The sequence below is a fragment of the Danxiaibacter flavus genome (genome assembly GCF_041060425.1).
Lineage (GTDB): Bacteria > Bacteroidota > Bacteroidia > Chitinophagales > Chitinophagaceae > Danxiaibacter > Danxiaibacter flavus.
Genome location: NZ_JAULBC010000001.1, coordinates 103,216 through 160,886 on the forward strand (window position 1 = coordinate 103,216; position 57,671 = coordinate 160,886).

The 57,671-nt window shown below is 41.5% G+C and carries 36 protein-coding genes (1 of these 36 running past the window's edge); 22 read left to right on the forward strand and 14 right to left on the reverse strand.

Translation table 11 applies throughout. The features are described 5' to 3' along the window. Positions 1–245: 245 nt before the first annotated feature. The 9 genes from QTN47_RS00410 (at position 246) to QTN47_RS00450 (ending at position 9,700) form a co-directional block, all read left to right on the forward strand. Positions 246–1,232, forward strand: a complete 987-nt coding sequence (locus QTN47_RS00410; protein ID WP_369327320.1) for an HlyD family secretion protein — start codon at positions 246–248, stop codon at positions 1,230–1,232. Beyond that, positions 1,232–2,386 carry an ABC transporter permease gene (locus tag QTN47_RS00415; protein ID WP_369327321.1) on the forward strand — a complete coding sequence of 385 codons (1,155 nt, stop codon included), beginning with the start codon at positions 1,232–1,234 and terminating at the stop codon, positions 2,384–2,386. Before QTN47_RS00410 ends, QTN47_RS00415 begins: the two co-directional genes overlap by 1 nt. After that, complete coding sequence (locus tag QTN47_RS00420; protein ID WP_369327322.1) at positions 2,383–3,564, forward strand: ABC transporter permease; 1,182 nt, start codon at positions 2,383–2,385, stop codon at positions 3,562–3,564. The genes QTN47_RS00415 and QTN47_RS00420 overlap by 4 nt, the downstream gene beginning before the upstream one ends. A 554-nt stretch (positions 3,565–4,118) precedes the next feature. Continuing rightward, positions 4,119–4,976, forward strand: a complete 858-nt coding sequence (nadC, locus tag QTN47_RS00425) for a carboxylating nicotinate-nucleotide diphosphorylase (RefSeq protein WP_369327323.1) — start codon at positions 4,119–4,121, stop codon at positions 4,974–4,976. Between the two features lie 503 nt (positions 4,977–5,479). Further along, on the forward strand, positions 5,480–5,818 hold the full coding sequence (locus QTN47_RS00430) for a translation initiation factor (RefSeq protein WP_369327324.1): 339 nt from the start codon (positions 5,480–5,482) through the stop codon (positions 5,816–5,818). A 155-nt stretch (positions 5,819–5,973) separates the two neighbouring features. Then, positions 5,974–6,630: a hypothetical protein gene (locus tag QTN47_RS00435; protein WP_369327325.1), complete on the forward strand. Its 657-nt coding sequence runs from the start codon at positions 5,974–5,976 to the stop codon at positions 6,628–6,630. Positions 6,631–6,760: 130 nt separating this feature from the next. Continuing rightward, on the forward strand, positions 6,761–7,444 hold the full coding sequence (locus tag QTN47_RS00440; RefSeq protein ID WP_369327326.1) for a hypothetical protein: 684 nt from the start codon (positions 6,761–6,763) through the stop codon (positions 7,442–7,444). After that, positions 7,416–8,228: a sensor histidine kinase gene (locus QTN47_RS00445; RefSeq protein WP_369327327.1), complete on the forward strand. Its 813-nt coding sequence runs from the start codon at positions 7,416–7,418 to the stop codon at positions 8,226–8,228. The genes QTN47_RS00440 and QTN47_RS00445 overlap by 29 nt, the downstream gene beginning before the upstream one ends. Before the next feature lie 1,082 nt (positions 8,229–9,310). Then, the gene (locus QTN47_RS00450; protein ID WP_369327328.1) at positions 9,311–9,700 is read left to right on the forward strand and encodes a helix-turn-helix domain-containing protein; all 390 of its coding nucleotides are present in this window, start codon (positions 9,311–9,313) and stop codon (positions 9,698–9,700) included. Positions 9,701–10,236: 536 nt separating this feature from the next. On the opposite strand, the gene QTN47_RS00455 is transcribed toward QTN47_RS00450, so the two are convergent. Together QTN47_RS00455 and QTN47_RS00460 are read right to left on the reverse strand one after the other, a co-directional pair. Continuing rightward, positions 10,237–11,583 carry a sensor histidine kinase gene (locus QTN47_RS00455; RefSeq protein ID WP_369327329.1) on the reverse strand — a complete coding sequence of 449 codons (1,347 nt, stop codon included), beginning with the start codon at positions 11,581–11,583 and terminating at the stop codon, positions 10,237–10,239. 122 nt (positions 11,584–11,705) lie between these two features. Next, positions 11,706–13,067: a sigma-54-dependent transcriptional regulator gene (locus QTN47_RS00460; protein ID WP_369327330.1), complete on the reverse strand. Its 1,362-nt coding sequence runs from the start codon at positions 13,065–13,067 to the stop codon at positions 11,706–11,708. Between the two features lie 706 nt (positions 13,068–13,773). Here QTN47_RS00460 and QTN47_RS00465 point away from each other — a divergent pair. Beyond that, positions 13,774–15,027 carry an efflux RND transporter periplasmic adaptor subunit gene (locus QTN47_RS00465; protein WP_369327331.1) on the forward strand — a complete coding sequence of 418 codons (1,254 nt, stop codon included), beginning with the start codon at positions 13,774–13,776 and terminating at the stop codon, positions 15,025–15,027. 77 nt (positions 15,028–15,104) lie between these two features. Here QTN47_RS00465 and QTN47_RS00470 read toward each other — a convergent pair whose 3' ends face one another. Next, complete coding sequence (locus QTN47_RS00470; RefSeq protein ID WP_369327332.1) at positions 15,105–15,452, reverse strand: four helix bundle protein; 348 nt, start codon at positions 15,450–15,452, stop codon at positions 15,105–15,107. A 104-nt stretch (positions 15,453–15,556) separates the two neighbouring features. On the opposite strand from QTN47_RS00470, the gene QTN47_RS00475 reads away from it, so the two are divergent. The 7 genes from QTN47_RS00475 (at position 15,557) to QTN47_RS00505 (ending at position 30,112) form a co-directional block, all read left to right on the forward strand. Then, entirely contained in the window at positions 15,557–16,234 is a 678-nt protein-coding gene (locus QTN47_RS00475; protein WP_369327333.1) for an ABC transporter ATP-binding protein, read from the forward strand. A 48-nt stretch (positions 16,235–16,282) separates the two neighbouring features. Further along, positions 16,283–16,582 (forward strand): hypothetical protein, encoded by a 300-nt coding sequence (locus QTN47_RS00480; protein WP_369327334.1) that lies wholly within the window; start codon positions 16,283–16,285, stop codon positions 16,580–16,582. 99 nt (positions 16,583–16,681) lie between these two features. Beyond that, complete coding sequence (locus QTN47_RS00485; RefSeq protein ID WP_369327335.1) at positions 16,682–19,054, forward strand: ABC transporter permease; 2,373 nt, start codon at positions 16,682–16,684, stop codon at positions 19,052–19,054. A 429-nt stretch (positions 19,055–19,483) separates the two neighbouring features. After that, on the forward strand, positions 19,484–21,943 hold the full coding sequence (locus tag QTN47_RS00490; protein ID WP_369327336.1) for an ABC transporter permease: 2,460 nt from the start codon (positions 19,484–19,486) through the stop codon (positions 21,941–21,943). Positions 21,944–22,126: 183 nt separating this feature from the next. Beyond that, on the forward strand, positions 22,127–24,487 hold the full coding sequence (locus QTN47_RS00495) for an ABC transporter permease (RefSeq protein ID WP_369327337.1): 2,361 nt from the start codon (positions 22,127–22,129) through the stop codon (positions 24,485–24,487). Positions 24,488–24,941: 454 nt separating this feature from the next. After that, positions 24,942–27,326: an ABC transporter permease gene (locus tag QTN47_RS00500; RefSeq protein ID WP_369327338.1), complete on the forward strand. Its 2,385-nt coding sequence runs from the start codon at positions 24,942–24,944 to the stop codon at positions 27,324–27,326. A 353-nt stretch (positions 27,327–27,679) separates the two neighbouring features. Next, complete coding sequence (locus tag QTN47_RS00505; protein ID WP_369327339.1) at positions 27,680–30,112, forward strand: ABC transporter permease; 2,433 nt, start codon at positions 27,680–27,682, stop codon at positions 30,110–30,112. 57 nt (positions 30,113–30,169) lie between these two features. Here the strand turns inward: QTN47_RS00505 and QTN47_RS00510 are convergent, their stop codons facing one another. Further along, on the reverse strand, positions 30,170–30,529 hold the full coding sequence (locus QTN47_RS00510) for a four helix bundle protein (protein WP_369327340.1): 360 nt from the start codon (positions 30,527–30,529) through the stop codon (positions 30,170–30,172). A gap of 111 nt (positions 30,530–30,640) precedes the next feature. Between QTN47_RS00510 and QTN47_RS00515 the strand changes: the two genes are divergently transcribed. After that, the gene (locus QTN47_RS00515; protein WP_369327341.1) at positions 30,641–33,025 is read left to right on the forward strand and encodes an ABC transporter permease; all 2,385 of its coding nucleotides are present in this window, start codon (positions 30,641–30,643) and stop codon (positions 33,023–33,025) included. 394 nt (positions 33,026–33,419) lie between these two features. Then, positions 33,420–34,874: an isocitrate/isopropylmalate family dehydrogenase gene (locus tag QTN47_RS00520; protein ID WP_369327342.1), complete on the forward strand. Its 1,455-nt coding sequence runs from the start codon at positions 33,420–33,422 to the stop codon at positions 34,872–34,874. Positions 34,875–35,260: 386 nt separating this feature from the next. Here QTN47_RS00520 and QTN47_RS00525 read toward each other — a convergent pair whose 3' ends face one another. From QTN47_RS00525 to QTN47_RS00560, 8 genes are all read right to left on the reverse strand, one after another. Then, the gene (locus tag QTN47_RS00525) at positions 35,261–37,579 is read right to left on the reverse strand and encodes an arylsulfatase (RefSeq protein WP_369327343.1); all 2,319 of its coding nucleotides are present in this window, start codon (positions 37,577–37,579) and stop codon (positions 35,261–35,263) included. A gap of 360 nt (positions 37,580–37,939) precedes the next feature. Next, on the reverse strand, positions 37,940–39,370 hold the full coding sequence (locus QTN47_RS00530; RefSeq protein WP_369327344.1) for a TolC family protein: 1,431 nt from the start codon (positions 39,368–39,370) through the stop codon (positions 37,940–37,942). A 112-nt stretch (positions 39,371–39,482) separates the two neighbouring features. Beyond that, a complete protein-coding gene (locus tag QTN47_RS00535; RefSeq protein ID WP_369328379.1) occupies positions 39,483–40,145 on the reverse strand; it encodes an ABC transporter ATP-binding protein in 663 nt (220 codons plus the stop codon). Positions 40,146–40,840: 695 nt separating this feature from the next. Further along, complete coding sequence (locus QTN47_RS00540; RefSeq protein ID WP_369327345.1) at positions 40,841–41,875, reverse strand: DUF4097 family beta strand repeat-containing protein; 1,035 nt, start codon at positions 41,873–41,875, stop codon at positions 40,841–40,843. Positions 41,876–42,308: 433 nt separating this feature from the next. After that, positions 42,309–44,678, reverse strand: coding sequence for an ABC transporter permease (locus QTN47_RS00545; RefSeq protein ID WP_369327346.1), 2,370 nt, complete (start codon positions 44,676–44,678; stop codon positions 42,309–42,311). 265 nt (positions 44,679–44,943) lie between these two features. Continuing rightward, positions 44,944–46,434 (reverse strand): lipopolysaccharide biosynthesis protein, encoded by a 1,491-nt coding sequence (locus QTN47_RS00550; RefSeq protein WP_369327347.1) that lies wholly within the window; start codon positions 46,432–46,434, stop codon positions 44,944–44,946. Between the two features lie 159 nt (positions 46,435–46,593). Continuing rightward, positions 46,594–48,984, reverse strand: coding sequence for an ABC transporter permease (locus tag QTN47_RS00555; RefSeq protein ID WP_369327348.1), 2,391 nt, complete (start codon positions 48,982–48,984; stop codon positions 46,594–46,596). Between the two features lie 429 nt (positions 48,985–49,413). After that, positions 49,414–51,858 carry an ABC transporter permease gene (locus QTN47_RS00560; protein WP_369327349.1) on the reverse strand — a complete coding sequence of 815 codons (2,445 nt, stop codon included), beginning with the start codon at positions 51,856–51,858 and terminating at the stop codon, positions 49,414–49,416. Between the two features lie 461 nt (positions 51,859–52,319). Between QTN47_RS00560 and QTN47_RS00565 the strand changes: the two genes are divergently transcribed. Further along, positions 52,320–55,016 (forward strand): DNA translocase FtsK, encoded by a 2,697-nt coding sequence (locus QTN47_RS00565; protein ID WP_369327350.1) that lies wholly within the window; start codon positions 52,320–52,322, stop codon positions 55,014–55,016. A 260-nt stretch (positions 55,017–55,276) separates the two neighbouring features. Here QTN47_RS00565 and QTN47_RS00570 read toward each other — a convergent pair whose 3' ends face one another. Then, on the reverse strand, positions 55,277–56,230 hold the full coding sequence (locus QTN47_RS00570) for an ion channel (protein ID WP_369327351.1): 954 nt from the start codon (positions 56,228–56,230) through the stop codon (positions 55,277–55,279). A gap of 77 nt (positions 56,231–56,307) precedes the next feature. On the opposite strand from QTN47_RS00570, the gene QTN47_RS00575 reads away from it, so the two are divergent. After that, positions 56,308–56,871: a DUF1543 domain-containing protein gene (locus QTN47_RS00575; RefSeq protein ID WP_369327352.1), complete on the forward strand. Its 564-nt coding sequence runs from the start codon at positions 56,308–56,310 to the stop codon at positions 56,869–56,871. A 49-nt stretch (positions 56,872–56,920) separates the two neighbouring features. After that, positions 56,921–57,403: a hypothetical protein gene (locus QTN47_RS00580; RefSeq protein WP_369327353.1), complete on the forward strand. Its 483-nt coding sequence runs from the start codon at positions 56,921–56,923 to the stop codon at positions 57,401–57,403. A gap of 11 nt (positions 57,404–57,414) precedes the next feature. Here the strand turns inward: QTN47_RS00580 and QTN47_RS00585 are convergent, their stop codons facing one another. Further along, on the reverse strand, positions 57,415–57,671 hold the 3' end of the coding sequence (locus tag QTN47_RS00585) for a hypothetical protein (protein ID WP_369327354.1). 262 nt of this gene lie beyond the right edge of the window; only the last 257 of its 519 coding nucleotides appear in the window; its start codon lies off the right edge, out of view; the stop codon is at positions 57,415–57,417.

The window sequence follows — 57,671 nt, forward strand, 5'->3', positions numbered from 1 at the left end:
AATGTGCGAATGTGCGAATGTGCGAATGTGCGAATGTGCGAATGTGCGAATGTGCGAATGTGCGAATGTGCGAATGTGCGAATGTGCGAATGTGCGAATGTGCGAATCAAATTGGACTTTTAAAGATACAATCAAAAAAACAATATTTCGAAAATAAGTTGTACTGGCAATATGCGGAGCATTTGCACATTTGCATATTTACTCATCCGCACATTGTCAATTCTCAACTTTCAATTTTCAATTAAATGAGATCTGTGTTTAAAAATTATTGGGCGTTGTTGGTTCCTTTACTTGTGCTGCTGATTGCGTTGTATTTTATGTTGGGAAGAAATAAACACAATGAAGCGGACGCTGTAATTGGTATGGTGGACGTGAGTAGTGTGGATGTTGCCGCTGAGCTGCCCGGACGCATGGATAGTCTTTTTGTAAGAGAAGGCGACACCGTTCAAAAAGGAAAGTTGCTGGGCGTTTTGCAATCCACTGAAATTAATGCAATCCGTCAGCAGGCGTTGGCTGCCGTGGATGCCGCGAAAGGTCAGCTGGATTTATTACAGCGCGGAGCAAGGCCGGAAATAGTCGCGTCATCCAACAATCTGTACAAAATAGCACAGGATCAGTACGATCTTTTCAACAAGACTTACACACGCATGCAGCGACTGTATAATGATGAAGTGATCTCGGGGCAGGAGAAAGACCTGGTGTATTTTAAAATGGAAGCATCCAAAAAGGAAATGGAAACAGCAAAGCTGAATTTGGAAATGCTGCAAAAAGGAACGAGCCCGGAAGTAATACAATCAGCGAAAGCTATTCTTCGTCAAGCCGAGCATGGTTATGAACTGATGAATTCTCTTACTGGAAATACAAGAATTTATGCGCCGGCCACCGGCGTAATATCATCCCTTGTAATTCATGAAGGTGAGATAGTCAGCATCGGTTATCCCATCATTACGATTCAAAAAAGCGATGCTTACTTTATCCGGTTTAACGTTCGCCAGGATAAGATAAAAGCATTCAAACTGAATGATAAAGCAACCGTTACAGTGCCGGGATGCACGCCGGAACAGTTCGGAGTAACGATCAGCAGTGTATCTCCTTCGCTGGCGTTTGCCAATTGGGTTCCTGTAAAGGAAAAGGGTGCGTTTGAATTGCGAACCTTCACTGTTGAATGCAAGCCTGCTGAGAACGTAACGGGATTAAGAGCCGGTATGACGGCTTCTCTACAACTACCATAATGCGAAGTATTTTACAGATAACATACAGGGAGTGGAAACGCATTTTTTCTTTACCCGTGCATTACAGGGTATTGATCATCATGCCGCCATTGCTGTTCTTTTTCTATGCTTATATCTACGAGAGCCAGCATGCAGAAAATCTGCCTATGGCTGTTTGGGATGAAGATCATTCGTCCATTTCGCGCACATTTACTTTCATGCTTGAACAGGCTGGCGCCATCCATATTACACGTTCTGTTGCAAGCGAGGCGGAGCTTCGCGATCTTGTTCAAAAAGGCGAGGTACTGGGTGGCGTTCATTTTCCCAAAAAAATGGAAAGCGATATCTACAGCAAGCATCCTGTCTACGTAACGCTTTACACAAATACAGCTGCGTTAGTGCCTGCAAAACTTATTTATAAAGATGCGGCACAGGTAATTATTACGGCGGGATCCGGCGTGATATTACAAAAGCTGGTGAAGACGGGGATGAATAAAAACAAGGCAATGGCACTTGTTCAACCAGTTCGGCTGCAGAGTTATCCGTTGTATAATCCGGATTATAACTACCAGCAGTATCTTGCGCCAGGCCTGATCACAGTCGCCATGCAGATGATCATTATTATGGTGGCAGTGCTGGTATTGAATTATGAGAACGATACACGAACCATGCGGGAGTTGTTTGTGTTGTCCCACGGCTCGGCGTCTAACGTGATTGCTGGAAAAACACTGGCGCACCTTTCGGTATCCTGGCTGAATTTTATTTTGATCGCGGGAGTTATCTATCCCATGTTTAACCTGACGCATGCTGGAGCGACGGGCAAGTTTTTTATCTTATATACATTACTAACACTGGCCTGCCTGGGAATAGGAATGATGATCTCAGGCATAACTAAAGACATCATGCTGGCAAGTGATGTCGGTTTGTTCTATACCTCACCCGCCTTTGTGTTCAGCGGATATACTTTTCCAAGATGGGCGATGCCCTGGTATGATCAATACTATGCCAACATTATGCCCTACACAGCTTTTCTGGATGGCTATATAAAAGTGTATAGCATGAACATCGATTTGAAATATGCGCAGCCCGAGATAATGCGGTTGCTTTGGTTTATAGTGATCACATTTCCCGTTGCAGTAGTTTTCTTTCAACGTCAAATGCAGAAGAATATATGAAGCGTATCCGTGCGATAGGAGCGTTGCTGTTACGTGAGGCTAAGATCATTGCAAAAGATCACAGCCTGCTGCTGACGTTGCTGATTGCGCCGTTGCTCTATGCTTTTTTCTATGGAAGTATTTACCAGTATAAAGAAGAAGAGAACGTGAAGCTTGCTTTTGTAGATGATGATAACACTTCACTTTCGCGCATGTTAAAGCAGCAGGTAAGTAACCTGCAGATGGCCAGCGTAATTAGTGTCAACAACATAACGGAGGCAAAAGAAATGATGTATAAAGGCAACTGCCAGGGATTTATATATGTTGAAAAAGGTCTTGAAAGTAAAGTGCTGAGATTGCAGCAGGCTGATGTGGTGCTGGCATTGAATGCAGCCCGCTTTCTGCCTTCAAGCGATCTGTTGGGTGCGATAACGCAGGTTTCGTTGACGGTGAGTGCAGGTGTGCGATTAAAATATTTTCAAACGCAGGGACTCACCGAACAAATGGCCATGAGTGAAGTAATGCCTGTTAACCTGGATTATCGTCCGTTATATAATGTTCGCAGTAACTATGGTTCTTTTTTGCTGCCAGGGTTACTTGCACTCATTTTGCAACAGACACTGCTGATCGGCTTGTCAGGGAGCGTTAGTGGCGAGCGTCAAAAAAGAACAGTCGGAAGCTGGCTGGATATTTCGCGTAACAATCTTTCGTTGGCGCTATATGGCAAAGGTGCTTTTTATCTGTTGTTGTTTTTGTGTTACGCGGTATTCTTTCTAACAGTCAATTTTAATATTCTTCATTTGCCGGTCCGGGGGAGTGTTGGCGCTTTGGGCTTTCTGATGTTTTTGTTTCTTTTTACGCTTATTCCGATGGGTGTCTTTATCGGGTCGCTGTTTGATACACAAGTCATGAATGTGCAGATGATGGCATTTTCAACTTATCCTATTTTTTTAATTACGGGTTATACATTTCCTTTGGAAGCCTTGCCCGAGCCAGTGCAGTGCATTTCGTCGTTGCTTCCCACTACGCCATTTATAAAGTCATATATCTCCGTTGTTCAAAACGGCGCCACGGTGATGCAGAATTTGCCGTCAATTGTGCATTTGTTGGTTTTGTTGCTGCTCTATACACTATTGGCGGTGTGGAGAATTGGAAAGCTGTCGGCTGTCAGCCATCAGCTATCAGCAAAAACGCTGTAGAAAATACAATTACACAGAGGAGGCCAGGAGAAGACACAGAGATACACAGAGGGCCGTCTAAAATATTTCGGTCAGGTTTAAATGCGAAAGACCTCTCCTGTCGTGCCAATGACAAATTCTAGAATTGTTTTTCAATTTTTCCCGTAGGGAATTAAGCTCAATAGAACCGATCGAATCCAGAACCTCATAGCCCGTTAGGGCTTTAACCAAATAAAAAGGGTTAATGTCCTACGGACAAGAAAGGCCTTGTATGTTCCCGGTTTTCTATTGAGCTTAAAGTCCTACGGACTATCGATGAAAAATGTACTGTCATCTCGTTTTGATTGTGGTTAACCAAATTCTCTCGTCGAGGTGACGATGCGGCTGCCGACTCTTTCATATAATTCATCGTTGGTGTTGCAATCACTTTTACTGACGAGCGAGGATCGTCATGTCGACGATAGGAGACATCTCCCAAAGTTGAAGCTGCCTGCTCAACTAAGCGACATTTCATTGTCAATTGTCAATTTTCCATTCTCAATTATCTAAGTCTTACTTTTGCACAAATTTCAGATATGTTGAATAAAGAGCAACTGCACCACCTGATTGACGAGGCTTTAAAAGAAGACGTTGGCGATGGCGATCATTCAACTTTAAGCAGTATTCCCTCGGGACAAAAAGGCAAGGCGGTACTAAAAATCAAGCAGGACGGCATTCTTGCAGGTGTTGAAGTTGCTAAAGAAATCTTTACATACATTGACCCTTCTGCTGTGTTTACCAGCTACAAAAATGATGGTGACGCCATGCACAACGGCGAAAAAGCTTTTGAAGTGGAAGCCGGCATTCATACTATTCTCACATGTGAGCGACTTGTGCTGAACTGCATGCAGCGTATGAGTGGCATTGCAACGCTCACACATCAATATGTGGAGAAACTAAAAGGCTATCACACAAAAGTGCTGGATACGCGCAAAACAACACCCAATTTCCGTCTGCTGGAAAAAGAAGCTGTGAGAATAGGCGGGGGTGTAAATCACCGTTTTGGCCTGTACGATATGATCATGCTGAAAGACAATCATATCGACTACAGCGGCGGTCTTGAAAACGCCATTAACAGGGCCTGGGATTATGTAACCACAAAAAAGCCCGGATTAAAAATAGAAGTGGAAACCCGGAGTCTGGATGATGTAATGCTCGTATGTAATTTTGCAAAAGACAAGGTGTTCAGAATAATGCTGGATAATTTTTCTCCTGCGCAGGTGAAGGAAGCTGTTGATATAATCGGCGGGGCTTTCGAAACCGAAGCCAGCGGCGGTATCAATATTGATACAATAGTTTCCTACGCAGAAACCGGCGTTGATTATGTAAGTGTGGGAGGATTGATTCACCAGGCGCAAAGTTTGGATTTGAGTTTGAAGGCAGTGGTGGTGTAGGAATGTAAGATGTAGGATGTACGGTGTACGATGTGAGGGTAAGTACGAGTTACGAAGTACGAAGTACGAGATGGGTTGGCTGGTGATGAAGCTCTTTCCAATGTACGATGTGAGGAGAATGTACGATGTTAGATGCCCGCCCGTACCGAACGGCACGTTCGGGCGGGTACGATGTGAGGGTAAGTACGAGTTACGAAGTACGAGATGGGTTGGCTGGTGATGAAGTTCTTTCCAATGTATGATGTATGTCTGATGTATTTGATGTGTTGAGGCACAATTATAATTTGAGGCAAGGAAATGGGTAGGGGTAACCGGTACAGGGATACTAGAAATGGGTGATGGGGAAGCCGCAAACCTCACGGTTCAAACCTAAAAAAAATCGGCAGCGGTTCGGGGCCTCAAGCCTCAAGCCTCACGCCTCAAACCTGACACCTGACGCCTGAAACCTGATACCTTTTTTTTACCCGCTGAAAGCTGATAGCTGACAGCTCATAGCTTATTCCATGAAAAAGAAACCTGATAACAGGGGATTTGTATACAGCACCGATCCCAATTTTAAGTTTGAAGATGATAATGCAGAAACGCAGGAAACGCTGGAACCCGCGCAGCAGAAGCTACGCGTAAGGCTGGAGACCAAACATCGCGGCGGTAAAACGGTAACGTTGGTCACAGGTTTTATCGGCACAAATGAGGATATGGAGGACCTGGGCAAGAAGCTGAAAAGCTTCTGTGGCACTGGCGGATCGGCGAAAGATGGCGAGATCATTGTACAGGGCGACCAGCGTGATAAAGTACTGCAATGGTTGCTGAAGAATAATTACAAACAGACGAAAAAAGTATAAAGGCTTTGGGTGCTGCGTTTGGAATATACAAAAAATAAATCATTCATATAACAAAACACCGAAAAGTAAAAACTTTCATTATTTTTGAAAGATATCAATCTCGGATAGCAAACAGGCCCCGGTTTGATATACTAACCTAAGCTTAAACCAACACTATGATAAAGCAATCGAAAAGAAGCGTAGTTGGCTTCTTTCTGAAAGATGTCCGTATAGCGGCATCAATCCTTGCCCTGGCGTTATTCAGTTCCTGCCAGCAGTCTTCTACCACAAGTGATAAAGCAATGAGCGCTACACTTGCCGCGGACAGCACAGTTACCCAATATTACACTATGGGAGCTTCTATGCCTGAGTTCGTAAAAGCGGTTAATGAAGGCGATTTCCAGAATTTCACGCTGCATGTAGAAGATTTAGGAAAGACTAAAGAAGGTAATTACGGCTATGACTTTTACAGCTATGTTTACAAAGGAACAGACAAACCTGATTATTATCCTACAGATCTGATCAAGCAGGTGCCGGAAAGAGAGAAGTACACACTGGACGTGCCAACGAAATTTGGTCCTTTGGTGATGACAAAAGACACGCTGATCTCATTTTTGAAAGGTTTGGATGCTAGTGGTACTCCGGCTGCAAAGTATGACTCTGTGTTGTTTGTTCCTTTTAGAGATGACAAACAGTATGTGGGTGTGAAGTTGATTGCCATTCAAAAAGGTCAAATGGTCAAATTGCAGGATCTGCAAGGAGGTACAGTGCTGGAGCTTAAGCCATGTCCGCCAACATGTCCACCACCGCCACCGGCCTTATTGAAAAAATAGATTAAGCATTTAACCGTAGACCTTAATTTCATAAAAGAATTTAAGAAATGCGGATTTCGATAACATCTAACGTAAGGGTAATGTAGGTTCAACACCTGCATTACCCTTTTTGGCGAATGACAGATTATTAATGAACTATATATCAGATAATATTTTTCAGGCGCTACTTGACTGGTCGGAGGCATGGATTACGCTCATCCCTTTAGCAATGTACTTTTTTCGAAAAAAATACGTTCATGCCTATAAGATTGTTGCTGTATATCTGATTTTGGCATTTATTAATAATTCTGCTGAAGGATTTACAATTGCTGTTCTTTATTATCGTGTCAAAGGTGTTTTTGGGACTAATAACTGGTTGTATAATTTGCATTCTGTTTTTTTAACCGTCTGCTTCATTCTGTTTTTCCGGGAAATCGGTATAAGATCAAAATGGTTAAATACCAAATGGATATTGCCTCTTTACTTAATTACCGTGGGTTCAATTTTTTTATTATCCGATGATTTTTTCATTATTAGTTCTAAAGTGTTTGCCATAGAAGGAATTGTTTTACTGGTGTATTGTGTTTCATTTTTTTTACAAAGGTTAAAGGATGACGAAATATATCTTGATTTTGACGCCCCATTAGTTATCGTTACAGGATTGACCATTTATGAATCAGTGAATTTTTTCATTTTTTTATTTTTTAATTTGCTGATGGAAAAGGCGGTCGCTTTTGCTGGTTCCATTTGGGACGTTCATAATTGGGTCTACATTATTTTCTGTCTTTTTATAACTTACGCTTTCTATGGGAGAACAAGGCTCATATATCGTTAGTCTGGTAATGGTAGGAATTGGCGCCATGTTAATTCTGGTGATCGCTTTTCTATTAACATTTAACCATAGCCAAAGAAGAAAGTTCAGGCATAGGCAAGAGATGATGACATTAAGAGAAGAACAACAAAACTTATTAATAGAAGCGGCGATCAAAGCAGAGGAAAGTGAGCGAAAAAGAATTGCAGAAGAGTTACATGATGATGTTGGCGCATTACTGTCTGCAACGAAGCTGTATATGCACCATATCGATACTGGTCCTTTAAAAGAAACGGATCGGCTTTCTCATGAAAAATGTATCGAATTATTAGGTGAATCAATTGGCAAAGTGCGCACCATCTCGCATAATCTTCATTCTATTATGATGGAAGATATGGGATTGAATGAAGGCATTCGCAGTTTTTTACGCAAGCTGGAGCAGTCAAATTCGTTGTCTATTATAGTTGAGCTGGACGAAAGTTATGGTTCTTTTACAGGTGGAAAAGATATTAACATCTATAGAATTATCCAGGAGCTTTGTAATAATATATTAAAACATGCAGATGCCCAAGCACTCACCATAAGGTCCTGGCCGGAAAATAAGCATGTTAATTTTCAACTTCAACATGACGGCAAGGGATTAAGCCAGGAGATGTTTGAACAATTGAGATTTCAAAGCAACGGTTTGGGATTGAAAAATATTCAAAACAGAGTAGCCTTACTAAAAGGAATTATTTTGTTTGATGTAAACGATATGAATAGTTCTGTGCTGCTCAAAATACCCGCAGAAAACGGTGTTCCCGCCTAAATCCCGCCCATTAAAATGCCCGCCACCAGCCCCTGAAAATTAATAGTGGAATTATATATGCAATGTGTAATATCTTGCATATACACATGTAGTCTCAGATCCTTAATTGTTTAATAAATCAAACCAGCTTTGAAATAAAGTATGCTTCTAGAAGTGTTGAGATGTGCCGAGTCATGGACGGTTCTTATTCCCCTGATAACTTTTTTAATAAAAAGACCAATTTCAAAGCCATTGCGAATAGTGTTTGTGTATTTATGCGCTGCTTTCGTTTTACATACAATGGCAAATCTTAGTATTTTTTTCTATTATCAGCTTTCAGGATTTCTCAAATACAATAATTGGGAGTACAATCTTCACTCACTTGCAATAACCGTTTGTTTTGTTTTATTCTTTCAGTCAATTGGAGTTAAATCAAGATGGCTAAGCTCCTATTGGGTCATTGTTTTTTTTCTGGTTGTATCCGCAATTATTTTTCTGCTTATTGACGATTTCTTCTTGATTAGTTCTAAAGTGTTCGCGTTAGAAGGGTTAATACTGCTTATATATTGCATGTATTTTTTTTTCCAGAAACTTAAAGACGAAGAGGTCGATCTGGATTTTGATCCGTTTTTGATTATTGTGACAGGTCTGGCAATATACGAGTCTGTTAACTTCTTTGTTTTTCTTTTTTATAATGTGTTGATGACAAGAGCGGTAGCTTTTGCAAGTTCAGTTTGGGATTTTCATAACGTAATCTATATCGCATTTTGTTTGTTAATAACCTACGCTTTTAATGGAAGGGCAAGGAGCCTTTATCGTTAGTCCGGGTCTGGTTGGGAGTATTGTAATGTTTCAAGCGTTACCGGAGACTCCGCTGGAGTCTGATGGTCTTTTTTGTAAAGCCATTACAGGATTAATCAATCTATCTGTAAACTTTTTTTAGGACGAGACATTTTAAATGCTGATTTTCTACAAACAGGGAGCTCCGTTGGAGCTTTAATTGTTCTTAACTAAATGACATTCCACAGCTAATGGTAAACACTTAAATAGTTTATGAACGGGCGATAAATATTATATTTGTCAGCATACTTATTCTTACAACTATGGCAGAACATACAATACATCTCGGAGAAAAAATTAAGAGGTTCCGGGAGCTGCTGGGGGTGAAACAAGATGCACTGGCAGTTGAGTTGGGCGATGATTGGAACCAGAAAAAAGTATCGATGTTAGAAGCAAAAGCCGACATAGATCCCGCTATGATGGAAAAGGTAGCGCAGGCGCTAAAAGTGCCAAGGCAAGCGATTGAGAATTTTGATACGGAACGTGTGGTTCATATTTGTTCAAATACCATAAATTCTTATGACCATGCTGTCGGTATTAGCAATTATGGCACATTTAATCCGCTCGATAAAATTATAGAACTGCATAAGGAGAAGGAAGCGTTGCATGAAAGGAGGTTGAAGGAAATGGAAGCGCTGTATAAAGGATGTTGAAAGAAAAGGATGAGATGATTGCCAGGTTGGAGAAGTTAATTGGGAAATAACTAAAGCACATTACCAGGTTTTGTATAGCAAATCGGGAGTTGCTTTTGTAAGACCGTAAGACCTTCTAAGATAGCAAGAAAGTAAGATAGTAAGATGTGTGCGCCTAAAACCTCATACCTGATACCTGAAACCTGATACCTTGAACCCAAGCTTGTGCGAATTTCAATTCATTGCCGTCTGCTTTAGCTGACGGATAAGCAATATTCTCATCAATCAGGGCTTTAGCCCCAAACACAGAACATTTGGCTAAAGCCAGTTGAAATGATGTGTCTCTTTGTCCGTCAGCTAAAGCAGACGGCAATGAAGATGTTGCTGAAAGCTTGTAAGATATGTAAGACCGTAAGACAGTAAGACCAGAAAAGACGTGTAAGATAGTAAGAAAGTAAGATAGTAAGAGGTATAGCCTCAAGCCTTATGCCTCACACCTGAAACCTGAAACCTGATGCCTTAAAGCTGATAGCTAACAGCTAAAAGCTCACAGCTTCTCAGAATTGCATCGTAAACGCCGTTCCTTCTCCCAATACTGTTTGCACGGTTATGTTGCCTTTGTGGAGCATCATAATTTGCTTGCAGAGGCTTAGGCCAATACCGCTTCCGCTTTTCTTAGTGCTGAAGAACGGGATGAATATTTTATCCAGCACATCGTCAGGAATGCCGGTGCCATTATCGGCGACTTTCAATGCAACTTTATTGTTGGCTGAAGCGCCTGCTGAGAGCGTAATTCTTGGTTCGTGCGCTTCTTTCACCGCTTCGGCAGCATTTACTACAAGGTTGATCAATACCTGTTCAACAAGATTTACATCGGCCTCAACCGTCAGCATCGGATCTTTCAGAATAATTTCAAGCTCAATATTTTTTTGCAGCAAAGTGGGTTCCATTAGCTGGTGCAGGTTTTCAAACAATTCTCCAACATACACTTTGCTTAGGTTCAGTTTTACAATCTTGTTCAGGTTGCGATAAGTTTCGGCGAACTTTAATAGTCCTTCACTTCTGCGTTTGATGGTATCAATGCCCAGTTCTATATCATCAAAGGAAGATTTGTTTTGCGGTGATACATGTGGTTTTGTTTGACCGAGCATATTTTTTAATGTATCTGCAAGGGAAGAAATAGGGGCAACCGAGTTCATGATCTCATGCGTCATAACGCTTAACAATCTTTGCCATGCTTTGCTTTCTGTTTCGTCCAACGCTTCATTCACGTTTTGAAAGGCGACCAGTTTGTAAATCCTTCCTTCCGTTTGAAATGCTGTTGCGCTCATCAACGCTTTAAAAGTGTTTTTGTCTTTAATCAGTGAAACAATCTTGCTGTCGCCATTCTTTAGTTGAATTACTTCTCCATATAAATATTCATCACGCTTTTGCAGTGATTCAATTGTTTTAAGAAAAGGAATACCCAGCAACTTTTTAAAGCCTTCATTCATCCATACAACCTCGCCCGATTCTGTGTTGTAGGAAAGAATGCCCGTGTCTACCATTTCCAGTATCTTTTGTAAGTATTGATACTGGGTTTCTCTCTCGCGGCTCATTGTTTTAAATGTTGTATTAATTTCATTAAAACCCTGGCGCAGTGGCTGCAGCTCAAGAGGAGCGTGGTTTACATCAAAATACCTGGAAAAATCCCTGTAATGCACACTTTCCACAAACTGCTTCACTTCTTCCTGGGCTTTTTTATTAAACCTGTAAAAGTCTATTAGCTGATAAATTATCACGGGAACCAGGAACACCACGTAAATGGTCTGGTTCTTAACTACACAAAATGAAGTTGCTGAAAGGGTAACGAATAACATCAGGACTTTTCCCAGTATTATCCATTCGTAACGTTTTAATTGCATCTACGTGTTTAGTTGTAAGTTATACGTTGTACGTTTATTGCATCGCAGCATGTACGGTATACGTTTATAGGGGGATTTCCTTCGGTTAGATAGACGTATAACGTACCACTTATAACGTACAACTAAATTTCATATTTATTCAATCTCCTGTACAACGCTGTCCTGGTAAGACCCAGTTCTTTTGCTGCTTTGGTGATGTTGCCGCTGTGTTTTTCAATCACCTTTAAAATAGTATTTCTTTCAATTGCGCTTAGGTTGAGATCTTCGGGGGCTATTGTTTCTTCTTGTCTCGAAGCTTCAATCGGAGAAAAAATAAGATCTTTTGCCATCAGTTCTTCCCCTTCAGACATAATCACCGCGCGCTCTATGGTGTATTGCAACTCTCGCACATTTCCGGGGAAATGATATTGCTTTAGTTTTTCCATCGCAGAGGTTGAAAGGCCAATGTCGGGCTTCATGTATTTCGCGGTGTAGATCTTGACAAAATGTTTTGCCAGCATCGTAATGTCATCTCCTCTTCTGCGCAAAGGCGGCACCGTTATCTCGACAGTGTTAATACGATAGATAAGGTCCTTTCTGAATTTTTGTTCGTCCGCCAGTTCACTTATGGGAATGTTGGTGGCACAGATCAATCTTATATCTACTGGGATAGGCTCGTTGGAACCAAGCCTGGTAATTTGCCTGTTCTGTAAAACAGTCAGCAGTTTTGCCTGTTGACGAAGTGATATATTTCCAATTTCATCCAGGAACAATGTGCCTCCGTTTGCTGTTTCAAACCGGCCAATCCTGTCCTCACGCGCATCGGTAAATGCACCTTTTTTATGACCAAAAAGCTCGCTTTCAAAAAGGCTGTCCGTCAAAGCGCCCACATCTACTTTTACAAATGGCTTTTTTGCTCTTAATGAATACTGGTGTATTGCTTTTGCAATCAGGTCCTTACCTGTTCCATTCTCTCCAAGAATTAAAATGTTCGCATCAGTAGGGGCGATCTTTTCAATCTTGTAAAAAATGTCCTGCATTATTTCACTATTGCCCAGCAACTCACTACCGATAATATTATCCTGGGAACTTTTTACAGACGGCCCTTTTCCATTGTCCTTTTTCTTCAGCGCATCTTTAATGGTTTCAATAAGGCGCTCGTTGTGCCACGGCTTCACCACAAAGTCTGCTGCACCCTCTTTTAAAGAACGAACTGCAAGGTCAATATCTCCATAGGCCGTAATCATAATTACTGCTGCTGTAGAGCCGAGTTCTTTTATTTTTCTCAGCCAGAACAAGCCTTCATTGCCCGTATTGATAGAGCTATTGAAGTTCATGTCCAGCAAGATCACATCATAATTCTGTTTGCTAAGAAGACTCCGGATATTTTCAGGATTTTTTTCCGTAGTAATATCTTTAGACTCCGTTTTCATTAACAATCTTACAGCGGTCAATACGTCTGTATCGTCATCAATAATTAAAACATTTGCATTCTTCAGGTTCATTGCATAAGAATTTAGCTATCAGCAGTCAGCTTTCAGCCATTAGCTTCCGGCCCTGTCTTTTTAAAATATGTATCACGGAAAAGTCGCAATTGCCATCTATGTAGTCACCTTGCTTTTTCTCCAACCGGTAATAAAATATGAAATATACATTCAACTGGCTTTAGGCTTTAAGCTTTAAGCTTTAAGCCTAAAGCGTCCCGCCTTGCATTTAAAAAGTATTTGTATCGCGGAAAAAATTGCAGTTCCCATCTATTTAATCACTTTATATTTTCTCCACTTGGCGATAACATATCCAATATACCATTCAACTGGTTTTAGGCTTTGCGCTTTAGGCTTTAAGCTTACTGTACTCCTCAATCGAAGCTACAATTAATTGTCTGTAAATAACACATTTATAGAGTGTTACCAGAAAATATACCACTAGCTAAATCATTGGTTATTAAGCCTTCTTTTTTTACGGCCTTGGAGTACTGTATCAAAAGCGGACACTTTGTGTTCGCTATGGTACAGTTTTACCGTACATTCAAATCCTAACACATTGGGTTTCAATGTATATTTCTGTTGGCACAAGTTTGCTAATGTATGTAGAGCTGATAATTATTCTCATGTGTCCAGACCTTGTGTGTCTACACCGGGTAATTTTCAAAACAATCGCCCCTAAAAGTTGAAGGGCTACAAAAAAAGAAAGTATAAACGCAGATTTGTTATGGATAGAGTCATTAAAAAGAAAAAATGGACCGCTAAGAAGTTGCTTACAATCGGGGGAGTTGCCGCATTAGTTCTCTTGTTGGTTGCCAGCTATTATTTTACTTCCGGAAAATCAAGATTAAATGTAGACACTGAGCGTATAACTATAAGCGAAATTAAAAAAGGGCCGTTCCAGGTTTCTATTCCGGTGAATGGTACCGTGCTCCCAATTAAAAGCATTTACCTGGATGCACAGGAAGGTGGTCGCGTTGAAGAAAAATATGTGGAAGATGGCGCTATTATGAAAGCAGGTGATCCTATCCTGCGCTTGTCAAATACCGACCTGCAGTTGAGCATGGTGAGCCAGGAAACAAACGTATATAACCTGTTAACTCAAATGCAGATCTCCCGTAACGCTGCACAGCAAAATACGGTTACCAAACTGAACCAGATGGCAGATGTGAACAGCGCTTATAAAGAAGCTGAGCGTATTTACAACCTGAACAAGCATTTGTATGAGCAAAAAGCCATCGGTTTACAGGAATTTAAAAAAGCTGAAAACGATTATAACTACCAGGTTGAAAGAAAAAAACTGACTGAAAGGATCTTAACCCAGGATTCCGTATCAAATGCACAGCAGGTTGCACAGGCCAAACAATCTTATGAAGGTTCAGAAAATATGTTGAATGTGATGCGCAAAAAAGTTGGCGACCTGATTGTTCGTGCTCCGGTTGATGGCCAGTTAACTTCACTGGATGCGGAGATTGGTGAAAACAAAAACAAAGGTGGCAGACTTGGACAGATAGATGTGCTGAGCGGTTTTAAAGTGCGTGTGGATGTTGACGAGCACTACCTTTCAAGAGTATATACCGGTTTAATGGGCGACTTTAGTTTTGCTGATTCAACTTATAAATTAAAGATCACTAAGGTGTACAGTGCGTTAGCAAACGGCCGCTTCCAGGTGGATATGCAATTTGTAGGTGCTATACCAAAAGGAATTCGCCGCGGACAAACATTACAGATCCGTCTTGCTTTGAGCGATGAAACACAAGCCATACTTTTACCGCGCGGTGGTTTCTTCCAGCAAACCGGTGGCAACTGGATCTTTAAAGTATCAGAAGATGGTAAAACTGCTTATAAAGTAGACATCCAGCTCGGCGGCCAAAACCCCGACTTCTACGAAGTACTGCAAGGCCTGAAAGTTGGCGACAAAGTAGTAACCAGCAGTTATGAGACGTATGGAACGATGCAGGAGTTGGTGTTGAAGAAATAGCTATCAGCTGTCAGCAATCAGCATTTAGCTAAATGGCAGATTGCTGACAGATTAACAAACAGCACCTGGTGCAGCAGTTATAGTTTTCGAGAATAGCTATAGATCATTTTTCTGAGTTCGATTGTTTGATTGTCCAGTTGTTTGAATGAAGAAACTGAAATATAGCCGAGATCTTTACATAAAAGCAGTTGATAAGCTAGCTCAGAACAGGAGCCGCTGGCAATTTGAAGGTAATTGAGTAATTGTGCGTTTGTATTTCTTCCGCAACCTTCGGCGATGTTTGAAGGGACCGATGATGAAGAGCGGCGCATTTGTGAACAAAGGCCAAAGAGTTCAGATTTAGGAAAAGCGGCTGAAATGCGATAGATGTCAAGGGTGAGTTGATGGGCTTTTTTCCAGATTTCGAGTTTAGCGTAATCGCGCATAATTAAAGGGTTTATTATAAAAATTGTAAATATATAAAAATAATGGTCTAAAAAGCTGATAGCTCAAAGCTGACTGCTGACCGCTAAATAAAAATCTCCCCACCATGATCAAGATCACAGAACTAGAAAAAATTTACCGCACCGAAGAAGTAGAAACGGTTGCGCTCAACAAACTGACCATTGAAGTTAAAGAAGGAGAATTTGTTGCTGTAATGGGACCTTCCGGTTGCGGAAAGTCAACCCTGCTCAACATACTCGGTTTATTGGATGATCCCGATAACGGAAGCTTCGTTTTCAACGGAATTGAAGTGGCACATTTTAACGAACGTAAACGTGCCGATCTGCGTAAACACAATATTGGATTCGTGTTCCAGAGCTTTAACCTGATTGACGAGCTGACTGTTTTCGAAAATGTTGAGCTCCCTTTGATCTACACAGGTGTTAAAGCTGCCGACAGAAAAAAACGTGTTGAAGAAGTGCTGGACAAAGTGCAGATCATGCACCGTCGCAATCACTATCCGCAACAGTTGTCAGGTGGTCAGCAACAGCGTGTGGCAGTAGCAAGAGCTGTTGTGAACAATCCTAAACTGATCCTGGCGGATGAGCCTACCGGTAACCTGGATAGCTCTAACGGTAATGAAGTAATGCAGTTACTTACAGAACTGAATGAACAGGGAACTACAATTGTAATGGTAACACACAGTGAACATGATGCACGTTATAGCCACCGCGTTATACGCATGCTGGATGGTCACACTGTTACTGAGAATATCTTGATCTGATCTTAGATAGCCGGTTTAATAACGGCGACATAATAAGTAAAAAAGCTAATGATGAAAACGCATAGTACATATTACCCACATCTTCGGGATGAAGCTGCGGCGAGTGAAGCAAAAGAAGAATCTCCTTTTGTAAAGAACATGTTTGTAAACCTGGTGTGTGCACTTACTGTTGTAGGAATGGTGTTGGCGTTATATGTACTAAATGCTAAATCAAAAAATGCGAATGGTGTGGTGTCTCAATCCGGTGAGAGAACTGAACAACTGCGCATGGTGAAGGAGAAAACTGACTTGCAGGATTCGTTTTCTTATAAAATGATTCCGCTGAGATTGGTGCAGTTTTTACAATAAGACCGTAAGACCGTAAGATAGTAAGACCGTAAGAGAATTACCTCCTTAACCAAATCAGAGATCTGCAAATCGTACATCAGAGATCTAAAAACTACCTCAATGTTTAAGAAAAACCTGATCATAACCTGGCGAAATCTTCGCAAGAGCAAGGCATATTCCATCATCAACATAACGGGGCTCGCAGCGAGTCTTGCAGCCTGTATATTATTATTGCTTTGGGTGCAGGACGAACTAAGTTTTGACAGGTTTCATAAGAATGCTGATAGTATTTATCACATTGCATCCGGTTTTAACAACGACGGTAAAGAAACGTTCTGGTCAAACACGCCGGCGCCGTTAGCAACAAGAGCCAAACAATCAGTTCCCGAAGTGGCTGATGCGTGCCGTATCGGAGGCAACTGGAATTTGTCCCAGCTTGAATACAACGGCAAGAAATTCATGGAATCAAAGAACGGGCTTGTTGATCCTTCTTTTTTTACCATGTTCAACTTTCCTTTAATTAAGGGCAGTAAACTCAAACCTTTTACAGATAACAGATCTGTTATATTATCCGAAACGACTGCAAAAAAATATTTTGGGAATGATGATCCCATGGGTAAGGTGCTGAAAGGTGATGATAAAAAAACGTATCATGTGACTGGTGTGATGAAAGATATTCCTGAAAATTCATCCATTAAATGGGATATTATATTTCCCTTCGACCTGAAAAAAGAAGATTATAGTGGTAATGATTATTGGAAGAGCCTTGATGAAGATTGGGGTAACTACAATTATGATACATACATTCAATTTAAACCCAGCGTAAATGTAAATGCTGCCGTTGCAAAAATGACGGCCATTCACCGCAAAGAGCAGCAAGGCGAATTTGTAAAGACCCTCAGCTACAGGGCATTACCACTTACTAAAATGCATTTGTATACTGCTGAAGGAAAAGAAGATGGTATTCTGATTGTGCGGGTGTTTATGCTGATTGCCGGTGTAATATTGTTGATTGCCTGTATTAATTATGTAAACCTTGTAACAGCCAGGGCCAATAAACGCTCGAAAGAAATAAGCCTGAGAAAAATAGTAGGTGCAGGCAAGTCAAATCTTTTCTGGCAATTCATTAATGAATCGCTGGTGGTTGTACTTATCTCTCTGTTGTTTGCCACAATTGTTATATACCTGGTAATGCCTTTGTATAATGATCTTTCCGGAAAGAATATCCAGTTCAACCCACTCAGTAAAAATGTTTTAATGGTGTATGGTATTACGCTTGCATCAACTATTTTGCTGGCAGGTGTTTATCCGGCGCTCACACTTTCTTCTTTCAAGCCGCTGGAAGCAATGAAAGGAAAAGTTTCCGGGTTGGGAAAGAATGTTGTTTTCCGCAAGGTACTTGTAACCATACAATTCAGTTTTTCAATTATACTGATCGTTGCCACAATAGTAATAGGAAAACAACTGTCCTATATCCGTGAAAAGAACCTGGGTTACGATAAGGAAAACATTATGGCTATTGACTTGCGTAATATCAATGCGCACTATGACGCTGCAAAAGCTGACTTGATGAGAATGCCGGGAATTGTTGATGTTACAGCCAGCGGACAAGATGTGTTCAATGTGGGAAGCTCTACAGGTGATGCTGACTGGGATGGTAAAACGCCCCAACAATCGAACTTCATGATCCACCAGATACCTGTTGAAAGAAATTTTTTGCAAACATTAAATATGAAGCTTGCTGAAGGTTCTGGCTTTACCGGAACGCCTGCCGATAGTACAAATTATATCCTGAATGAAACTGCGATAAAGGAGATGGGCATAAAGGATCCCATTGGTAAAAGATTCACTTTTCATGATACAAAGGGTGTGATCGCAGGCGTTGTGAAAGATTTTCATTTTAATGATATGCACAAAAAGATAGAACCCATTCTTATGTTCTATAATCCGGGATGGCGTTGGCGCATGTATATTAAAACAACTGCAAAAGATGCATCAAAAGCTATCGCCAGCGTGCAAACAGTGTGGAAGCAATACAATGCTGATTATCCTTTTGAATACAAATTTGTTGATGAATCTTTCAACAATATGTATAAGTCAGATATGCGCACAGGCAAGCTGTTTAACTGTTTTGCTGCGATCGCGATCCTGATCTCCTGCCTGGGATTGTTTGGCCTTGTTACTTATACTGCGGAAAGCAAAGTGAAAGAGATCGGCGTAAGAAAAGTATTGGGTGCTTCTGTTCCCGGAATTGTGACCTTGTTATCAAAAGATTTTTTAAAGCTGATCATTCTGTCAGCATTAATAGCATTCCCTGCGGCCTGGCTGGCACTCAATAAAATGCTGGAGCAATATGCATACCGCACCACAATAAGCTGGTGGACATTTGCACTTGCCGGTTTAATAACGCTTGTTATTGCGTTGGCAACAATCAGCTTCCAGGCAATTAAAGCGGCCATGGCCAACCCGGCGAAAAGCCTGAGAAGCGAATAAATAATTGATAATTAACAATTGAAAATTTAAAATGAAAGGTTTGGTAACACGATAGGATTTCATGAATAGCGAATGTCTTTATCATTACGATCATATCATTGTCAATTGTCAATTTTCAACTTTCAATTATAGTTGTCATTACGATCAGGCATTATTAATTCAATGTCGTTAAGTTAAGAGTAGATAATATCAAGTGCTTTTAAAATATCACTATCAGTTCAATATTCGGGAAACCTCTCCTGTCGTCGAGGTGACGATGCGGGTGCAGACTTCCTGATTATTATATACTCGTTATGAGTGCTGCTGTGATTACTTTTTCTGATAAGCCAGGATCGTCATGTCGACGATAGGAGACATCTCCCAAAGTTGAAGATGCCTGCTTAACTAAACGACCTTGCATTGTCAATCGTCAATTTTCAACTTTCAACTATGATGAGGAATTTCTTCAAGACCGCTTTAAGAAACATTGTCCGCAATAAAAGTTTTGCGGCCATTAATGTGGTGGGGCTGGCAATTGGTATTGCTGCCTGCATCTTGATATTCCTGATCGTTTTTCACGAATACAGTTTTGACAGATTTGAACGCGATGGCGATAAGTTGTATCGCGTGGTGATGGATATGAAGTTTAGTGGCAATGCCGGTCATAGTGCCGCGGTGCCTGCACCACTGGCCAATGCTATTCAGCAAGAAGTGACGGGTGTTGAAAAAACAATTCCATTAATGCAGTTTCAGGGCGATGCAACCATAAAAGTTTCTGTTCCGAAGGCCGGCTCTTCCGATCCGGTTGTATATAAGAAACAGCCTGAAGTTATATTTACCAGTCCGGATTATTTTTCAGCATTATCATATAAATGGCTTGCAGGTTCTGCCGCAACACTGCAAAAGCCGTTTGCAGTTGTTTTAACTGAAAGCCGCGCAAAACAATATTTCCCTTCCACTGCTATTGAGAATATTCCCGGAAAAGAAATTATTTATGATGATACCATGCGGGTAACGGTCTCCGGTATTGTGAAAGATCTTAGTCAGAATACATTCTTTTCTTATAAAGAATTCGTTTCCTACGCCACTATTTTCAATACAAGCTTGAAACACAATTTTATGATGGATGTGTGGGACGACTGGATGGCGTATTCACAGTTGTTCATCAGGTTATCCAACGGAACATCGGTTACTCAGACTGAGACGCAACTTGCAGGCTTACTGAAAAAGTATAATAAAAATGCAAACAAGGACGATAAGAACACAATGAGTTTCCGCTTGCAGCCATTGAATGATGTTCACTTCAACGAAAATTACCAGGGCTTCGGCAAATTGATAGCGCACAAGACATCTTTATATGGTTTGATGGCTATTGCTGTTTTCCTGCTGATTTTAGGTTGCATCAATTTCATCAACCTTACTACAGCTCAGTCTTCACAACGTGCAAAGGAAATTGGGATCCGCAAAACAATGGGGAGTTCAAGAAAACAGATTGTGTTGCAGTTTTTGGGAGAAACGCTTTTTCTTACAGCAATTGCTTCTGTTCTTTCACTAATTTTTATTCCATTTCTTGTTCAGGCGTTTAAAGAATACCTGCCTGAAGGATTTCATTACTCATTTATCGGACAGCCGCTTATTTTAGTATTTGTCGTATTACTCACTTTTGTGGTGAGTTTTCTTGCGGGCTTCTATCCGGCATTGGTGCTCTCCGGATATAAACCTGTGCTCGTGTTAAAAAGCCAGGTGTTTGTAGAAAGCCACCAGACACAAAAAGCCTGGTTAAGAAAAGTGTTGACAGTTTTCCAGTTCTCCATTGCTCAGTTTTTTGTAATTGCAACGGTAATGGTTGGCAAGCAAATTCACTATACATTGAATAAAGATCTTGGCTTTAAAAAAGATGCTATTATTTCTTTTGACGTTCCCCGGGACACGGCGAAGAGTAATCGCAGCGTTTTGTTAAACGCGATAAACGACATCCCCGGCGTTCAAATGGTAAGTAACGGCTTTTTGCCCCCGGCAGTGGAAGGAGCTGCATTCACAGATATTTTATATGTGGATGGTAAGAATGAAGTAAAGACAGATGTACAATTAAGGTATGGCGACCCGAATTACCTGCCATTATACAATATAAAAATGCTAGCAGGAAGAAACGTAACGGCAAGTGATACAATAAAAGAATTTGTAATCAACGAGGCATACGCCCGTTTCCTTGGTTTCCAGAATCCTGCAGATGCATTGAACAAGCAGTTGGTGTTCAATAAAAAGAATATTCCTATTGTCGGTGTAATGAATGATTTCAATATGCAGTCTTTACACGCAAAGATCGGTCCTATGGTTTTCGGCGCCCTGGATGATCGCAGTTTTTTCTTTCACGTAGCATTGCGCCCCCAAATTGCAGGACAGCACACCTGGCAAACCACAATAAAAGAGATCGAAAAACAGTTTAGGAAGGTCTATCCTGATAAGGATTTTGATTACAGCTTCTTTGATGAAAAGATAGCTGCCTTTTATAAGAACGAAAAGAATATATCAGGCTTACTTACATGGGCAACAGGACTTTCCATCCTTATCAGTAGTCTTGGTTTACTCGGGCTGATCATGTACACAACTTTCGCAAGAACAAAAGAGATCGGAATAAGAAAAGTGCTTGGTGCAACGGCTGCTCAAATCGTAGGCATTTTATCAAAAGACTTTGTGAAATTAATTGTTATTGCATTTCTTATTTCAATACCGGCAGCCTGGTGGGCAGCTAACAAATGGCTCCAGGACTTTGCTTACAGAACAGAGATGAGCTGGTGGGTATTTGCAATCAGTGGTTTGTTCATGATTGTGGTGGCACTGGTTACTATCAGCTTCCAGTCTGTAAAAGCCGCAATGGCAAACCCGGTGAGGAGTTTGAGGACGGAGTGAGAAGACCGTAAGACCGTAAGACAGTAAGACCGTAAGACCGTAAGACAGTAAGACCGTAAGATGTGTAAGACAGTAAGATAGCGAGAGTTGAAAAGTAGGCCACATAGTTTGAGAATAATAAAAATGTGCATATGGCTAAAAGCTGATAGCTGATAGCTGATAGCTGATTGCTGATAGCTAGTTATGATTAAGAATTTCTTCAAGACCGCTTTCCGCAACCTTTGGAAAAGAAAAGGGTTTAGCGCTATTAATATTAGTGGACTGGCCATTGGCATGGCGAGTGCCATACTTATTTTGTTATGGGTACAGAATGAGGTAAGCTATGACCGCTTTCACGAAAAACAGGATCGCCTGTATATCGCATGGAACAGAAGTGTGTTTAATAACAAGTTGCAATGCTGGAGCACAACGCCAAAAATCCTGGGACCGACGCTCAAGAATGATTACCCTGAAGTGGAAGAATTTACACGTGTAAACTGGGGCAACGATTTTCTTTTTTCCATCGGAGATAAACGACTGAATGTTCATGGAACAATGGCCGATACAGGTTTTTTGCGCATGTTCAGTTTTCCGTTATTGAAAGGAAATCCTAATACGGCATTGAGCAACACCTATTCCATTGTCATTACCGAAAAGCTCGCTAAAAAGTTGTTTGGCAATGAGGATCCCATGAACAAAGTCGTTAGAATTGATAATCGTGACAACTTCACCGTTTCGGCTGTCATGAAAGATCTTCCGAACAACACGCGATTCAACTTTGAATACATCCTTCCCTGGCAATACATGAAAGTTAGAGGGTTTGATGATGATAACTGGGATAATAACTCCACGCAGAATTATATCCTGTTAAAGAAAGGAACCAATATTGCCGCATTCAATAACAAGATTAAGAATATCACTATCGATCATTTGAATGGCCGCGAAAAGATCGAAGTCTTCATGTATGAGCTGAGCAAGCAGCGACTCTATTCAAACTTTGAAAATGGAAAACCGGCAGGAGGGCGTATAGCTCAGATCCGTGTATTTACGACAATCGCGTTGCTGATATTATTGATAGCCTGTATTAACTTCATGAATCTGAGTACAGCACGCAGCGAAAAACGTGCGAAGGAGGTTGGTATCAAAAAAGTTGTCGGGGCACAAAGATCATCTTTGATTGTTCAGTTTCTTGGTGAATCCATCCTGATTTCCGTATTCGCCGGATTCATTGCCATCATCATTGTTCAGTTGAGTTTGTCATCTTTCAACCTGCTCGTACAAAAGCAATTGTTCCTTGATTTTGGCAATCTCTATTTCTGGGCGGCATTGCTGGGGTTTGTATTGCTGACAGGAGTTGTTGCTGGTAGTTACCCCGCATTCTTTTTGTCAGGTTTTAAGCCCGGCGCGGTTTTGAAAGGAACGTTCAAAAAAATTAATGCACTTGTAACCCCAAGAAAGGTCCTGGTGGTAATGCAGTTCACTTTCGCTATTGCACTGATCATTTGCACAATTATTATCGAGCGACAATTGAAACACGGACAGGAAAGAGAAGCGGGCTACAACAAAAAAGATCTCGCATATATTTTCCTCGTTGGCGATATTGAAAAGAACTATGAGCTGATAAAAAATGAATTGTATAGTAGTGGAACTGCAACGGCAATAAGTAAAACAAGCGCGCCGCTGACACAAGGCTGGAGCGACTCCTGGGGATTTGAATGGCCCGGAAAAGATCCGAATGATAAGACAGATTTTGATCGCTACTGTACAGATGGAAACCTGGTTAAAACTGCAGGAATGTCCGTAGTGGCCGGGCGCGATATTGATCTGAAAAGTTTTCCTACAGATTCGACTGCGCTTATTCTTAATGAGTCCGCGGTAAAGGCGATGGGTTTAAAAACGCCTTTGGGAACACCAATAAAAGACAATGGAATAGATTGGCATGTAGTAGGCGTTATCAAAGATTTTATTCTGCAGTCACCCTACGAGCCCATGCGTCCGATGGTCATTGAAGGTCCTAAAGGATGGTTCAATGTAATGCACATAAAATTTAACGGAGCGAACGGAACGAAACAAAATCTCGCGGCAACCGAGAAGATATTCAAGAAGTTCAATCCTGAATATCCGTTTGAATATCATTTTGTGGATGAAGAGTATGCTGCAAAGTTTGAAGATGAAAAGGCAACCGGAATTCTTGCTGCTTTGTTTGCTGGCCTGACTATTTTTATTTCTTGCCTTGGTTTATTCGGGCTGGCAGCGTATATGGCGGAAAACAGAATTAAGGAAATTGGCATTCGCAAAGTGCTCGGTGCTTCTGTTACAAATATTACCACCTTATTGTCAAAAGACTTTCTGAAACTGGTGATTGTTTCAATTGTAATTGCATCTCCGCTAGCCTGGTTCTTTATGAGCAAGTGGCTGGACGGATATACTTATCGTATTGATATTGAATGGTGGATTTTTGCATTGGCTGCATTGCTTTCAATTTTGATCGCATTGATTACCGTGAGTTATCAATCCATTAAAGCTGCAATTGCAAACCCGGTGAAGAGTTTGAAGACGGAGTGAGAAGACCGTAAGATAGTAAGACCGTAAGACCGTAAGACAGTAAGATCGTAAGACAGTAAGATGGTAAGACAGTAAGATGGTAAGACCGTGAGAGATAAGAAATGATGTGAGCGTAATAAAGAGAGGAAGAAGGCAAAAGAAGATTGGTGTTGGCGTAATTGAAACTTCTGTGGTGCTCTGTGCAAAACTCCTGTATTCTCTGTGGTTAAATAAGACCGTAAGACGTGTAAGACCGTAAGATGCGTAAGACAGTAGAACAGTAAGACAGTAAGTGGTGAGAAGGAGTGTAATTGTGCTGAAAAGAAAGTAAGAAGACTGAAAAGGAATGTTGTTGATACAGAATTGAAATTTCCGTGGCCCTCTGTGCAAAACTCCTGTATTCTCTGTGGTTTAAAAAAATTAATTATAGAAGCTGAAAGCTGATGGCTGACAGCTCATTGCTAAAACCCAATTCATGCTTAGAAATTTTTTCAAAATTGCCTGGCGTAACCTGATGCGTAACAAAGCTTATGCAGTCATCAACATCCTCGGACTCTCAATGGGGATTGCATGTTGCATCGTGATCTTTACGTTGGTGAGCTATCATTTAAGCTTTGATTCTTTCCACAAAGACAAAGACCGCATTTATAGACTGGTTACCGAATGGCATGATGAGAATGTCGGCTATTCCGGCGCAGTTCCTCAACCGTTAGGTAAGACATTTCGTGAAGAATTTTCTTTTGCTGAGAAGACCGCTCGCGTGGTAGATTACAGACGTACCTTGATTTCGTTGCCGGATGAAAAAGAAGTAAAGAAATTCGAGGAAGAAAGCGGCATCGCTTATGCCGAGCCAGCGTTCTTTGACATCTTTAATTTCCCAATGGTGAAAGGCAATGCGCAAGCTGCATTGGCCGCTCCTAATAAAGCACTCATTACCGAAAAGATGGCTAAGAAATTTTTCGGTAACGAAGATGCTATGGGCAAAACCATCCGCATCTCAAATACAACCAACTTTGAGGTTGCAGGGATATTAAAAGATCTGCCGCCCAATACAGATCGCCGGCAGGAAGTTTATTTGTCTTACATCAATCTGAAAGAACGCAACAAATGGCTGGCCAGTGATAGTGCATGGCCAGGTGTTTACAGTGGGTGTCAGGCATTTACCCGGTTGAAGCCTGCGGTAACCCAGGCTCAGGTAAACAAGGCATTTCCGCTTATTGTTCAGAAATATTACAAGGGTAGAGATGTAAAGACATGGCAGTTTAAACTACAGCCGTTGTCAACTGTTCACTTTGATCCGAATTATGGAGGTTATGCCGACAAGAAATATTTGTGGGCCTTGTTTTTTATCGGTGTGTTTCTCATTATCACCGCCTGCGTAAACTTTGTTAACCTCGCAACAGCCCAGGCGCTGAACCGTTCCAAAGAGATTGGTATCCGCAAAGTGTTAGGAAGTCTGCGCAATCAATTGTTCTGGCAGTTTATCATTGAGACGGCCATCATAACGCTTTTTGCAATTGTCGTTGCTTCTGCAATGGCTTCGTTGATACTGCCCTGGCTCAATAATTTGTTTAAATCGGAGATGAGCCTTCATTTCTTTACTAACGGTCCACTACTTGTGTTCCTGGTAGTTGTTGCTGTATTGGTAGTCTTTTTATCGGGTTCTTATCCGGGACTTGTTTTGGCGCGATTCCAACCTGTGCTGGCGTTAAAGAGCAAGTTGTCGCAAAAACATGTTGGCGGTTTTTCATTAAGAAGAATATTGGTTGTGACACAGTTTGCTATTTCGCAAATGCTGATTATCGGAACCATTGTCATCGCCAGCCAGATCCATTATTCAAAAACATCGGATCTCGGTTTTAATAAAGATGCAATAGTAACCCTGCCTGTTCCCGGTTCACATTCAAAAAAGAAAACGCTGGAATCGCGACTTGCTACAATACCTGGTGTTGAAAAGATGACATTGTGTTTTCAGCCGCCCGCTTCAAATTCCAACAATAACACCGGCGTGCGTTTTGATAATCGGGAAGAAGATGAACATTGGGGCATCAATACAAAAAATGGCGATGATCAGTTTATGAATGTGTTCGATCTGAAGCTCGCAGCCGGCCGCAATTTTTATCCGTCAGACACTGTTCGTGAATACCTGGTAAATGAAACTTTTGCAAAGAAGCTGAACAAGAAGCCGGAAGAGCTGATCGGAAAAGTAATAAGTATTGACGGAAATAAAGCATTGCCTATCTGTGGTGTGGTAAAGGATTTTTACAACTATTCTTTTCATAACGAGATCGATCCGATCTGTATAATGTCAGATACCAGCAACTATGTGACTTGCGCAGTCAAGATCAATATGCGTAACGTAAAACCGATCCTTGCATCATTTGAAAAGATCTGGAATGAAACCTTTCCTGATTTTCTTTATTCTTATCAATTCCTTGACGACCGCATAGCGGAATTTTACGAAATGGACGACATCATGTTTAAATTGATCATGTTGTTTTCCTGCATCGCAGTATTGATCGGCTGCCTTGGTTTGTATGGACTGGTTTCATTTATGGCAGTTCGCAAAACGAAGGAGATTGGTGTGCGCAAAGTGTTGGGCGCCGGTGTAACAAATATCCTGTGGCTATTCGGCAAAGAGTTTTCCAAATTGTTGGTCATCGCATTTTTGATATCAGCACCCATCGCATGGTGGGTGATGCATAAATACCTGCAGGATTTTTCTTACAGAATAAATATCGGCGTTGGGATTTTTGCTCTGGCCATAGTTTGTACGTTCATGGTTGCAGCTATAACTGTTTTATATCAATCACTGAAATCGGCATATGCAAATCCGGTAAAGAGTTTGAGGACGGAATAAAGAAGACCGTAAGATAGTAAGACCGTAAGACATGTAAGACGTGTAAGACGTGGAAGAAAGATAGTAAGACAGTAAGATAGTAAGACAGTAAGACAGTAAGAGAATAGGTTCGGGTGTGCTGTCGCAAAATCAGAGATAAGAATATCAAAGATCAGAGATCAGTAAATCAGAGATCAGTGAATCAGAGATCAGTGAATCAGAGATCAATAAATCAGAGATCAGCGAACCAGAGATCAATAAATCAGAGATCAGATACCGGGCTTTTGGGTGTTAGATATTAATTTGTAAGACGCACCTAAACAAATCAGCGATCAAAAGATCAGACATCAGCGATAAAAAATCAGACATCAGCGATGAAAGAAAATGTACGTTTCAAAGGCGCTCACTATGCAAAAGTTGCGTGGCGCAATTTGCGGAAGAATAAGTTCTTCTCTGCAATTAATATTATCGGGCTGGCGATTGGAATAGCCGCGTGTATCATCATCATGATATTCGTTTTTTATGAAAAGAGTTTTGATAGTCTGCATACAAAAAATATCTACCGGCTGGATGAAGTGCAGAAGTTTGAAGGAATGGTCGCGCCGCAAAATGTAGCACTATCCATGTATCCAATGGGACCAACCTTAAAACAGGAGTTCCCCGAAGTGCTGAATTTTACGCGCGTTCGTCAGAATGAAAAATTTGATTTTAACTACCAGGATAAGAAAGTATTTCTTCCAAAGATCTGCTGGGTCGACTCTACCTTTTTACAGATGTTTGATTTCCGCCTGACCAGCGGTGACAGAGCGACGGCCCTGCAGAAACCAAATAGTGTTATTCTTACCAAAGAAAGCGCAGCGAAAATATTCGGTAAAGAAAACCCAATGGGCAAAACAGTGGTGCATTATATTGGTGATACAACCAATTTCACCGTAACAGGCATTATGGAAGATGTTCCGGAGAATTCCCATCTACAGTTCGATGCACTTATGTCGTTCAGCACTTTTGCAAGGCCTCAATTTATGGAGAACTGGGGAGGTAACTGGCTCGTGACCTACTTTGAGTTGGCTCCGAATACCAATATAGCTGCGATGTCCAAAAAGTTTCCGGATTACCTGAAGCGTCACATGCAAAATGATAACTGGAAGCATTACGAATTGTTTCTGCAATCACTTAAAGATGTGCATGCAAGTTCTACCAGCATCACACATGACTATCTCAATTACCAGAAGTTTGATAAGACTTATACGTATGTATTCTCCATTATTGCACTCATTATTCTCATTATTGCGTGCATTAATTTTATGAACCTCTCAACTGCACGTTCCGCAGAACGAGCAAAAGAAGTAGGCATTCGCAAAACAATCGGAGCAAACCGCTGGCAACTGGCTGTACAGTTTATTGGGGAATCAATATTGCTATCATTAATTGCTATGCTCCTCGCGGTTGGCTTGGTGAAATTGTTTCTTCCGTTCGTGGTGCAGTTGAGCCAGCGTGAGCTTAGGTTTCCCTTCTTCACAGATCCAAAATTGTTCCTTTCCATATTGGGAGGAAGTATGCTTGTTGGTATCGTTGCCGGAATTTATCCAGCCATTTATCTTTCTTCATTCAAGCCGGTGAAGGTGCTGAAAGGATCAATTGCTGCACCGGGAAAAAATAAATGGACATTGAGAGATGTGCTTGTGATCGGTCAGTTTACAGGTGCTGTTTTCCTCATTATAGCAACCGTGTTTGCGGTTCGCCAGTTGCGATTTATGCAGGGCAAAGATGTTGGATTTAACCGCGACCAGGTAATGATCCTGCCGCTTGATCGTGCGTCTTCTGCTAAATATGAAGCAATTAAACAGGATCTGTTGCAAAACACACTCGTAAAATCAGTTACAGGTTCTCAGCAACGCCTCGGAAACAACCTGCATCAGACCGGCGTTACTTTCCATGGAAACGGGCCGGCACGGGATCTTACTTCGTCACAGGTTGTTGTGGATCCTGATTATCTCACATTGTATCAGATCCCAATTATCGCGGGAAAGAATTTTACAAAGGATTATGCATCAGAAAATGGTAAGGCATATATTGTTAACGAAGAGCTGGCCAAAGAATTGTTGAAGGATGGTCCCAAAGCTTCTTATGAATCATTGATCGGCAAACATTTTGGTTTTGGCGGTATGGATTCCGCAGGTTACATCGCCGGTGTTGCAAAAGATTTCAACTTCAATTCCCTTCACTATAAAATTGAAACGTTGTGTATGCTCAATCAAAAGGATTGGGGCTTTGGCGAAATGTCTGTTCGCATCAATGGGGCAAAAGCTTCTGACGCCATTGCATATATCGGTTCCATCTGGAAGAAAAACGTTTCGGATCATCCGTTCGAATACACATTTCTTGATGATCATTTCAATGAAATGTACAGGGCGGATAACCAGGTGAGTAAGGTGGTTGGTGTACTTGCTGTGCTGGCAATTATTATCTCTTGTCTTGGTTTGTTTGGTTTAGCGTCTTATGCTGCGGAAAGAAGGATTAAAGAGATCGGCATCCGCAAAGTACTCGGCGCCAGTGTTCAGAATATTGTGGGCATGCTATCCGGAGATTTCTTAAAGCTTGTGATCATCTCCAACATAATTGCATGGCCGTTAGCGTGGCTTGCTATTCATCGTTGGTTGCAGGATTTTGCTTATAGAACGGATATTAGCTGGTGGGTTTTCATAACTGCAGGCATTGTTGCTTTGATCATAGCGCTGGGAACAGTAAGCTTCCAGGCTATTAAAGCTGCCGCGGCGAACCCGGTGAAGAGTTTGAAAACGGAATAGATCTTTTAATTGACAGTTGACAATTGAAAATTGACAATATTGACGCGGAGGTCTGTGTTATTTGTTTAATGAGTTTTTAGTGGTTTTTACTATGCTGGATAAGAGTTTAATTATTTCAATGCAATCTGTGTGAATGGAGATAAACATATTGTTATCCAGGTAGTTGCTGTCTTTAAGAAGATGCAGCCAGTAACTGGTTTCATTGGCCTCCTTTAATGCAATGTTCATTTTGTTGAGGAAGTCAGGTTTGCTTTGCGCATGTTCAGCTTCCATAACCTGAGCGCCGATTGAAGTACCGCTTCTTAGCAATTGTTTAGATAGCACATATTCTTTATGTACGGTGTGCAAGAATTTATAAGCATTAATTATTCGTAAAGCGAATTTGTAAGTTTTTTGTTGGATTGGGTTGGGTTTCATGCACGTTAAATGTAATGACAAAATTAGATTTATTTAATACCGGTTTTATATATATATCGTTCTGGCATTTTCAATTGTCAACTTTCAACTGTCAATTAATAACTGTCTCTTATGATCAAGAGCTATCTAAAGACCGCATTCCGGAACCTCTGGCGTAACAGGGTGTTTTCGTTCATCAACATAATGGGGCTTACCGTTGGGATGACGGCATGCTTCCTCATCTTTATGTATGTTCAGTTTGAACTGCATTATGATGCTTTTAATAAGAAGGCTGACAGAACTTATCGCCTGGTGTGTGATATAAAAACGCCGAGCGAAACCCTTAATGCAAGTACAACTTCCTGGGCATTTGCTCCCAATATAAAATCGGATTTTCCGGAAGTGGAATCATTTGCGCGCGTGAACAACGCGAATTTACTCGTAAGAAGAGGCGATGTTAAGTTCCAGGAAGAAAATGCTGCCTTTGCCGATTCAGCTTTATTCAACGTGTTTGATTTCAAATTGATTAAGGGCAATCCCGAAACGGCACTGAAGGATCAATTAAACGTTGTGTTTACGGAGACTGCTGCAAAAAAATATTTCGGCAATGAAGATCCGTTAGGAAAACAATTGTTGCTTACAGGCGACGGCTTACCTGCAACAGTAACCGGAATAATTGAGGATATTCCGGAGAACTCGCAGATTAAGGCGGATATGTTCGTGTCGATGGTTACGCTCACCCAACGCTTTAACAAAGGCATAGATAATGCGTGGGGCAATTTTGGTGCAATCTCTTACTTGCTATTAAAGCCTGGAACCAATCCCAAAGCAGTCGAGAAAAAGTTTCCGGCTTTTCTTCAAAATCGAAATGGTGATGAGCAAAAGAAGGCCCAGATGTTTTACACGCTCTTTCTTGAGCCGTTGCGCGATGTGTACCTATATTCAACACGCGATGGGTCGAGGTCAGGCAATATGCACAACGTGCAGATCTTTTCCATTATAGCCATTTTTATCTTGCTCATAGCCTGTATTAATTTTATAAACCTGACTACAGCACGTTCAACCGAGCGCGCAAAAGAAGTGGGTATCCGCAAAGTTGTAGGTGCGGCAAGAATACAGATCGCCAGGCAGTTTATTGGTGAATCTGTCATTTTGTGTGTTATCGCATTTTTCCTGAGTGTTGGATTGTCTGCTTTGTTGCTGCCGTTGTTTAATCACCTTGCGGGTAAAATAATCAGCCCCGGTATTTTCAATCATCCCAATTATTTACTTGTTCTTTTTATATCAGCAATTGGAATTGGACTTCTTGCGGGCATTTATCCGGCATTGGTATTGTCCTCATTCAGACCGGTTGTTGTTTTGAAAGGAAGATTTGCATCAGGTACAAAAGGAATTTTCCTGCGTAAAATCCTGGTAGTTGCGCAATTTTCTATTTCCATTGCGCTTATTATCGGAACGATTGTCGTGTACACGCAAATGAAGTTTATGCGAAACCGCGATCTCGGTTTTTCCAAAGATCAGATTGTAGTGATTGATACGCATGGCGATCCAGCCAAAGAGGCTTTTAAAAATGCGGCCCTCGGTGTTGCCAATGTACAATCTGCTGCAATGTCATCCAGTGTGCCGGGGGGAGGTAATAGCGGTGCCTATTCCGAAATTGAAAATAGCAAAGGTGATCTTCAGGTAGCTAATCTTGATCTCTATTTTGTGGACTTTGACTACATCAACCAGTTTAAAATAAAGATGGTGGCCGGCCGTTCGTTCTCAAGAGATTTTGGAACAGATACAACGCAGGCAATGATCCTTAATGAAGCTGCCGTTAAATTATTTGGTTATAGATCTCCGAAGGATGCAGTTGGAAGAAAATTTAAGCAGTGGGGACGGGAAGGAACGATTGTCGGTGTAATGAAAGATTTTCATTTCCGTTCTCTGCAGAAGGCTATCAAGCCACTCAGTATGCGAATTGAGCCCGACGGATGCGACCTGGTGTCTGTGCATATTGCAGGAGGCTCCAGTATTCCCTCAACGCTCGCTGCTTTGGAAAATAAATGGAAAGAAACAATTCCAAACAGACCATTCAGCTATTTCTTTATGGATGAGTTTTTTGACAGGCAATACCGCAGTGAAGAACGTTTTGGTAAACTGTTCCTGAATTTTGCCATACTGGCCATCTTCATTTCTTGTCTCGGTTTGTTGGGCCTCGCATCATATAGCACCATGCAGCGGACAAAAGAGATCGGTATTAGAAAAGTAATGGGTGCGTCTGTTTCCAATATCGCAGCTTTACTTTCAAAAGATTTCATTGTGTTAGTCGTGATCGCCATTGTAATTGCATCACCGTTGGCGTGGTGGGGCATGCACAACTGGTTGGATGATTTTGCCTACAGGATTGAAATCGGCTGGTGGATCTTCTTGCTGGCAGCTATTGTGTCGATTGTTATTGCTCTGGCAACTGTAAGTTTCCAGGCAATAAAAGCAGCGGTGGCGAATCCGGTGAAGAGTTTGAGGACGGAATAAGACCGTAAGACAGTAAGATCGTAAGACAGTAAGATCGTAAGACAGTAAGACGTATAAGACATGTAAGATGTTGACTGTGAGGATAGTAAGATTGATCCTGTTGAATAGGAGGGAGAAAAAAAATAACAATAAAAAAGAAAAAAGAAAAAAGAAAAAGAACTGCGTTGTATGCCTCTGTGGTTGTCAGTGTGTCTCTCGTATTTTGTCATGTAATAAAAAACGTTCATGTGACATGCGGATTTTGGTGAACGGGTTCTGGGCTTTAGGCTTTGGGCTTTAAGCTTTAATATTGCGCTGATAGCTGATAGCTGGTAGCTAATAGCTGACAGCTTTTTCGTCCATTCCCCCTACCTTTGCTCCAATTTTTAAATCTTTCCAACAAAAAATAAGACCTATGACAAGGATTGCTGTAGCAAAGGGTGATGGTATTGGCCCGGAGATTATGGACGCAGTGCTAAAAATTTTTGACGCCGCAAAGGTTCCTCTGGCGTACGATTTTGTGGATATGGGAAAATGGGTATTTGACAAAGGCTACAGCAACGGTATGACGCCTGAAGCGCAACAAACAATTGAAACGCTGGGCATTTTGTTTAAAGGTCCAATGGAAACCCCTAAAGGAAAAGGCGTAAAAAGCGTTAACGTTACTGCACGTAAAACCTGGAACACTTACGCTAACAAAAGAACTTTCCAAACATTACATGGCGTTGATACCGTTTTCAGCAAAGCTGGAATTCCTATCGATATTACGGTTGTTCGTGAGAACATTGAAGATACATATGGCGGAATTGAACATATGCTTACGCATGACGTTGCGTTGAGCCGCAGGTTCATTACCCGCCCCGGAAGTTTGCAGGTGATTAAGTATGCGTTTGAGATGGCCAAGAAAAAAGGCGCAAGACGTATTACTTGCGGGCACAAGGCAAATATTATGAAAATTACTGATGGCTTGTTCCTGGAAGTATTTTATGAAGTGGCAAAAGGCTATCCGGAACTGAATGCTGACGATGTGATTGTGGATGACCTTTGCATGAAACTGGTTACTAAACCTGATCTGTTCGATGTGGTTGTGCTGACCAACCTGCAAGGCGATATAGTAAGTGACCTGTGTGCTGGTTTGGTTGGCGGACTTGGTTTCGCACCTTCTGCAAACATCGGAGACCATATCTGTATTTTTGAAGCTGTACACGGAACTGCTCCGGATATTGCGGGTAAGAATATTGCTAACCCAACCGCCTTATTGTTGAGTGGTATTGGTATGCTGCATCACCTTGGTTTGATGCAGAGCGCGGTAACAATTGAGAACGCATTGCTGTATACGTTGGAAAATGGCCAACATACAGGTGATTTTGGTGATAAATCAAAACCTTCTCTGAACACTACACAATTCGCAGAAGCCGTGATAGCAAACTTTGGTAAAACTCCTGCTCAGGGTGCGAAACCAATGTTGCAGGATATGCCTACAACCCAAACGCATTTCAAGCTGGAGAAAAACCCAATGCTTGAGTCTCATGATACATCCAACGAGAGAATTGTTGGTGTTGACTTCTTTATCGAAAGCAACGAGCAACCGACGATCATCGCTAATAAATGCCTGAGACATGCGGGTGTTAAATTCAAACTGGTAAATATCAGCAACCGCGGTACACAGGTTTGGCCAACAGGTTCTGTTTACACTAACCTTGTAAACCAGTACAATGTTCGTTTTGAAAGCCTGGACGATCTGCCATTAACACAACAGGATGTGTTGGGCTTGTATATCAGCCTGAGCGGTAACTACAAGATCTGTTCTTCAGAGTTGTTGCTGATGTTCGGTGAAAAAAGAGCATATAGTCTTGCCCAGGGACAATAATCTTAACAGCATAATTAATAGCGGTGCTATATTTGCACTCCCTGAGAAAGCTGGATAAGATAAACATATTATGTATCCTATAAAACCTGCTAAATCTTATGTCCGTAGTTGCAAACATGATTTGCATGCGACAATGAGCGAAGAGCCGGCATAGGATCTGATATCCGGACCACTATGATCCTTTTATCTGTGAATAATCATATATTCCCCACTTAAAATAACCGAAGGCCATCTTTTATGATGGCCTTTCTTTTGTACACCATGTATGGCATTGATCTGTGAAGCTTTAAAGTAGATGTGGTTTTGGTTGTGGCCGGTAAAACGAGCAATACACAGCCAGCACCGGTATAGAAAGCGAAATGCATTGATTACGGGTGATATATCGGTCATTTAAGATCAACTTCAACTTTATTAATGGTTCCGTTGAATTTAAATGGAGGTTTGTATGCCGGAGTTACCGGCTGGCCGCTGTCTTCTCCTATTCCAAATGTATCAACACCAAAACGGGCAAACACAGTTGCTTTCATTTTGCCTTGTGCTACACTTTTACCGTTAACTTTCAGATTCAATTGAGCGCCCTTGCCCATCCCGCCTCCGTCATAGTTAAAATCTAATTCAACAGTTGCATTGCCGGGAACAATTACGCTGGCTGCTTTCAAAACAGTATGTGAGCCATAATAGTTATAGTCAAATACTGGAACACCGTTTTTTAGATACAAAGTTACTCCCGACGAAACGCCACCAGCAGCGAGGATTACACCATTTGTGCCAGCCCCTTTAGTCTTAATATCTGCAGTGATCGACCAACTTCGGTTTTTAATTGATGGCGATGCTGTTTCTGGCAGTCTTGTAGCTCCTGCGTAGTAAACAAAATGCGTTGCTGCCGGATCAAACCCGGGCGGTGGGGGCTTGGGCACCAAAGCTCTGGCAACACCTCTGTCATCAAGTGGGTATACATGATAATTCTCGGCAGCAGCGTCAAATTTCTTTTTCATTTCTTCAAGCTTTTCCGGCATTTGTGCCGCAAGGTCATTTGCTTCCGAAAAGTCTTTGTCAAGATTGTATAGCTCCCATTTATCACTATCCCAGTTACCGGGAGCAAGATCCTGACGCCAGGGTAATGTATGTTGTGCATCTGCTTTCCAGCCATCTGCATAGATTGACCGGTTGCTTAAAATTTCGAAATACTGTTCAGATCTACCCGCATATGAAGGATCTGTAAAACTTGCCAAAAAAGATTTGCCTGCAAGTGGCAGTTGTTTAATGCCACTTACATAGTCCGGCATTGTTACATGAGCCGCCTCATAAACGGTTGGAGCAATATCGACAAGATGCAAAAATGGCTCTCTGCATTTGTCGTCGTGTTTTATTTTTGCAGGCCAGCTAATCACCATTGGATTACGGGAACCGCCCAGGTGTGAGGCAACTTGTTTAACCCATTGAAAGGGTGTATTCCCCGCCCAGGCCCAGCCTACAGGATAATGAGGTTCTGTTTCGGGCCCGCCCAACTTGTCTATGTCTTTAAGAATGTCGTCTATACTTGCATTCATTCCCGCGAGATTTTTGATTTCATCGAGTGTGCCGTCCGGGCCTCCTTCCGAAGAAGCGCCATTGTCTCCAACAATGAATATTACGAGTGTGTTATCTGCGTCGGGTAATTTTTTTATTGCATCAAGTAAACGGCCAACCTCATGATCTGTAAAAGCGAAGTATCCGGCATAATTTTCAAAGAGAGCATTATAGACTTTCTTTTGTTTGTCATTTAAACTATCCCATGCAGGAACCCATTCTGGACGTGGTGTTAGTTTTGTATCAGATGGAATAATACCCATTCGCTTCTGATTTTCAAAGACAATTTCCCTGTATTTTTCCCAGCCCATATCGAATTTTCCCTTGAACTTATCACGCCATTCCTTAGTCACGTGATGTGGCGCGTGCATGGCCCCGGGTGCGAAGTACATGAAGAACGGTTTATTTGGAGAAACAGACTTGGAGTATTGCATCCGGGCTATTGCGCGGTCGGTCATATCAGTCAACAAATGGTAGCCTTGCTGTGGAGATTTATTTGGTTCGACAGGAGTTGTATTTTCAAAAATTACCGGATAATACTGGTGGGCTTCACCAGCGTTAAATCCATAGAAATAGTCAAATCCCATGCCTGTTGGCCAGCGATCAAACGGACCAGCTACACTGGTTTCCCAATCGGGAGTGTTGTGATTTTTTCCAAACCACCAGGTTGAATAGCCATTGTCCCGCAATACCTCGCCCATTGTTGCAGTGGTCCGCGGGATCATCGTTGTATAGCTCGGAAAGCCTGTCGCCCATTCCATTAGAAAACCATTACCTGCATCGTGATGATTTCTTCCGGTTAACAACGCCGCCCGCGATGGACCGCAAATCGCTGTAGTATGAAAACGGTTATACTTCAGACCTTCAGATGCAAGCTTATCAAGATTGGGAGTTGGGATCAACCCTCCGAAAGTTGAAGTCTGGCCGAATCCAACATCATCAAGTAAAATGATCACGATATTAGGAGCATCTTTAGCTGCTGTTGGAATTTCAGGCCATGCAGGTGTGGACTCTTTGTATGTTTTGCCAATTTTGCCCTGGAAAGGAGGCTCTGGCTTGGGAAGACTATTTTGTGCATAACTCCAGGCTGTGAAGCAAAAGAAAATAGCAGGCAAGAATCTTTGAACTGTGGTCATATTTTCCCTTTTTGTTAATTGTGATAGTCTAATTCAAAACAGTTTGTAGTTGAAATAGTTCACTTAAGGGAGCTTATCGGGAAGCTTTTGAATGCCTGTTTCTTTTGCAATAATGAAATAAAATGTCACCTAATGCTGGCGATACTGTTTACAAATCCAATCTTTCTTGAGTATTATTGAATGATCATTTATTCCCCACTTAAAATAACCGAAGGCCATCTTTTATGATGGCCTTCTTCGTTGGTTGCGTTCAATATGTATTTGCTTAAATTAACCCGCTTATATCTTTAGATTTTGAGAACATTGTTGTCGCCAGACAGTAAAGCTGATAGCTAATAGCTGACAGCTGACAGCTATTAGCTACCACAGCGGTCTTCCCTGGTAATAATCCAATATTTTGGTACGCAACACAAAATCATAACGCGCAACAATCAGGTTTACGTTGGATCTGTCGAAGTTGTTTTTTGCAACAAGATAATCTACAGAGTTAATCGCACCGGCATTGAACCTCACTTCAGCAATTCTGAAGGATTCTTTATACGCATCTACCTGTTCAGACAGGGCTTTATATCTTTTCTCTGCAGAAGTCATGTTAACATAAGCCTGCTCAACATTTTGCTGTAACTGCGTACGGGTTGATGAAGCAACTACTTCCGCGTCTTTCTGCTGGATCTTTGCAACACGGATCTTCGTTCTTGTTTGAAAAGCATTCAGGATGGGAATTCTTAAGCCAAGAGAGAAATAAGTGTTCCTGTTATTTTTAAACTGATCACCAAATGGGATTTTGTGACTTGCATAATCATTTTGCGGATCCCATACCGGAACTTTGGTGCCGTTAGCTTCAACATAAGATCCATTGTCGACATAGGTTGTATTGATTAACTCCTGTGTTGTAGCCGCAGTGGAGTAGTTAGATCCTATTCCTCCGCTAAGCACAAGAGCAGGATATTGCTGTCCCTTTGCCACCTTAACGCCATATACTGCGCTTTTTTGTCTCAGGTCCACGGCTTTGATAATTGCAAGGTTTGCTGCAGCTGTTTTGTAAATGTTTTCGGTGCTGCTGTCATACACAAAGTTGATCTGATCCAATGTTAAGCGCTCAACATCTATATCCTTTGAGTAATTAACATTGAGCAGTTGAGCAAGGCTCAGGCGTGCACTTTCCATGTTATTCATGTTGTTTACCACGCTAACATTATCGTTGGCAAGCTGTCCTTTCAAGTCATACAGATCACTTGGTGTGATAGCGCCATCTTTATTTAAAATATCAAGACGCTCAACTTGCTTTTTCGAAACTTCTACCTGGTTTTTCGAAACCTCAAGCAAGTCTTCATTGCTAAGTAAAGTAAGGTAAGCCAGAATAACATTCAACGTCACATTGTCTTTCTTCTGTTGTTGTTCCATGCCAGATGCTTCAAATGCCGTACGGTTTTGCTTTATGTTATTCTGGATACTTAAACCGTTAAAAAGGGTGAGGTTACTGGAAAGGCTATAGTTGCCTACGTTAATGTTCTGATCAATATAAGTGTTTGTATAAGGGTTAATATTTCTACCCTGGTTGGCACCCTGGGAAAGATTTGCATTCAGGTCAGGTAACAAATTTGCACGTGCCTGCTGCCAGTAAGCTTTCGCACTTTCCGTTTGCAGGGTTGCACGTTGTACGTCAAGGTTGTTTTTTATTGCTAATTGAATGCATTCCTTCAAAGACATTTTTGTTGATGTCTGAGCAAATGAAATTCCTGCAACAGCCATACAGGAAACCGAGAGTACTATTTTCTTGAGAGCGTTCATACTTTTTTGATTGTGCTGCCGGTCAGCGAAATACGCTGCAGCCGGGCCATAGAAAATGTTATTGGCGCGTAACGGACAAACCAACTTTTAAAACGAAACTTTTTAAGGAATGCTAAGCAACCTTTCCGTCAAGCAGATTAATTATACGGGAACCATATTCAGCATTCTTTTCCGAGTGTGTAACCTGTATTATGGTTACTTTATCTTCCTCGTTTAATTTTTTAAAGAGTTCCATTATTTCAATGCCCTGTTTGGAGTTGAGATTGCCGGTAGGTTCATCAGCCAGAATTAGTTTCGGCTTAGCCACCAGCGCCCTGGCAATGCCAACCAGTTGCTGTTGTCCGCCCGAAAGTTGTGTAGGGAAAAGATCCTTCTTGCCAACAATATTAAACCTGTCAAGAATATCTGCAACCACCGCCTTGCGTTCAGCAGTTTTCATGTTTTGATAGATCAGTGGCGTTTCAATATTTTCATATACAGTCAGTTCATCTATCAGGTGATAAGCCTGGAAAACAAAACCGATATATTGCTTATATAACTGTGATCTGTGTTTTTCCTTAAGGTTGTGAACTGCTTCACCCATAAAGTAATGATATCCTTCAGATGGTTCATCCAGCATCCCGAGAATGTTCAGCAAGGTAGATTTGCCTGATCCGGAAGGCCCCATAATTGAAACAAATTCACCTTCGTCAATGTCCAGGTTAATTCCATTAAGGATAAGTGTCTTAGCTCCGCCAACGTTTACGGCCTTTGAAATATTCTTAAGTTCGATCATATTGGTCATAATTGTACTTCTTTGGTTGATAAATACATGCCAAGATATTTAATTGCTGAATAACAACCACTTATGATTTTTTACTACCCCTGGGTGTTCGGTTTTAATACACTTTTTGTACTGTTTTGATACAAGCGTTTCTAATTGAAAATTGAAAGTTCCTGCCCGACTGAACGTCGTTCGGGCGGGGACAATTGAAAATGAGGGCGGTTGGCAGGGAAGCTTTCTAAAGTACGAGCTACGAAGTACGAAGTACTCAATTTTGAGCCTGCTCTGTTTTGTCAAGACTGAAGGTTTTTGTCAAAAGGTCAAAATAAAAACACCCCGAGAAACGGGCGCTTATGGATTTCTTACTTTTTAAAATCCAACCAAAATTGCTATGTTTTAGAATTTCAAGTTGTTCGTAATAAACTGACATCTTCGCTTCGGATCATTGTCCATTGTCCACTGTCAATTTTCAATTGAGCCAAATCTGTCCTACACTTCAAAAGTGTAGGACAGATTTGTCACACAGCCAGCATGCTCACCTCAGGAACCAAAAAGCGCCCGGGGAACCGGGCGCTCTATGGATTTCTGACTTTTTTAAAATCCAACCAAAACTGCTATGTTTTAGAATCTTAATTCGTTCTTACAAGTGAAAATTGCCATCTCCGCTCCAGGTTATTGTCAATTGTCAACTGTCAATTGTCCATTAATTAAAGGTTTACCGTAAGTGTTCCACTTCCTGCTTTAACATCCACAGGCACGCCGCCGCCGTTGATCTTGCCGCTGATATTGTCCTCATCCGTATTTCCGCTGAAGTTGCTGAGTGAGTTTACTTTTACTTTTCTTCCGTGCAATGAAAGATCCAGTCCTTTGCCTTTAGGCAGGTCAAGCTTGATATTGCCTCCGGAGTTGCTGATCTTTACAAATTTGCCAAGTTGTGTTATTTCAACATCCATAGAGCCGCCACTGGTTGAAGTAGACAGGCTGCAAGCCATTTCAGAAAGTCTTACGCTTCCTCCGGATGTATGTGCAGACAATTCGCCGGTGATCTTGCTTCCATTAACTGAACCGCCGCTTGTCGAAGCATCGATTTTGCCATTCAGATCATTCAGCTTTAAAGAGCCCCCTGATGTAGAAAGGCGAATGTTGCCTTTGCAATTGCTGGCATCAATACTGCCACCACTTGTAGATAAATCGATGTCGTCCTGTGAGTTACTTAATTTGATGCTGCCGCCGCTGGTTTTTCCGTCAATTTTTCCTGAAATGCCTTCAACGTTCAGGCTTCCGCCGCTTGTTGCAAAATTTTGTGTGCCGCTAAGGTTAGCCAGTTTAATGCTGCCACCGCTTGTTGCCAGGTCAGTAGACACATTTTTAGGAACATATACTTTAAAAGAAATGCTGAGAGATTTCTTCCAGTCCATATTTCTTTCCTTTGGTTTTGCAGTAGCCGTCAGGACGTTGTTGCTGAAATTGATATTTACTATATAGTCATCTTCCAGTCTTTTCTTTATTTCGTCTTTTGATAATTTATTGAACAATGAATTATTGCCATTTACATACATTTCTATTTTAGGAGAACTGGAAGCGCCTTCAACAGCAATGCTTCCGCCTGAGGTTTCTACTTTTACTTTTTGTACATCGTTTGTTAATGCCTTCGTCAAATATGGTTCTTTGTCGTTATTAGATTGAGCTTTAGCGGCTAAGCAACCAACAACTGCCAGGGCTACAAGAAAATGTTTTTTCATGATAATTATAGTTTTAGTATGATGGGATTTGCGATACTCTAATACGTTTGGATGAAATGAATGTTACATGGAGTTGGGATTTTTTTTTGAAAACTCAAGATCGTTGCAAGTACGAATTACGAAGTACCTAATCTTGAGCTACTTGTTTTTTTAGCAGGCCTTCTGGCATTCACTTCCTTCATCATGGATTTTCAGTTGTTTCAGGTCTTCGTCGAAAAAGCTCTGTGTAACTCTGTGTCTTCTCCTGTATTTCTCCGTGTAACAATAACTGCTATTAAGTACTATTAACAATTAGTTACCCAGAGAGCATAGAGCAGACACAGATCCCACTGAGCGTATGCTTACATGCAAATCTATCATTGGCATATAAGGAGAAGTCTTCTTCATTTTCAATTTTCAACTTTCAATTTTCAATTGAAAATGAAAATGAAAATTATTCAGTCCGCAAACTCTTCGTCGGGTTAACCAATGCCGCCTTCGCGGCCTGGAAACTGACGGTTAATAATGCTATCAAGATTGCCGTAGCTGCGGCAAGCGGAAAGATCCACCACGAAATAGTTATCTGGTAAGCAAAGGTCTGCAGCCAATTATGCATAGCGTACCATGCCAATGGTGAAGCTATCATCATTGCGATAAAAACAAGCCATAAAAACTCTTTGCTTAATAATGTAAATAAAGATCCTACACTTGCACCCAACACTTTTCTGATACCAATTTCCTTTGTTCTTTGTTCCGCTGTAAACATAACCAAACCGAGCAATCCAAGGCATGATATAAAAATGGCAAGGAAAGCAAAACACAGGGAAAGTTTGTTAATGATTGATTCACTTGTGTACAACTTTTGAAATTCTTCATCTGCAAAAAAGCTGCTGAAGGGAAACCTGGGATTTATTTCAGTACAAACTTTTTGCAGGCTTGCCAATGCGTCCTTTGTCTTACCCGCTTCTGTACGCACAAGTATGCTGCCCCAGCTATCCTTTTCACCATATCGTAAAATCAGCGGTTCTATTTTTTGATGAAGTGATGTGAAATGAAAGTCTTTAATAACGCCAACAATGGTTCCTTTTTTGTCCCACAATGTTAGCGGCTTGCCAATAGGGTTCTTGTATCCTATCTTGGCTACTGCTGATTCATTCAATATGTAATTTGTAGAATCTGTGGCAAAATCCCTCGAATAATCACGGCCCTCCAGTAAGCGAATATTGCAGGTTTTTATGAAGTCATAACCTATTGCTGCAGTTGAAAACATTGGCAATGTATTGGGATCTTTTCCATCCCACTTCACGCCTCCTGTATTGTTTTCAATTTCCGTAGGTGCCTGTGATATTCTTGAAATGTTCTTTATTCCGGGCAGGCTAATTGCTTCGTTCCTGAACAATTCATATTTAGTTCTTAACTCGCCTTCTATTGGTATGTAAATAAGATTCTCTCTGTCGAAACCAATATTTTTTGTGTATATATAATTCACCTGGCGGGAAACGATAATGGTTCCAATGATAAGCAGAATGGATAAAACAAATTGAAAGACAACAAGACCTTTGCGAAATAGTGTAGCAGAGGTTGTGAATTTCATGGTGCCTTTTAATACCCTGATGGCACTAAATGATGACAGGAATAATGCTGGATAGCTACCGGAAATAAATCCTGTAATCAGTGTAATCGCAAGCAATTGCAACCAGAAGCTACTGTCAGATACAGGTAGCGAAATCTCTTTGCCTGTAAGATGATTGAATGCAGGCATCAATAGCAAGCTAAGTAAAAGAGCGATGATAACAGCGATGAAAGCGAGCAAGACAGCTTCTCCTAAAAACTGCCTGATTAATGCACCACGCATAGCACCAACAACTTTTCTGATGCCAATTTCTTTTGCCCTTTTTACCGATCTCGCGGTGGTAAGGTTCATAAAGTTAATACAGGCAATCAGTAAGATGAAAATCGCGATAAGGGTAAAGAGACGTACATATTCGATTCTGCCACCATCTTCTTTTCCACTCTTAAAGTTGCCTTTGAGATACATGTCAGAATAAGGTTGCATGCCAAGTTCAATGCGAAATGCAGCGCTTTGGTCTTTGTTATAGTTATCAAGGAACTTAACGATTTTTTTTCTAACGAGTTCCGGATTTGCATTGGCCCGCAGCATGATGGTAGTGTGTGGTCCGTTATTACCCCAGTCTTTTGCCCAGTCGTTTCTTACTAAAAAATAATCCCAGTTTATAATGTAATCTCCTTTAAATGAGGAGTTGTTGCCCATGTCAGCATATACGCCGCTTACAATAAGATCTTTTGAATCTTCCACTCTGATAGTTTTGCCGATGGCGTCTTCCGCTTTGCCAAAGAAATGCTTCGCCATAGTTTCGGAGATAGCGATGCTTTCGGGTGTTGATAGTGCTTTTTCAGGTGAGCCCTTTAAAAGCGGAAAGCTGAACATTTTAAAGAAGTCTTTGCCAGCGTGTGTGCCTTTCTCCTTCAGGATCTTGTCGCCAACCTGGAATGTAAGTTCTTCCTGCCATCCAAAACCGATCGCAGCCTCCACTTCTGGAATAACCTTCTTCATCTCTTCGCCAAGCATGCCCGGAGTAAAGAACCCAGCTTCAATACGGTTATCGTAATATTGGCGTTCGTAGATGTTGTAAAGCCTTTTATTGTTGGCGTGAAATGCATCTTTCGCGCGCTCGTCCTTCACCCATAAAAGGATGAGCAGGCTGCACGTCATTCCCAACGCCAATCCGAGGATGTTTATCAGCGAAAAGACTTTATTTCTTTTCAGATTACGAAGGGCAACAAGGATGTAATTCTTTAACATAGTTGTCAGCTTTCAGGCTATCAACAATCAGATTTCAGCAACGGTGAAGTATTTATTCTTCTTTTACACACGATCTTCCGTCAGCGTTAAGATTCAATACCTGTGCCAGTATGCCAAAGGCTTATAAATAAAGGGTTTATTAGCGGTTGCACATTTATTGGTGTTCGGAAACGGACAGTTTTTGTGCGAAAGTGAAACGTTGGAAGTGTTTTTTGAGTTGTAAGCGTATGTTGAACAGAATGCAATAACTATGTCACGCTAAGAGTTAGCGACTAAGCCGCTTTTTAATAGTTGCGACGACGGGCTTGATATCTGGTGTTATATCCAGCAAAAAAACCGGAACCAGAAACATAACGCTGAATACTATAGTCGTTATGAACATACCGGTAAAGCCGGTGATATTAGATGATATCAGGTAAGTGACTCCATATGCGCAAAGGCTTATTGCAATAAGCTTAAGTGTATTTACAGTAAAAGGAAGGAGGTTATATTTCTTCCATAAAAAAATGATGCGTACAATGTTATAGATGAGTATAGATATCAGTTGTGCACATGCCGCGCCGGTAATGCCCATTTTTTTTATAAGGAAGTAGTTGGTGGGTATCATCAGTAACACAAACAAAACGCTCGTGGAAAATTCAAATCTCCAATGATTGGAGGTCGTCATGATCTGTGCGTTAACCCCTGTTCCCATGTCAATGATCCAGTATAAGCCAATCAGCAGAAACACAGGCTTGCCATCCAGGTAGCTTTCATTAATATGAAACGCATTGATAGCATTGTTGTAATTGAGCCAGATAATAAAAAACAAAAAGATCGCCGCTATCAGCATATTTATGGATGAACGCTGATATACCTTCCGGATGCCGTTGATATCTTTATCCTTCCATGCATTGGACAAGATAGGAACCGATAAGGCAGAAATGCTGCGTTGAGGAGCCTGCAAAATCGAACCGAAATAAGTTGCAAAAGTGTAAACACCTGCCGCTCCAAGCCCATTGTTGCTGGAGATAACGATGCCGCCAATGACAGGTCCTACTGCATGGATTACGTTGCCTATAAAAACGTAACCGATCATGGTCAGCATTTTGCGATAGAATTTTTTTGTAACCCGGCTGAACCTAAGAGCGAGGCCTACCCGTTGCTTAATGATGAGATAGTAAAGCAACGCCGCGAATATTATTCCATACTGAAGGGCAAAGCCGATCATAAATTCATGGAACGTAATAACATGCTTCAGGTATAAAATGATTAATACGGTTGTAATTAACCTGAATAAAACTTCTTTTAAAAAATTGGTGAATGGAGCCTTATGCAATTGCCATGCATAAGATTCAGCAAGTGTGTACAACAACAAAAAGTAGGCACACGGAAACAGCCAGTAATAGTATTCCACCAACATGGTTGATTTGGTGGCGAATTTTCTAATGAAGAGATCGTGACCAAGCCAGCCGCAGAAAAGAACAATTAAAAAACCAATGGTGCCCCAGGCCAGTGAACCGCTTAGAAGGTCGTTTTCTTTTTCAGGGAGATTTCGGTTGTAGAACGGAAAAAACTTGTAAATGACAATATTGATTCCCATGGTGCTGACTGAAAAAATAAAAAGGGTCATTTCATTAAAAACCCTTGTAAGTCCGTACTGGTCAACGTCAAAAAAGCCGCGGTGCGTAAATAGCCACGTGTTCAGTGCGCCGATGGCAAATCCAATATATATCAATAAAGTAGCGAGAATGGTCTTTTTCCGAACTTCAGCCATAGTCGCGAAGGTAGGGAAAAGCAAAAATGCAAATTAGTAAATGTGCAAATTAGTAAATGTGCAAATGTGCAAGGGGAACGCATTATTTCGACACTATCTCCTTCTCCTCATCTACACATTTACACATTTGCACATTCGCACATCCGCACATTCCCACACTTACTCATTGCGTAGCCCTGTTGCCGGATTTGCATTGGCCACCTTAATAATCTGGGAACTGATGGTAAGTATGACCAAAAGGAACACGCTCAGGAATGCGAGAGATAACGTACCCGCGCCTATGCTTACCCTGTTGGCGAAAAAGTTCAGGAAGATATAGCCCAGCACATAGCCTATGGGTAAGGCAATCAGTCCGGCTATAAACACCAGTTTGATGAATGCTTTGGAAAGAAGAAGCACGATGCTGCGTATTTCTGCACCCATTACTTTGCGGATCACTATTTCCTTTCTGCGGGTTTCAGTTGTGTATACCGCAATGCCGAGCATACCCAGGCATGCAATGGATATGGTCATGATGGCAAGGAAGCCCAGGAAAGATATGGTGCTCCATTGCAGGTTTTCATCATAAATTTCTTTATCGAGCCATCCATATACAAATGGCTGTCCGGTGTTGGTCTTTTTCCATAGTTGTGCAATTCTGTCAACGATGTAGTCTTTATTTGCAGACGGTGCCACGCGAATGTTCAGGTATTTAAATTCCTGCGGATTATAGCGCAGCAGCAACGGTGTAATGGGGAACGAAAAAGATCTGAAGTAAAAATCTTTCACAACTGCGGATACAGTTACTCTGGCCGAATCATCCATTAAGATGGTTTGTCCGACTGCGGACCGGGGCGAACCCAGCTTTAATAAGGCAGCTGCTTTTTCATTAATCACAACATATCTTTCAGTGCTGTCAGTCGTTTTCAGCTGAAGATTTCCTGCGAGCACTTTTAGTTGCATGTCAGGCACAAAATCATTGTCGGTGAAATAATAATCCGCATCAATAATGTTTTCGTCGCCTTCTTTTTTTGTCCGGACGGTCCCTGTGGTGTATTTGCCGAGGTTGGTTGACGTGCCGGAAACTAATTCGACACCGCTCATATTCCTGATGTCGTTTGCCAATATTTTATAAGGGGCTCCGCTTAATGGAATATTGAGTACATTTTTTGCATTAAAGCCATGATCTGCATTTGCTGAAAAAGTGAATTGCCTGTAAAATACCAGCATAAACACGATGGTGAAAATGGACAGCGAGAACTGGAACACCAACAATATTTTACGGAAGCTGTTGCCGCCAAATAATTTAACGGTAAACAGATTTTTAAGCACTTCCACCGGTTTAAAAGCGGATAAAGCCAGCGCAGGAACTATGCCTGCGAGTAATCCAATGAATAAACAAAAGGCGATAAGTGCAAGTAATAGCGTGTAATCAAAATGAAACTGCGGAATGAATTCTGCGCTAAAGGGAGCATAGGTGATCGTTACTGAAAGCAGGAAGTATGCTACTATTAATGAAAGAAATGATAATACTATTGCTTCTGTAATAAATTGACCAAAGATCTGCCTGCGTGATGCTCCGGAAATCTTTCTGACGCCTACTTCTTTCGCGCGGTTGAGCGATCTGGCTATAGAAAGATTGGTATAGTTGAAGCAGGCGGAAAGCAGTACGATAAACCCGATGCCAATAGCTGCCAGCATTTTTCCGCGGGATGTGCCCTTATCAATCGAAAATGCAAGTTCTTCGCCTGGGGTAATTTCTGACAACGACTGTGTGTCGAATTGAATTGTTTGTTTTGAATCAGTACCGGCCAGCTTATTCACGGTGTTAGTAATCCGCGAAAGTACACCATGCAATTGCTGTCTGTTTGCCTGTTCTTTCAATAGCAGGTATGTATATCCGGAAATGGCGTTTTGCCAGTCGTTTTGAATGGAAGACAGCCGGCCTGTTTTTTCAAGTAAAGGAACTGCGAGTATAGAAGCATATGCCTCAAATGAAAGATGCGATTTGCGCTTGTCTTCTTTCAGCACACCAGTTACGGTAAAATTTCCGAGTCGGTCGAATGAAATATTCTTACCAACGGCTTCCTCATTGCCGAAATAGCGTATGGCGGTCGCTTTGCTTATTACTATGCTGTTAGGTGTATTTAAAAGTTCTGATCTGTTTCCTTCTTCCAGTTCATACCCGAAAATGTCAAAGAAAGACTGGTTGGTAAATGCACCGTTTACATGCAGGCGCCTGTCGCCGACATTGCCTTCATCTTTTAATGAGGGATATAGTTCTGCTGTTTTTTCAATAACATTTTTTTCCTTTTCCAGTGTTTCAGCCAAAGGCAAAGGAGTACTTGCCATCCGTAATTTGTTGCCCTGCTGATCTCTTACCTCGGAAATAACGCGATAGGTCCTGTTCACAAACGGATGAAATTTGTCGTAGCTCAAATCTTCCTTTACGCTCATAATGATGATAAGGCCGAGCGACATGCTCAGCCCCAATCCAAAAATATTGATGAACGAAAACAGCTTGTGTTTCGCAATATTTCTAAGCGCGATCCGTATATAGTTGAATAGCATATTTTAGGTATCAGGTGTCAGGTATCAGCTATTAGCTATCAGCTTTAGGCCGGCCTGTTTTTTTCTTTTATACTAACTGCAATTTTTTTTCTCTTTCTTTATTCTTCTATACAACTAGTGAATAGTGAATAGTCAATGGTGAAGGATACAAACTGGCTGAGTAAATGTATACAGCTCTAGCCACGATGGACCTCCGGTGTAACTTCTTGTACGCCCTTATATACCTTATACGGTTCAAAAAACTTCGCTTCGGTCAGCTTTAGGCTTGGGCTTTAAGCTTTATCAGTTGTCAACAAAGAAACGTTGGCGTGGCCGACACCTTACTTCTATGTCCTTCTCTCTTACATATTTTACGCGTCTTACCCGTCTTACATGTCTTACTATCTTACGGTCTTACTGTCTTACGGTCTTACTGTCTTACGGTCTTCTTTATTCCGTCCTCAAACTCTTCACCGGGTTATTCAGTGCGGCCTTTATTGCCTGGAAGCTGATTGTTGCCAGTGCAATAAACAATGCGAGCACAGCGGCCAGCGCAAAGATCCACCAGGTTATGTCAGTGCGGTAGGCAAAATTCTGTAGCCACTTATTCATAAAGAACCAGGATACCGGTGCTGCAATAATAAATGCGATGGCTACCAGTTTCATAAAGTCTTTTGAAAGCAATTGAACGATGCCGTTCACGCTTGCACCAAGTACTTTTCTGATGCCAATCTCTTTTGTCCTTTGTTCCGCTATAAAAGTAACCAATCCAAACAATCCAAGGCAAGCGATAAAGATGGCGAGTGTAGAAAAGATCAGCGCGATTTTTCCTGCACGCTGTTCAGCACGGTACATTTCATCAAATGAATCATCAAGAAAGCGGTAGCTGAACGGCATGCCGGGGGCCATTGACTTCCATTTATTTTCTATGGTAGGGATTAGGGAAGAAATATTGCCGGCATTTACCCTGAAAGAAGCTAAACCATAACTTCTTTGCAGTTTAAAGCACAAAGGTCCTACTGTCTGTCTAAGCGATTCGTAGTTGAAATTTCTTACTACTCCTAATATGGTATAAGAAATCTTTTGCTGACTGTCCAAATTCATTGTATACAGCTTTTTACCGACAGGATTATCCATTCCAAGTATTTTTGCCGTAGCTTCATTGATGAGCATGCCGGATGAATCAGAGCCAAAATCCCTTGAAAAGTTCCGCCCTTTAACTACATCCATTCCCATTGTTTCCAGGTAGTCGTAGTCAACATCCCAAACCTGCATATTAAATCCGTTGTGTACATCCATTACAGCTTCAGTCGAAAAAGAGTTGTCGCTGCGGCTGGAGGATGATACCGGCAAAAATCCGCTTATGGTGCCTTTTTTTACGCCCGGTAAATGTTCAACATCATTCTTGAATGCCTGTACATTATTGCCGAGGTTATAAGCATCGTTAATAATTAATACCTGGTTTTTATTGAACCCGATGTTTTTATTTTGAATGAAGCTGAGCTGGCGATAAATAACAATAGTGCCAATAATAAGAACGATTGAAATGAAGAACTGGAACACAACCAATACGCTTCTTAATGTACCGCTTTTTGATCCCATTTTCAATTTACCTTTCAATACTTCAATCGGTTTGAAAGCAGACAGGAACAATGCAGGGTAACTACCCGCCAGCAAGCCGACAATAATAGGCAGGGCAAAAAGCAAGGGAAAGATCACCGGTGAGAAGATATTTATAAAAGAGATGTCTTTGCCAGCAATTTCGTTGAACGCATGCAGAACTGAATACACGAGTAAAATAGCCAGCATCAATGAGAATAAAGTCATCATAACAGATTCGGTTAAGAATTGTGCAATGAGTTCCTTCCGTTTTGATCCCAGCACTTTTCTTACGCCAACTTCTTTTGCACGACCGGCAGATCTTGCTGTGGTAAGATTCATAAAATTCACACAGGCTATCAGCAGGATAAATAATGCAACTGCTGAAAAGATATAAACGTACTGCACATTGCCGCTGGGACTTAATTCAAACATCCTGTCTGAATAAAGGTGAATTTTGGTGAGCGGCATCAAAGAATAATTTATTCTATTGCCGGTATGCTCAAATTCTTCAATGCTGTTGATCTGCATGTATTGCTTGGCCTGCGGCAAAACATATTTGTTGAGGTATTGACGCAGGAATAATTTTTCAAATGCCTTATAATCCACACCTGGCTTCAAAAGAAGATAGGTATGAAAGTTATGACTGAGGTAATCTCCCCATTGAGGATAGGGGGCGTTCTTCATTGAAAAAAGGAAATCGAAATTAAAATGCGAATTTGCGGGAATGTCCTTTATTACCGCCGTGATTTTAAACGGTGTCAGGGTGGGATTGTCATTTTTTACTTCAACAGTTTTTCCAATAACGTCAGTCGTTCCAAAATACTTTTTTGCTGTGCTTGCAGTTATGACAACTGCGTTGGGCTCGTTCAATGCAATTTTGGTATCCCCTTTTAGTGCCGGTAATGTGAATACGTTAAACAATGTTGAGTCTGCAAATGCGATTCGTTCCTCATTGATGTAATCATTGCCTTTTTTGATAAACCTGTTGCCGCTGGACGCATAAATACGGGCGAAATCTTCCACCTGGGGATAATCTTTTTTCAACGCAGCACCCATCATGTCTGAGCTCACCGGCATGTGCGCTTCTGTTCCGTTAAATAGCAGATCGCTGTTGATGCGGAAAATTCTGTCTGCTTTCACATTGTATTTATCGAAGCTCAGTTCGTCTGTCACATAAAGGGCTATCAGCAGGAAGCAGGCAAGACCAATAGCCAGGCCTGTTATATTTACAATGGAGAAGGTCTTATTCTTCATAAGGTTCCTCCAGGAGATCTTCAGATAATTCTTAAACATAAGTCAGTTTTTATTACATACCGGGTAACCGGCCCGGCTTGAAATACCGGGTAGGCATTAAGCAGTATGGCAAATGTATGCCACATTTTAAGTTAATGATTATCAGCAAGTAATGTGTTTGTTTTTGAACCGGGTGTCCGGTTTTGATACAGTGGCTGTGTTGTTACGATACAGCAGGTTGCACGCAGCGAGCGCAAAGAAGCAGCGACGCAACGAAAAAGCCTTTGGCACCAACGACATTGTTAATTACGCATTTCCGCGGTCGGTTTCAGGCGGCGAGCGCGAAGAAGCAGCGGCGCAGCGAAAAAGCATTTGGCGTCACTGGCATTTTCAATTTTCAATTTTCAATTACGCATAACATTTGCACATCCCCCGCTTTCGCACGGCTTAGCTCCTGCATTTATGCACGCTTCTTTGTGCATTTGTCATATTTACCTAGGTTTGTACGTTATCAATTATATATGGCAAACAGGTTAAAAAAGAAAACACCTCCTCCACCCAACCCGGATGAATTGAAACCGGAAAAAGAAGCACAGGTTACGGTGACGGAAGTGGTGAAGGATGAAAGAACTCAAAAAATTGCAGGTGCGGTAAGCCTGCTCTTCTCTATATTTTTATTCATTGCATTTGCTTCCTACCTCTTTACATGGAAGCAGGATCAGGATAAAGTATTTCAATTTGGAATAAAAATTTTCAGCACTGACGATGTTCAGGTCCGCAATCTGCTTGGTGTTTTAGGCGCATATGTTTCGCATATTTTTATTTACAAAGGATTTGGTGTTGCATCATTTTTGTTTTGTACAGTCTTCTTTGTGCTGGGCGTAAATCTGCTGGTTGGAAAAAAAGTCTTCAGTCTTGTGCGCAACATTAAATACCTGATTATTGGATTGTTGGTGTTGAGTGTTGCCTTTGCATTTTTTACAGGCAGACTTGAGTTCCCGTTTGGCGGTGCGGTAGGAGAGATGATGAATGCCTGGCTGATCAAATGGATTGGTCGCGTTGGAACAGGCTTCGTTCTTGGGCTCGCCGCTGTGAGTTATTTTATCTGGCGGTTTAACCCAACCATCAAATGGCCTGAAAGAACTGTAAAACCTGCCGTTGCAGAAGATGCAGTAGGCGAAGAAGTTCCACCGGTAATTGAAAAGAAACGAAGAAGAGGTAAAGAGGAAATTGTTGCAGCTGAGCCTGAAGAAGAAATGGTTCCGTTGGAGAAAGCAGAAAAAGGTTTTGGCAGCAATAATAAGTTGAAGAAAGATGGCAAGGGTGTGGTTGTGATTATGCCTAAAGATGATGAAGAGGTTGCTGACCCCATGACTGAATTTGATGTGATAGAAAGAGATGAGCCGCGCGTTGAAATAAATGATCTGTATAAAAATGGAATCCCCGAGGACGAGGACGAAGATGTTGTGGAGGAAGAGGTAGAAGAAGAGTGGCAGGAGGACGAATTCCCGTTGGAATTAAAAGAAACTGCAGAAGACGAGGAATCGGAAGAAGAGTCGTTACCGGTTACCCGGCCTGAGAGAGACCCCCTGAAGATCAAGTTTAACGACAAGATCGACATGGAGCTTGAGATCCAGGAAACAAAAGATAATCACCTAAATGAAACAGCCGAAGAAGATGGAAAGCCGGCTGCCAGAAAAGGTTCGTTGGAAACCTTGTATGAACCAACACTTGAGTTAAGCGACTATCAGCTCCCTTCCCTTGAATTGCTGGAGACACATGGTAGCGAAAAGATCGTGCATGATCCTGCTGAACTGGAAGCCAACAAGAACCAGATTATTGCTACGCTGAAGAACTATGATATCGCTATTCAGCGCATAGCCGCTACCGTTGGACCAACCGTAACATTGTATGAAATCGTGCCGGCGCCCGGTGTGCGTATCAGCCGTATTAAAAACCTGGAAGATGATATTGCATTAAGCCTGGCTGCGTTAGGCATCCGTATCATTGCGCCTATTCCGGGTAAAGGTACCATCGGTATTGAGGTGCCGAATGTGCGTAAGACCGTGGTTAGTATGAAAACCTTGCTGGCGAGTGATAAATTCCAAAGCAATGCTTTTTCATTACCTATCGCAATTGGTAAAAAGATCGACAACGAAAACTTTATCGTGGACCTTGCGAGTATGCCGCACTTATTGATGGCCGGTGCTACGGGACAGGGTAAATCTGTTGGTATCAATACGCTGCTGGTTTCCTTGTTGTACAAGAAACATCCTTCTCAACTGAAGTTTGTTTTGGTGGATCCTAAGAAGGTGGAATTGAGTTTGTACCGCACAATAGAAAATCATTTTCTTGCAAAATTGCCTGGTGAAGAAGAAGCAATTATTACCGATACAAAGAAAGTAATCAACACATTGAACGCTTTGTGTATTGAAATGGATAACCGTTATGACTTGTTGAAAGAAGCCGGTTGCCGTAACATTAAAGAGTACAATGAAAAATTCACCAAGCGTAAACTGAATCCGCAAAGAGGTCACCAGTATCTTCCTTTCATCGTGCTTGTAGTGGATGAGTTTGCCGATCTTATTATGACTGCAGGTAAAGAGGTGGAAATGCCAATTGCCCGTCTGGCGCAATTAGCACGTGCGGTGGGTATTCACCTGATCATCGCTACACAAAGACCTTCAGTAAATATCATCACAGGTACCATTAAGGCGAACTTCCCGGCGCGTATTGCGTTCAAGGTTTCTTCGAAAATTGACAGCCGTACAATTCTTGATGCAGGCGGCGCGGAGCAACTGATTGGGAAGGGTGATATGTTGATCAGCTATAACGGTGAAATCACGCGTTTGCAGTGCGCCTTTGTTGATACTCCTGAAGTGGAACACATCTGTGAATTCATTGGTGATCAGCAAGGTTATCCGCAAGCATTCTTACTTCCGGAATATGTGGATGAGAAGGAAGCCGGAGATAGAGAGCTTGATCTGGGTGACCGTGATCCTTTGTTTGAAGATGCGGCGAAACTGATCGTCGCTAACCAAATGGGCAGTACATCCTTAATTCAAAGAAGAATGAAACTGGGATACAACCGCGCGGGCCGTCTGATGGATCAGCTGGAAGCCGCCGGCATCGTAGGCCCGAACCTCGGCAGCAAAGCCCGCGAAGTGCTGGTAAAAACAGACAGCGAGTTAATGGAAATACTGGATATGATGGCGTAGGAAGACCGTAAGACCGTAAGATCGTAAGACATGTAAGACGCGTAAGACAGTAAGATGGTAAGACGCGTAAGAGGGCTGTTGAAGGTGAGGCACCAAATCTTTTTGCGGGTATAAAAATTATCAAAAAAGAAGAGTGTAAGGGATGCGTTTTTTAACCTCCAATCTTACCCTCTTTTTTTCTTGCTATATACATCATAAGAAAGACAGTGCAACATCCTAACCCTCTTACGGTCTTACTGTCTTACGATCTTACGGTCTTTTTAGACATCTTTGTATTCATTAAGTTTATGTAACTCTATAATTGTCGTCTTCCCGTCCGGGCTTTCGCGGTACATGGGAACAAATTTGGCGCGGAATTTAATTTCGTCGTAAGTGTAAGAAGTGCGTTGAAGAACGGTGGAGGAATAGGTTTCATCAAAAGCTCTTACAAGGACGTATACTTCCACATCAGCAGCTTTCATGTCGTCGTATGATAAGCCGAGTAGGGGACTTGTGTCATCAATCGGATGAACTACCGTGAAGTTCATCGGCAAAAGATCTACATGATTTCTTTCAAGGTTCAGTTCATAAAACTTGTAAACGGATTTACCATTTTCTAAAGCCAACAGGCTCAGATTAACTTTGACTTCTGCATTGGTTAGAGAATGATTGTCTTTATAAGATACAAAACGGAACATCAATGCCTCCTTTTCCTGAAAAGGTGCAATAAGGGCAGCGTCGGTAAATTTTAAGAAAGCCTTCGGTTTGGAAAAACGCCCATAGAATAAACCGGTTGCAATGGCGAATGAAAGGAAGCCTGTCATGGCCTCAAACGCAGCCACCATGTTTGCTCCGTCACCCACGGGGTTAACCCTGCCATACCCAACCGTAGTAAAAGTTTCGGTGCTGAAAAAGAAGATCTCTTTAATCCGTGACCAGTTATCGGTGTTATAATATCCCTGCAATTCATTAACGCCAAGAACTATATAGATAATTGTATAAAGCAGGTTAATGCTGATAAAAAAAAGCACGATCACCGATATGAATTTCCATCGAGGCATGTTGATCATTGCATGAAAAACACTAAACCGGTTCCAGAATGAAAGGCCTTCCTTTTCCAGGTTAAAGGTGCCGTCTTTATTAATAAATCTTCCTCCATAACTACTGGCATTAACGCCAAATCCTGTATCATTATTGATTTTGGAGAAGGGATTGATCTTTGTATAGAGTGCCATAAAACGCTTTGGTTTATAGCTGTAATATTAATAAAATTGCATCTTCTAATCTTACTTATTCTCACCGTCGGTAAATTATGAGTGAATATAAACTGTACATGTTATTGCTCGGTTGTAAACCGGAAGGCAGGAACACCGAACAACACGATGTGTTATTTGGCATAGCAAAAGAATTAAGAGATCTTATCCCTCAGATCAAGGCATTCTGGCCTGGTCCGCACAAGATCCATGTTGATGCGTGGCGGGAGGTAAAAAATGTAAACGGTAAGGCGGTGTCCGTTAGGTTGAAGAATGAATTGTTGCAACAATCTTCTGCATACAAATTGTTTTTTATTAATCTTGGTGGCTACAGGCAAAATGCTTTTGATGAATTTCATTATAAGATGCTGGCCGTTGCGAAAGAGAAGGGTGACGCGATAACCCAGGCAAAAATGACTGCTTTCTATCAGCATACAGGGTTTGCCGGTGCAGCATCTCATGTGGATGATAAATATGGCGTGGATGTTGATGATCTGTATGAAATACAGGACATTCTTCCTCAGGACATAAAAGCGCAATACGTTATTGATATTCAACCGGCTGAAGGTTCTCAGGAAGAAGATGCAATACACCTTGGTTATTTTAAGCTCGATAGCTTGTAACTTTATGTAACTATGATGCTGTTTTCTTTGTTAACTTAAATAAAGCAATATGGCATTTCCAGATACAACATTGATAAAAGCGCTTCGGGAAACAGCAATGCGTCTGCGTAATGGCGCCTATTATGCGTGGGGTAATCACGGTGGTTGCAATTGTGGAAACCTGTTACAGGTGGTTACAAGTTTGAGCAGGGAAGAAATACAGGCTTATGCACAATCGGGTATTGGCGAATGGACGGAAATTGCGGAAGACTATTGTCCTGTAACGGATGCGCCTGCATACATGTTGATCGCACGGCTCGAAGGAATCGGACTGACTCCCACAGATATTCATCACATAGAATACCTCGATGATAAAGAAGTGCTATATGCTTTGGCCGGTGGCTTTCGCTGGTTGAAAAGAAATGTGAGAGAAGATGTGATTGATTACCTTGAGGCATTCGCTAATCTGTTACAACAAAAACTGGATGCAAAAAACAGCGAATTAATTACTGGTGCGTTTCTGCAAACTGCACCAGCGCTCTCCGTCTCTTAACACACTTTTCTTCAAACTACATCATTTTCTATCATTCGCTTATTACGGGAGAAATAATTGTGAACTATGAGCGAAACCGGCAATCCTATGGCCAGCATTAATACAATTGTGCCTGTAATGGCGGATTGAAGATTGAATGTGATAGGTGGTAGTTGGGTCAATGGCAATACCAGCAGGTTCATAATCAGCCAGACACAAATGCCATATGTCAAGCCTGCGAGAACAGGGTAGTTGTGCATGAATTTGATGCGCGGATACAGGAAGAAAT

Coding starts and splice junctions, on each gene's coding strand:
- QTN47_RS00505 (WP_369327339.1), top strand. CDS start 27,680: ATGAAAGAAAATGTACGTTTCAAAGGCGCTCACTATGCAAAAGTTGCG.
- QTN47_RS00540 (WP_369327345.1), bottom strand. CDS start 41,875: ATGAAAAAACATTTTCTTGTAGCCCTGGCAGTTGTTGGTTGCTTAGCC.
- QTN47_RS00480 (WP_369327334.1), top strand. CDS start 16,283: ATGATGAAAACGCATAGTACATATTACCCACATCTTCGGGATGAAGCT.
- QTN47_RS00460 (WP_369327330.1), bottom strand. CDS start 13,067: ATGAACCTGAAGAATGCAAATGTTTTAATTATTGATGACGATACAGAC.
- QTN47_RS00565 (WP_369327350.1), top strand. CDS start 52,320: ATGGCAAACAGGTTAAAAAAGAAAACACCTCCTCCACCCAACCCGGAT.
- QTN47_RS00420 (WP_369327322.1), top strand. CDS start 2,383: ATGAAGCGTATCCGTGCGATAGGAGCGTTGCTGTTACGTGAGGCTAAG.
- QTN47_RS00580 (WP_369327353.1), top strand. CDS start 56,921: ATGGCATTTCCAGATACAACATTGATAAAAGCGCTTCGGGAAACAGCA.
- QTN47_RS00430 (WP_369327324.1), top strand. CDS start 5,480: ATGAAAAAGAAACCTGATAACAGGGGATTTGTATACAGCACCGATCCC.
- QTN47_RS00445 (WP_369327327.1), top strand. CDS start 7,416: ATGGGAGAACAAGGCTCATATATCGTTAGTCTGGTAATGGTAGGAATT.
- QTN47_RS00495 (WP_369327337.1), top strand. CDS start 22,127: ATGATTAAGAATTTCTTCAAGACCGCTTTCCGCAACCTTTGGAAAAGA.
- QTN47_RS00415 (WP_369327321.1), top strand. CDS start 1,232: ATGCGAAGTATTTTACAGATAACATACAGGGAGTGGAAACGCATTTTT.
- QTN47_RS00530 (WP_369327344.1), bottom strand. CDS start 39,370: ATGAACGCTCTCAAGAAAATAGTACTCTCGGTTTCCTGTATGGCTGTT.
- QTN47_RS00570 (WP_369327351.1), bottom strand. CDS start 56,230: ATGGCACTCTATACAAAGATCAATCCCTTCTCCAAAATCAATAATGAT.
- QTN47_RS00520 (WP_369327342.1), top strand. CDS start 33,420: ATGACAAGGATTGCTGTAGCAAAGGGTGATGGTATTGGCCCGGAGATT.
- QTN47_RS00455 (WP_369327329.1), bottom strand. CDS start 11,583: ATGCAATTAAAACGTTACGAATGGATAATACTGGGAAAAGTCCTGATG.
- QTN47_RS00535 (WP_369328379.1), bottom strand. CDS start 40,145: ATGATCGAACTTAAGAATATTTCAAAGGCCGTAAACGTTGGCGGAGCT.
- QTN47_RS00515 (WP_369327341.1), top strand. CDS start 30,641: ATGATCAAGAGCTATCTAAAGACCGCATTCCGGAACCTCTGGCGTAAC.
- QTN47_RS00500 (WP_369327338.1), top strand. CDS start 24,942: ATGCTTAGAAATTTTTTCAAAATTGCCTGGCGTAACCTGATGCGTAAC.
- QTN47_RS00560 (WP_369327349.1), bottom strand. CDS start 51,858: ATGTTTAAGAATTATCTGAAGATCTCCTGGAGGAACCTTATGAAGAAT.
- QTN47_RS00475 (WP_369327333.1), top strand. CDS start 15,557: ATGATCAAGATCACAGAACTAGAAAAAATTTACCGCACCGAAGAAGTA.
- QTN47_RS00575 (WP_369327352.1), top strand. CDS start 56,308: ATGAGTGAATATAAACTGTACATGTTATTGCTCGGTTGTAAACCGGAA.
- QTN47_RS00525 (WP_369327343.1), bottom strand. CDS start 37,579: ATGACCACAGTTCAAAGATTCTTGCCTGCTATTTTCTTTTGCTTCACA.
- QTN47_RS00550 (WP_369327347.1), bottom strand. CDS start 46,434: ATGGCTGAAGTTCGGAAAAAGACCATTCTCGCTACTTTATTGATATAT.
- QTN47_RS00450 (WP_369327328.1), top strand. CDS start 9,311: ATGGCAGAACATACAATACATCTCGGAGAAAAAATTAAGAGGTTCCGG.
- QTN47_RS00510 (WP_369327340.1), bottom strand. CDS start 30,529: ATGAAACCCAACCCAATCCAACAAAAAACTTACAAATTCGCTTTACGA.
- QTN47_RS00465 (WP_369327331.1), top strand. CDS start 13,774: ATGGATAGAGTCATTAAAAAGAAAAAATGGACCGCTAAGAAGTTGCTT.
- nadC (WP_369327323.1), top strand. CDS start 4,119: ATGTTGAATAAAGAGCAACTGCACCACCTGATTGACGAGGCTTTAAAA.
- QTN47_RS00555 (WP_369327348.1), bottom strand. CDS start 48,984: ATGCTATTCAACTATATACGGATCGCGCTTAGAAATATTGCGAAACAC.
- QTN47_RS00545 (WP_369327346.1), bottom strand. CDS start 44,678: ATGTTAAAGAATTACATCCTTGTTGCCCTTCGTAATCTGAAAAGAAAT.
- QTN47_RS00410 (WP_369327320.1), top strand. CDS start 246: ATGAGATCTGTGTTTAAAAATTATTGGGCGTTGTTGGTTCCTTTACTT.
- QTN47_RS00490 (WP_369327336.1), top strand. CDS start 19,484: ATGATGAGGAATTTCTTCAAGACCGCTTTAAGAAACATTGTCCGCAAT.
- QTN47_RS00485 (WP_369327335.1), top strand. CDS start 16,682: ATGTTTAAGAAAAACCTGATCATAACCTGGCGAAATCTTCGCAAGAGC.
- QTN47_RS00440 (WP_369327326.1), top strand. CDS start 6,761: ATGAACTATATATCAGATAATATTTTTCAGGCGCTACTTGACTGGTCG.
- QTN47_RS00435 (WP_369327325.1), top strand. CDS start 5,974: ATGATAAAGCAATCGAAAAGAAGCGTAGTTGGCTTCTTTCTGAAAGAT.
- QTN47_RS00470 (WP_369327332.1), bottom strand. CDS start 15,452: ATGCGCGATTACGCTAAACTCGAAATCTGGAAAAAAGCCCATCAACTC.